Genomic DNA, 54,262 nt, shown 5'->3' on the forward strand with positions numbered 1-54,262 from the left:
CGGGACCGTCGACGAGCATCCCAACTGGCGCCGCCGCATGCCCGCATCCACCGAGGCGTTGCTCGCCGACCCCATCATCGGCCGCCGTACCGCGATGCTGACCGAGAAGAGACCCGGATGATCCCGCGCGCGACCTATCGCTTCCAGTTCCACGCCGGCTTCACCTTCGCCGATGCCGAGGCTTTGGTGCCCTATCTCGACCGGCTCGGCATCAGCCACGTCTATGCCTCGCCGATCACAATGGCGGTGCCCGGCTCCACCCACGGCTATGATGTCACCGATCCCACCCGCATCAACCCGGAGATGGGCGGCGAGCCCGCCTTCCGCAGCCTCGTCGCCGCGCTCAAGGCGCGCGGCATGGGCGTGGTGATCGATATCGTGCCCAACCACATGGGCGTCGCCGGCGGCGCCGACACGTGGTGGAACGACGTGCTCGCGCGCGGGCAGGCCAGCGAACATGCCCGCGTCTTCGACATCGACTGGTCGCGCCCGATCCTCCTTCCCGTGCTCGGCACCCCGCTCGGCGAGGCGCTGGCGGCAGGCGCGATCACCGTCGAGGACGGGTGGCTGGTCGCCTATGGCGAGCACCGCTTCCCGTTGCGCGAGGGCACCGCCGGCCTGCCGATGCCGGAGCTGCTCGACCGCCAGCACTACCGGCTCGCCTGGTGGCGCACCGCCAATGATAGGCTCAACTGGCGTCGCTTCTTTGCGATCAACGAACTGGCCGGCGTTCGTGCCGAGGACCCGGAAGTATTCGAGCGCACCCATGCGCTCTACTTCCGCCTCTACGAGGAGGGCCTGATCCATGGCGTCCGCGTCGACCATGTCGATGGCCTCACCGATCCCGCCGGCTATTGCCGCTCGCTGCGCGACCGGCTCGGCCCCGAGGCGTGGATCGTGGTGGAGAAGATCCTCGGCCCCGGCGAGCCGCTCCCGCGCGTCTGGGGGATCGACGGCACCAGCGGCTATGACTTCATGGAGGAGGTCACCGCCCTCCTCCACGATCCCGCCGGGGCTGAGCCGCTCGGCGATCTCTGGGCGGAGGTCAGCGGCCGTCCGGCCGATCTCGCACCGGAGGAGTTGCTCGCGCGCCAGCAACTGCTCGCCTGGCAGTTCACCGGCCAGCTCGAAGGCTGCGTCCATGCCTTTGCAGCAATCGCGCCCGAGGGCGTAACCGCTGCGATGCTGCGCCGTGCGGTCGAGCGGCTGCTGTGGGTCTTTCCCGTCTATCGCACCTACGGCCCCAACGCGCCCGCCAGCGACGCGGCGATCCGGGAAGAAGTCCGCCGTCGCGTCGCGCCGCACGTCCCGCCGGGCGAATGGCCGGTGATCGACTTCATTCTCTCCCGCCTGGCCGGGGAGGGCAACGCCACCGAGGCGGTGCGCCGCTTCCAGCAACTCTCTGCGCCCATTGCCGCCAAGGCGCTGGAGGATACCGCCTTCTACCGCTACGGCCGGCTGCTCTCGCGCAACGACGTCGGCTTCGATGCGGCACGGATGAGCCTGCCGGTCGCCGATTTCCACGCCCGTATGGAGGTGCGTGCCGAACACTGGCCGCACGCGATGCTCACCACCGCCACGCACGATCACAAGCGCGGCGAGGACACACGCGTCCGGCTGGCGGTGCTCAGCGCTATTCCCAATCGCTGGCGCGAAGAAGTCTCACGCTGGGAGGGGATCGCCGATCCGCTCTCCGAGGGAGTAGATCGCGGCGACCGCTACATGCTGTTCCAGTCGCTGCTCGGTGCCTGGCCGGGGAGGTCGGATGAAGACTTCGCCAACCGCATAGCCGCCTGGCAGACCAAGGCGCTTCGCGAGGCCAAGCTCCGCTCCTCCTGGGAAGCGCCCGACGAGGCCTATGAGGCGCGCTGCAACACCCTCGCGCGCGCGCTCATCGCGCATTCGCCGTTCGTCGCAACGGTCGGCGCGTTTCTCGTGGAGATTGCCCCCGCCGCCGAGCGCAACAGCCTTATCACCACTGCCTTGCGCTGCACCGCGCCAGGGGTGCCAGACCTGTACCAGGGCACCGAGTTCGCCGACCTTAGCCTCGTTGATCCCGATAATCGGACAGCGGTCGACTATGCCGCGCGCGTCGCCGCGCTCGACTCCCCACCGCCCAAGCTGCGCCTGATCGCCGACCTGCTCGCGCTGCGTCGCGCGCATGCGGCCCTGTTCGCCCAGGGCACGTACGCACCGGGTAACGCTGGCGACACGATCCTCGCCTTCGAGCGGCGGCACGGACACCATATCTTCCGCCTCGCCGTGCTGCTCCGCGGCGACCCGACGGGCGCGATCGCCTATCCTTCCGGGCTGGTCCTTGAAGCGGCGGATGTGTTCGCCAATGGACCGATCTGGTTCGAAGTTGCGGAGTTGGCCGCCGGGGCAGCTGATTGGGTACAATAGTCAGCGGATCCCGCGTGCTCACCGGGTAAGTGGCAATGACATGCAAACAATATTGCATGCATATTGACAGCGTGAGCCATGTCTTGCACGGGAATCCCACAACAGGGAGGATCAGTTGAGCGACACCGGCGATCTGCTCACGTCCATGACGGATCGCCTGCTGGCGAACGCGCTTGACGATGCAACGCTCCGGGGAGCCGCTGAGGGGATCTGGCCGCAGCGAGCCTGGGACGCGCTGGTTGAGCAGGGATTGCCCGTCGCGCTGGTGCAGGGCGAGGCGGGTTTCGGACTGACGCCGATGGAGGGGCTGGACCTGATCCGCCTGCTCGGGCGCCGCGCCGTACCGCTGCCGCTGGCCGAGACGATGATCGCAAACGCAGTCCTCGCGGACGCCGGCCTGCCGCCGGCGGAGGGCGTGGTCGCACTCGTCGCCGACGATCCGGGCGTGACGCTGGTCGAGCGCGATGGCGACTGGCACGCGACCGGGGTGGCCGAGCGGGTCGCCTGGGGACGGCATGCGACGACGCTGCTGATCGGCAAGGGCGACCGGGTCGGGGTGATGTCGGCCGGCTTCCGCACGATTGCCGAAGGCTGCAACCTCGCGAGCATGCCGCGCGACAAGATGGCGCTCGATGGTTTGGTGACGGTCGGCCGATCGGCGGGCTCGTCGCTGCTCGAAAGCGCTGCGCTTGCACGCGCGCTCGCCATGGCCGGCGCCTTGGAAATGCTGGTCGGGATGACGGTGGCCTATGTGACGGAGCGTCACCAGTTCGGGAAACCCTTGTCGGCGAACCAGGCGGTACAGCATTCCCTGGCGCGACTGGCCGGAGAGGCGGCCGCCGCGTCCGCCGCCGCGGATCTCGCCGCCCAAGCCTATGCCTCGGCAAGCGAGCACCTTGCCGTTGCGGTGGCCGCGGCGCGCAGCCGGATCGGGGAAGCGGTCGGCACCGCAACCGGCATCGCCCACCAGCTGCACGGCGCGATCGGGTTCACGCAGGAGCATCGGCTGCACCGCTTCACCACCGCTTTGTGGAGCTGGCGCGACGAGTTCGGCTCCGCCGCCTGGTGGACCCGCCGGCTCGGTGCTGCCGCGCTCACCCGCCCCGCGACGGCCTATTGGCCGCTCATAACATCGGTCTGATCGCGCATGCTCCAGTTCCCCTCACCCGTCCGCCACGACGCTGCCGAAGCATTGCGCAGCGAGGTGCGCACGTTCCTCGAATCGTCGATCGTTGATCGTACTCCGCTCCAGCGCGCGGAAAGCTGGAACGGCTTCGACCGGGCGTTCAGCCGGGCGCTCGGCGCGCGCGGCTGGCTGGGGATGACCTGGCCGAAGCGCTACGGCGGCCATGAGCGATCGAGCTTCGAGCGATACGTCGTGGTGGAGGAGACGCTCGCCGCCGGCGCGCCCGTCTCGGCACATTGGATCGCGGACCGGCAGAGCGGTCCGACGCTGCTCAAATTCGGCACCGAGGCACAGAAAGACGCCATTCTGCCGCGCATCGCTGCCGGTGAGTGCGTCTTCTGCATCGGCATGAGCGAGCCTGATTCGGGCTCCGACCTTGCCGCGGTGCGAACCCGCGCCGAGAAGGTGGAGGGCGGATGGCGGGTCACCGGCACCAAGCTGTGGACCACCAACGCGCACGAGGCGGATTACATGATCCTCTTCTGCCGGACCTCGGGCTCTCCCGCGGACCGGCACAAGGGCACCAGTCAGCTGCTGATCGACATGAGGGCGACAGAGGGGATGACCGTCCGACCGATCCTCGATCTGGCCGGCCAGCATCATTTCAACGAGGTGCATTTCGACGCCGCCTTTGTGCCGGAGACCGCGCTGATCGGCGAGGAAGGCGCGGGCTGGGGCCAGGTGATGAGCGAGCTCGCGTTCGAGCGCAGCGGGCCCGAGCGCTTCCTGTCGTCCATCCAGCTGCTGCTGGAGCTGATCCGCGCGCTGGAAGGCAGCGACAGCGATCTGGCGCAGCTGACGATCGGCCGCCTCACCGCGCACCTCCTCACGCTACGCCAGCTGTCGCGCGGCGTCGCGACTCTGCTGGAGGCGCATGAGGACGCCTCAATTCAGGCGGCGGTGGTCAAGGACCTGGGCGCCACCTTCGAGCAGGACCTGCCGGAGATCGCCCGCACGCTCGTCGATGCCGAGCCCGACCGCCAGTCCACCCGCGACCTGCTCGCGGTGCTCGCCTATACGATGATGAGCGCGCCGTCCTTCTCGCTGCGCGGCGGCACGCGCGAGATCCTGCGCGGCATCATTGCGCGGGGACTGGGCGTCCGCTGACGCTCCGTCCCAGCCAGCGGTCCAGGATCTCGGCGGTATCCTGCCCCACCTCGCGCGGCGCCGGCCGGCGAATGCTGCCCGGCGTCGCCGAGAGTTTGGGAAACGTGCCCTGCATCGGCGTCGGGCCGAGCACCGGATCGTCGACGGTGACGATCGCCTGACGCGCGTTGAAGTGCGGATCGGCCAGCATGTCCTCGGCATCGTACATCCGCCCCGCCGGCACCGCATACTCGATCATCAGCGCCTCGACCTCGGCGACCGAGTGGCGCGCGGTCCAGTCCTCCACGATCGAGTCGAGTTCGTCCTGGTTCTCGCCGCGCGCGAGGTGGGTGGCGTAGCGCGGATCCTGCGCCATCTCGGGCCGCCCCATCGCTTGGCACAGCCGCGCGAAGACGCTGTCCTGGTTCGCGCCGATCAGGAACTCCCCGTCGTGACAGCGGTAGACGTTCGACGGAGCGATGGCGGGGAGTTTGGAGCCGGTACGGTCGCGCTTGTGCCCAGCGATCGCCCACTCGGGGATCAATCCCTCCATCACCTGCAGCACGCTTTCGTAGAGGGCGGCATCGACGACCTGACCCTCGCCTGTCCGGGCGCGGTGGTGCAGCGCGGCGACCGCGCCCAGGCAGCCGTAGGTGGCCGCCAGCGTATCGCCGATCGAGACGCCCATGCGCGCGGGAACACGATCCGGGAAGCCGACGATCTTGCGCCATCCGCCCATCGCCTCGGCGATCCCGCCGAAACCCGCACGGGTGGCATAGGGACCGGTCTGCCCGTATCCCGATACGCGGACGATGATCAGCCGGGGATTGATCGCGTGGAGATCGGCCGGCGCGAGATTCCAGCGCTCCAGCGTGCCGGGTCGGAAGTTCTCGACCAGGATGTCGGCCTGCGCGATCAGGTCGCGCGCCAGCCCCTGGCCTTCCGCCGAGCGCAAGTCTGCCGCCACCGAATATTTGTTGCGCGCGATCACGCGCCACCAAGTCGGCGTGTTGCCCTGCCCCCAGTTGCGCATCGGGTCGCCGCTGCCCGGTTGCTCGAGCTTCACCACCTCCGCGCCAAGATCGCCGAGCAGCTGCCCGCAGAACGGTCCCGCAATCAGCTGCCCCAGCTCGACCACGCGGATGCCCGCCAGCGGGCCCCCGGCAGCCGCATTCTCCGTTTGCGCCTCAGCTGGCATGGATCGCCTTGGTCATCATATGTGCCTCCACCCCTTCCGGGCCGTCTTCGGACCCGAAGCCGCTCTCCTTGACCCCGCCGAACGGCGCGTCGGTCCAAGAGGTGCGGACATTGTTGATCACGATCATGCCGGCCTCGATCGCGTCGCCCAGCAGCGCCTGGCGGCGCCCGTTCTGCGTGAAGCAATAGGCTGCGAGCCCGTAGGGGAGCCGGTTCGCCTCCGCGATCGCCTCCTCCTCGGTCGAGAATCGGCTGAGCAGCGCCAGCGGGCCGAACGGCTCCTCGTTCATCGCCCGCGCGTCATGCGAGACATCGCCCAGCACGGTGGGTTCGAAGAAGAAGCCGTCGCCGCCCAGCCGCCTGCCGCCGGCGAGCAGCCGGGCGCCGATGCTGCGCGCATCCTCCACCATCGCCTCGATCGCACCGGGCCGGCGGGGATTGGCGGTTGGCCCCATGCCGGTCGCCGCATCGCGCCCGTCGCCGACCCTGATCCGTGCGGTGCGCTCGGCGAAGCCGGCGGCGAAACGATCGTAGATGCCTTCCTGGACGTGGAAGCGCGTCGGCGAGACGCAGACCTGGCCGGCGTTGCGGAACTTGTGCGCCACCAATGTGTCGAGCGTCGCTTCAAGATCGCAATCGTCGAACACGAGCACTGGCGAATGGCCGCCGAGTTCCATGGTCATCCGCATCACGGTGTCAGCGGCGAGGCGCATCAGCTGCTTGCCCACCGGCACCGACCCGGTGAAGCTGAGCTTGCGGGTCACCGGCGAGGCGAGCAGCGTGCGCGATACCGTGTCGGGCACGCCGAACACCAGTTGCGCGACATCGCCGGGCAGCCCCGCATCCTGGAAGCAACGCATCACCGCGATCGCACTGGCCGGCGTCTCCTCGCTCGGCTTCAGGATCACCGAACAGCCGGCGGCGAGCGCGGGCGAGATCTTGCGCACCGGGTTGATCACCGGGAAGTTCCAGGCGCAGAACGCTGCCACCGGCCCCACCGGCTGCTTCACCACCAGCGAGCGCAGCCCAGGCGGTCGCGGCAGGACGCGGCCATAGGAGCGCATCGCCTCGCCGGCGTGGAAGTCCAGCAGCGCGGCGGAATAGATCGCCTCGCCGCGCGCCTCGGCAAGCGGCTTGCCCTGCTCGCGCGTGACGATCGCCGCCAACATGTCCGCACGCTCGCGGATCAGCGCGGCGGCGCGGTGGAGAACGGCCGCGCGCGCCTCCGGTGGGGTGGTCCGCCACGCCTTAAAACCACGCTCGGACGCCTCCAGCGCGTCGTCGAGGTCCTGCGTGGTGGCGAGCGGCAGGTGGTCGAGCGACTCCCCGGTGGCAGGATTGAGCACGGGCTGCGTGTCGCGGCCGAGCGCGGATCGCCATTCACCGGCGATGTACAATCCAAGGTCGAGCCCAAGGTCGGCCAATGTGTCTGCCATGCGAAAGCCCCTCTGCCGCTCGAACCCGAAGCGGCGCCTCTCCCGTTCACGCCGGCTTTCGAGCCGCGCCCGGCTGTTTTGACCGGATTGCATGCAAATGGCAAGTGACTTCCCGGCCGAATCGGCGCATCTGTTCTCCCAGAAAACGTTGGAACAGGTAGAGGATCATGCATTTTGGTCGAAGAATCCGTGACTAAGCCGAAACCGCTGGCAGGTGGCGTGATCGATGTCGTGACTCAGGAGGCGCCCCGTCCATCAACGGATTTGGATGCCGCACGCCTAAGCGACTGGATGCTGCGATCGGTGGAAGGTTTCGCCGGGCCGCTGGAGGTGCTGCGCTTCGCCGGCGGGCAGTCCAATCCGACCTACCAGCTGCGCACGCCGAGCCAGCGCTACGTCCTCAGGCGCAAGCCCCCCGGCACTCTCGTCGCCTCCGCCCATGCGGTGGATCGCGAGTTCCGCGTGATCCGCGCGCTTGGGGACGCCGGCTTTCCCGTCCCGCGTGCCTATGCCTTGTGCGAGGACGAGGCCGTGATAGGGTCGGCCTTCTACGTCATGGCGATGGTTGATGGGCGCATCCTCTGGGACGGGCGGCTACCCGACGCCTCCCCTGAGGAACGGCGCGCGATCTACCATGCGGAGATCGACACGCTCGCGGCGCTGCACCGGATCGATCCCGCGGCGATCGGCTTGGCCGACTACGGACGACCGGGAAACTATTTCGCACGGCAGGTGGCGCGCTGGTCAAGGCAGTATGGCGAATCGGACGGGCCGCGCTGCGCCGCGATGGACCGGCTGGTCGACTGGCTGCCGCGTCACCTGCCCGCCGACCGGCCGGCTCGGATTGTCCATGGCGACTATCGCCTCGACAACATGGTATTGCACGCGACCGAGCCGCGGGTAGTCGCGGTGCTCGACTGGGAGCTGTCGACCCTCGGAGATCCGGTGGCGGACCTCACCTATCTGCTGATGCACTGGGTGACGCCCGCGCACGAGCGCGGATCGCTCGCGGCGCTCGACCTGCCGGCGCTCGGTATCCCGATCGTGACGGAGATGCTGGACCGCTACCTGGCAGCGACGGGCGACAGGCTCGACGCACCGCTCGAATGGTATCTCGCCTACAATCTGTTCCGGCTGGCCGCGATTCTTCAGGGCGTGGCGGCGCGAGGCAGAGCGGGAAATGCGAACAACGCGCGGGCGGGTCTGGCGCAGCAGCGGGTCGCGCCGCTCGCCGGCACGGCCTGGTCCTTCGCCGAAGCTTTGGGAGCACGCGTATGACCTGGCCGGCCCGCAGCATGGCGGAGACGCTGGCGCTGCTCACCGCGCCCGGCGCCCCGTTCGAGATGGTGGAGGCCGAGGTGCTCGGCCGTCCCCTGCGCACCTATGTGCGGATGCCGCGCGACTTGCGCGCGGTGTTCGACGACAGCCGGCGCTTCGGCGCGCGCGAGCTGCTGGTGTTCGAGGGCGAGCGGCTGACCTTCGAGGCGCACTGGCGCGCCGCCACCGCCTTCGGCCGCGCGCTGGCGGAGCGGTTCGGCGTCGGCAAGGGCGAGCGGGTGGCGATCGCGATGCGCAACTATCCCGAATGGTCGGTCGCCGCCTGGGGCGCCCTTGCCATCGGCGCGGTGGTGGTGCCGCTCAACGCCTGGGAGTCGAGCCCGGTGCTCGCTAGCCTGCTGCGCGACAGCGGCGCGCGTGTGGCGGTCGCCGATGCGGAGCGGCTGGCGCGGCTGGAAGAGGCGGGCACCCATGACGCGCAGGTGATCGTAGCGCGCGCCGTAGCGCCGGCCGGCACGACCGCGCTGACCGAGCTGATCGGCACGACGGCGGACTATGCCGCGCTCCCCGAGGCGCCGCTGCCGGACGCGGGCGCCGCGCCCGACGATCTCGCCACGATCTTCTACACCTCGGGCACCACCGGGCATCCCAAAGGCGCGGCGGGCACCCACCGCAACATCCTGATCAATTATGTCAACGGCGGCTTCCGGTCGATGCGCGCGGCGGTGCGACGCGGCGATCCGGTGCCGGCCGGTCCCTCGATCGCCGAGCGCCGGGTGCTGATGCCGATGCCGCTGTTCCACGTCACCGGCTTCCATTCGACGCTGATCCCCGCGCTGGCGAACGGATCGACGGTGCACCTGATGTACAAATGGGATGTCGTCAGGGCGCTGGATCTAATCGTGCGCGAGCGTGTCCAGCAGCTCAACCTGGTCCCTTCGCTCGCCTGGCAGCTGGCGGACGCGCTGGCCGAAGGCGACCATGACGTGAGCAGCGTCGATATGGTCGGCTATGGCGGCGCGGCGGCGGCACCGGAGCTGGCGACCCGCATGCGTACGGTGTTCCCGAACGCCTTTCCCGGCCAGGGCTATGGCGCCACCGAGACCTCGTCGCTGGTCGCGGCGAACAGTCACGAGGACTTCCTAGCGCGTCCCGGCAGCGTCGGCACCGCAATGCCCTGCTGCGACGTGCGGATCGTCGATGCGGACGGGCGGGACGCGGCGACGGGGCAGCCGGGCGAGCTCTGGGTGTCCGGACCCAACGTCGTTATCGGCTATTGGAACCGCCCCGATGCGACCCGCGAGTGTTTCGGCGACGGCTGGTACCGTACCGGCGACGTAGCGCAGATCGATGACGAGGGCTTCATCACCATTCGCGACCGGATCAAGGACATGCTGATCCGCGGTGGCGAGAACATCTATTGCGTCGAGATCGAGGATTGCCTGTCCGCCCACCCTGCGGTGAGCGAGGCCGCGGTGTTCGGCTTGCCCGACCGCGTGCTGGGCGAGGTGGTCGGCGCTGCGGTGTGCCTGCGCGCCGGGTTGCACGTCGACGAGGCCGCGCTGCAGGAGTTCGTCGGCGCGCGACTGGTGGCGCACAAGGTGCCGGTGCGGATCGACTTCCATGACGCGCCTCTACCACGCAACGCGGCAGGCAAGCTGCTCAAGAAGGACCTGCGCCGATGACTGCCGCCGCCTCGCTCGCCGCCGCCGAGCGGCTGTTCCACACCGTCGAGCATGGCGACCTCGACGATCTGCGCCAGATCTTCACCGAAGGCGCGATGGTGTGGCACAACACCGACGAGAAACTGGTCGACGTCGAAACCACGATCGCCAACCTGCGCGCGATCCGCGCCAGCGCCAGCGTGTTCCATTATACCGACATCCGCCGCGAGCCGACTCCCAGCGGCTTCGTCCAGCAGCATACATTGATCGTGGAGATGCCCAACGGGCGCGGCATGCGCGACCTGTGCTGCTGCGTCTGCCGGGTGGAGGACGGTCGGATCGCGCACATGGATGGGTATCACGATTCGGCGGTGGTCAACGGCATGGCGCATCGCGCGCGACCGGACGCCGGCTGACCGCCAGCGCCCGGCCGTCGATCAGGCCTTCTGCGGAATGTTGGCGTAATAGGGGATCGGCACGCCGTCCGCGCCGCTGACATCGCCCACCATCATCCGCGTGCGCGGGTGCATCACGGCCGCATCAATGATCACGTTGAGCAGCCGAGGCTCGCCCGACGCGAACGCCTCCTTCACCGCGGGCGCGAGATCCTCGTAGCGGTCAATGCGCACGCCGGGCACGCCGAAGCCCTCCGCCACCGTCTCGAAATGCGTGTCCTCCAGAGCGACGATCACCTCGCGGTTCTTGCCGTACAGCAGGTTCTGCGCATTGCGCGACATGCCCCATTCCGCATTGTTCAGCACCACGGTGACGATCGGCAGCCGGTGCCGCATCATCGTGTCCAGCTCCTGGATGTTGAAGCCCGCACCGCCGTCCCCGGCGAAGCAGACCACCGGCCGGCCTGGGTTCGCCCGCGCCGCGCCGATCGCCATGCCCGGCGAGATGCCGAGGCAGCCGAGATAGCCGCAGCGCAGGTGCTGCCCGGCGCCGGGCGAGCGGACGAGATCGCCCACCCAGTTTCCCGCCTCGCCGCCGTCGGCGATCACCGCCGTGCCCTCGGGCAGCGCGTCCATCACCGCGGCGACGGCATGGCCGGGGTGGATCGCGCCGGGCCGGGTGTTCAGCGGCGCATCGGCAAAAGCCTGGCGCGCCTTGCTGCGGAACCCGCGCAGCGTTGCCGCCCACTCCTCGCGCTTGGGCCAGCTCTCGCCCTCGGCCGCCTTGAGCAGCGCGTCGAGCGTCGCGCCCGCATCCGCGACGATCGGCAGGTCGGCGTTGCGCACCCGCCCGATCTCCTCGGGGTTGGACTCAATCTGCGCGACATAGGCCGCCTGCGGGATGATCGCCCCCATCGCACCGCCCAGGAACATGCCCATCCGCGCGCCGACCAGCAGCACCGCGTCCGCCGGCGTGCCGTTCGCCGCCGCTGCGGCGAGGCCCGCGGCGGCACCGGCATAATAGGGATGGTCGTCGGGCAGCACGCCCAGCGCCTTCTGGCCGGCGATCACCGGCACGCCCATCAGCTCGGCAAGCCGCCGCAGCCGCTCGCCCGAGTTGGTCAGCACCGCGCCGCCTCCGGCGATCACCACCGGACGCTCCGCCTTGCGGAACATCTCGATCACGCCGGCGATCGCGTCAGGCGTCGGACCGGATGGCGCGGGGCGCTTCCAGGTCGAAACGTCGGGCGCCACTTCCTCGGTGGGCGTGAACATCACGTCGATCGGAATTTCCAGGAAGACGGGACCTGGCGATCCGCTGAGCGCAATCTCGCCGGCGCGGCGAACATATTCTACGATCCGGCCGGGCTCGGCCACACGCTGCGCCCATTTGGTCACCGGCGCCGCCATGGCCACCGCGTCGAACCCGCCCTGGAGCGTGTTGAGCTCCGCCTCGCGCAGCGGCGCCGCGCCGGCGATGAACAGGGTGGGGATGCGATCCAGCCAGGCGTTGGTGATCGCGGTCAGCGCATTGGTGAAGCCGGGCCCGGAGGTCACCGCGCATACCCCGAGCTTGCCGTTGGAGGCGCGGGCATAGCCGTCCGCGGCATGGCCCGCCGAGGCCTCGTGCCGGGTGTCGGTAATACGGATGCCGAATTCCTCGCAGGCCATGAACAGCGGATCGAGGTGGCTGCCGTGCAGCGCGAACAGCTCGCTCACGCCCAGGCCCGCCAGGGCAGCCGCGGCCAGTTCGCCGGCGGCGCGCTTCTTGGTCATTGTCCTCTCCAGGATGATGGATCCGCCCGTGCGGCGGCTGGGCACAATGTGTCGCGGCAACCGCGGACCTGTCTAGGCGCCGCCATCATCCATGTGATTTGTGAGCAGCGCCGGCGCGGAAAGATGCCGGGCGATCGCGCGGCGCATGGCAGAGACCAGTTCCCGCTCGCGCGCGGCGATGTCGGCAAGCCGGCCAGTTACCGCAATCGCGAACAGCCGCGCGCCGCGGTCCAACCCCGCGGGCAGCGGCATCGCGATCGAGCCGAGGCCGGGCGTCACCAGCCCGCGCGAGAAGACATAGCCTTCGCGCCGGAGCTGCCCCAAATGCGCCGCCACGGTACGGGGGTCGACGGCGGCCCCGTCCTCCGCCTCCGCATTGGCGCGCCGGCACAGGGCCTGCACGAGATCGTCGGGCTCGTCGCGCAGCAGCGCCAAGCCTGTGGCCGACCAGACCACCAGCCGCCGCAGTCCCTGCGGCAGCGCCACCGGCTGCGCGCCCCTGCCCTGGATGACGCGCACGTCCTGCGCATACAGCCCGTTGCGGGTCGCCAGCACCACCGACTCGCCGGTGGCAGCGGCGATCTCCTCCAGCATGCGCACGATCGTGCCGTCGCGCATCGGCCCCTGGCCAAGCCAATGTCCCAGCAAGGCGACCCGCGGCGACGGCAGGAAGGTGCGCGCCTGCGGGTCATGGTCCAGGAAGCCCATCTCGACCAAGGAGCGGAGCAGCACGGAGGTAGAGGATTGCGGAAATTCGAGCTGGTCGGCGATCTCCTGCACCTTGGCCTCGCGCTGCACCTCGTCGAAGAAGTCGAAAATCTGCAAAACGCGGGCGGCCGATTTCACCAGCGTCGGGAGCTGGGGTTCGCGATCGACCACCACCTGCGCGTTGCGCAACGGCTCATCTCTCGGCTTCATCGGTGGCGCGGCATCCCGGCTTGGCAAGAAGGCTTGATCTAGGACCGAACCGCCGCGAGTGTAAGGCTGTTGGCACCGCACTCGGACTGCATGCAACGACGTAGGACGTTGGGCTCCCGCCCGCGGATCCAGAACGCTGCGCCTTCCGCAGCAGGCCCCAGCTCATATTCGGTGATTGCATGCAATATTGAACCGGCAGATTTTTCGGGCTAGGACCTGCGGCGAGCACCCGAAAGGATGCCAAGGGAGAGCGGCAGGTGAACGACGTCCCGAAGGACAGGATTGAGGACGCGGGATCGCCCGGCAGGCGCCCCCTCCGCGCGGCGGTGATCGGCGCGGGCATGGCGGGCATCCTGGCGGCGGTGAAACTGCGCGAGCGGAACATCGACTTGGCGGTGTTCGAGAAAGCGGACAGCGTCGGCGGCACCTGGCGCGACAACACCTATCCCGGCCTCGCCTGCGACGTCGCGGCACACTGGTACACCTATTCTTTCGCGCGCAATCCGGATTGGGACCGGCTGATGGCTGCGGGGCCGGACATCCGCGCCTACTTCGAGCGAGTAGCGGCGGAACGCGGCGTGCTGCCGCTGATCCGCTTCGGCGACGAGGTGACCCGCCTCGAATATGACGCCGCCGGCTGGCAGTTAACCACCGCCGCCGGATATCGTGACCGGTTCGACATCGTGATCGTCGCCACCGGCGTGCTCCATCATCCCAACATCCCGCAGTTCGAGGGGCTGGAGACGTTCGAGGGCGCGGTATTCCATTCGGCCCGCTGGGACCATGACGTGCCGCTCGACGGCAAGAGGATCGGCGTGGTTGGCACCGGCTCCACCGCCGCGCAGCTCACCTCCGCACTGGCGCCCCGGTCGGCGCATTTCTCGCTGTTCCAGCGCACCCCGCAATGGGTGATGCCGCGCCCGAACCCGGAATATTCGCCTGAGGAGAAGGCGGCGTTCCGCGCCGATCCTGCGGCGCTGGAGGCGCTGGTCCAGCAGCTGCGCAGCAAGACGCTGGAAGGCTATGCCACCGCCGTTCTCGACTATGATTCGCCGCAGCTCGCCGAGATTGAGCGATTGTGCCGCGAGCATCTGGAAACGGTGCGCGATCCCGACCTGCGCCGGCGCCTAACCCCGGACTATCGCGCCGCCTGCAAGCGGCTGGTGATCTCCGACGATTTCTATAGGGCGATCCAGCATCCCAACGCCGAGCTGGTGACCTCGCCGATCGTGCGGATCGAGCCCGCCGGCATCCGCACCGCGGACGGCACGCTGCATGAACTCGATGTGCTGGCGCTCGCCACCGGCTTCCTGGTCGATCGCTTCATCCGCCCCGCCAAGGTGATCGGCCGCGGCGGGCTCGACCTCGACGATGTCTGGGCCGAGGTGCCGTCCGCCTATCTGTCGGTCACGGTACCCGGGTTCCCCAACCTGTTCATGCTCAATGGGCCGAACAGCCCGGTCGGCAACTTCTCGCTGATCGAGGTGTCCGAGCGGCAGGTCGGCTATCTGATGCAGCTGATCGATGGCGTGCAGCGCGGCGATTATCGCGAGGTGAGCGCGACGCCCGAAGCGCTCGACCGGTTCGAGGCCGAGCGTCAGGAAGCCGCCAAGCGCACCGTCTGGGTCACCGGCTGCAACAGCTGGTATCTCGACAAGCGCGGCGTGCCCTCGTCCTGGACCTTCTCCTTCGATCGTTTCGCGCAGGAGATGACCGCGCCGAAGATGGCCGACTTCGAGACCCGCTGACACCAACGAGGAGAGGAACGCGATGCCGAGCCGGGAAGAGATCGAAAGCGCGCTGCACCGTCTGAATGCGGCGGAGAATTCGCGTCCCACCGCCACGGTGGAAGAGATCAGCAGCAAGATCGACCAGATCATGGCACCCGATGTCGAGGGCTGGCGCAATGGCGCCCACGTCTCCAGCCGCGAGGCCGAGCGCGAGGTGGAGAAGAAGGCGTTCGGCGCGCTGACCGACTATCACCGCACGTTCGAGAAGATGCTGATCGACCCGCCTTTGGCGACGATCACCTGGACGATCCGCGGCACCTTTGCCGGTAAGCCGGTCGAAGCGCCGGGCTGCTCCACCTTCGAGTTCAACGACGAGGGCCGGGCGCGCAAATACTGGATGTATTTTGATCCCGCCCATTTCTCCTACCGCTCCTGATCTCGGGCGGCGTCCACACCATCATACCGGAGGCGTACTTCATGGCAGTCAGCGTGTTCTTCCCCAATGTCGGCATGGGGATCTCGGACGGGGATATCGTGAAGTGGCACGCCGAGGTGGGCGACCGCGTGGAGGCGGGCGCCATCCTGGTGGAGATCGAATCGGCCAAATCCACCGTCGAGGTTGAGGCGCCGGCGAGCGGCACGCTGACCCAGATCTTCGCCCAGGTGGAGGATACGGTGGAGGTCGGTGCCGAGATCGCGACGATCGAGGAAGGCTGAGATGAATCTCGAACCCGCCCGGCAGATCGAGCTGTTCACCCGGATGCTGCGCATCCGCAAGTTCGAGGAAGCGATCATCGCCCATCACCCGGTGGGACACCTCAGCATCGGGCAGGAAGGCGCGATCGTCGGCGCGTGCATGGCGCTGCGCCATGACGATTACGTCACCGGCACGCACCGCTCGCACGGCCATCCGATCGGCAAGGGTGCGGACGTGCTGCCGCTGATGGCGGAGATCTTCGGCAAGCAGACCGGCGTGTGCAAGGGCCTGGGCGGATCGATGCACCTCACCGACACCAGCATGGGGCTGATCGGCGAATCGGCGATCGTCGGGGGTGGCCTGCCGCTCGCAACGGGCGCGGGGCTGAGCATCCAGGTGCGCAAGAGCGACCAGGTCAGCCTCTGCTTCTTCGGCGACGGCGCGGTGAACCAGGGCACGTTCGGCGAGAGCCTGAACATGGCGGCGATCTGGAAGCTGCCTGTGATCTATCTCTGCGAGAACAACGGCTATGCGGTGACCACCTCGGTGGCGAAGTCGCACGGCCAGCCGGACATCCACCGGCGCGCGGACGGCTTCGGCATCCCCGGCGTGCTGGTCGACGGCCAGGACGCCGAGGCGGTGTACGAGGCGACCCGCACTGCGGTGTCGCGCGCGCGCGCCGGCGAGGGTCCGACGCTGATCGAGGCGAAGACCTATCGCTTTGACGAGCATTCGAACCGGCTGGCGATCCCGATCAAGTACCGCGAGGAGGACGAGATCGCGCTCTACCGCGCCGAGAAGGACCCGATCACGCTCTACCGTGCGGTGCTCGCCGGGCGCGGGCTTGAGGCGGAGGCGGACGCCGCAGAGGCGGCGACAACGGCGCTCATGGAAGAGGCGATCCGCTTCGCCAAGGAGAGCCCGGAGCCGCAGCTGCAGGACCTGCTCGACAGCATGTACTCCAACCCGATCCACTTCCCCGTCGCGAACGAAGGAATGCCGTGGAATGCGTAACGCGACCCAGAAGCTGTCGTACCTCCAGGCGATCGTCCAGGCGCAGCGCGAGGAGATGCAGCGCGACGAGCGCGTGATCCTGATGGGCGAGGACATCGCCGTCTATGGCGCGCAGGCGCTGTTCGACGAATTCGACCACAGCCGGCTGCGCAACCTGCCGATCTCAGAAGGCAGCTTCACCGGCGTAGGCGTCGGCGCGGCGCTGACCGGGCTGCGGCCGATCGTCGACCTGACCATCGCCAGCTTCGTCTATCTCGCCTCGGACCAGATCATCAACCAGGCGGCCAAGCTGCGCTTCATGACCGGCGGGCAGTTGAAGGTGCCGCTCGTGGTGCGCACCAGCACATTCTACAACAACCGCACCGCCGCGCAGCATGCCGATCGGCCCTATCCGTTGTTCATGAACGTGCCGGGCCTCAAGGTGCTGGCGCCCGCCACCGCCACCGATGCCAAGGGGCTGCTCAAGTCCGCGGTGCGCGACGACGACCCCGTCGTGATCTTCGAGGACACCAACCTGTGGGGCAAGAAGGAGGAGGTGCCGACCGACGACGACTTCCTCGTGCCGATCGGCAAGGCGGAGGTGAAGCGCGAGGGCAGCGACGTGACCATCGTGTCGCTCGCCGGATCGCTCCCCGCAGCGCTCGGCGCGGCGGACATGCTCGCCAAGGACGGGCTGTCGGCGGAGGTGATCGACCTGCGCACGATCGTGCCGATGGACCGCGCGGCGATCCTGAACTCCGTCGCCAAGACCGGCCGGCTGGTGATCGCCGACGCCTCGCACCGGATCGGCAGCGTCGCCTCGGAGATTGCCGCCTTCGTGGTGGAGCAGGCGTTCGACAGCCTGAAGAAGTCCGTCCGGCGCGTCACCACGCCCTCGGTGCACATCCCCTATAATCCGACGCTGGAGAAGCAGCTGTATCCGACCAAGGAGCGGATCGTGGCGGCGGTGCGCGAGATCGCCTGATGCCGCACGGGACGGCTGCGCGTCAGCCGTCCCAAAAGTCGGTGCTGCCGGGCGGCACGCGATAGGCGCCGTCGAGGCGGATGACGCTGCCGTTGAACATGCGATTCTCCACCACCGCACGCACGCCCTCTGCAAACTCTGCGGCATGACCGGGCCGCGCCGGATATTGCACCTGGTCGCGCAGCCAGTCGACCATTGGTCCGCGTGCATTGGCGAACATCGGCGTCTCGAAGATGCCGGGTGCGATCGTCACCACGCGGATGCCATGGCGCGCGAACTCGCGTGCCAGCGGCAGCGTCATCGCGTCGATCCCGCCCTTGGAGGCGGCGTAAGCGGCGGTGCCGATCTGACCTTCGGTGGCGACGATTGAGGAGGTGTGCACGATCACGCCGCGCTCGCCATCCTCGTCCGCGTCCGCGTCCGCCGCGATCATCCGCTCCGCTGCCGCCTGGGTGAGGATGAAGCTGCCCAGCGTGTTCACCTCCAGCACCCGGCGGAAGCCCGCAGCGGTCACGGTGCGGCCGGGGCCGGCGGAAATCCCGCTATGTCCAGTCCCCGTGGTGTTGAGCAGCACGCGCAGCGTACCGATCGCTGGTGCCAGCGCTTCTATGGCGCGCGCCACCGCCGCTTCGTCGGCGACATCCGCCTCGGCGAACGCGCCATCCCAGTCACCCCGCGTCATGTCGAGCACGCCGACGCGCCCGCCCGCGTCACGCAGCGCCTGCGCGGTGACCAGGCCCAGCCCCGACCCGCCGCCCGCGACGATGATCCCACTGCCTTCGATCCTCATGCGATCTCCTCTTGTGCGATCTCGCGCGTGATCGTCCGGCTGCCGAGCCAGAACAGCAGCATCGACACCAGCCCGGCCGAAATGCCGATCAGAATGCCCGCGCGCAGCCCCTCCCCTGCCCCCAGCGTCGGCGCGAAGAGATCGCTCGCCGCGCCGATCAGCAGCGGCCCGAGGCTCAGGCCCACCGCGCTGTTGAGGAACAGCGCCACCGCCAGCGCGGTCGCCTTGGCGCGGGGGCCCGCCAGCCGCTGCATCGCCAGATTGCCCGGGCCGTACCACAGGCTGGAGAAGAAGGCGGCCAGCGCGAAGATCGCCAGCGACGCGGCCGCACTTGGCACCACGAACATCGCCACGTAGCTGATCGTGCCCAGCAGCGATCCAGCCGCGGGGATCAGCGCGAGGTTGCGCACGTTGCGCCCGCCGGCCCGATCGCCCATCCGCCCGCCGACCAGTGCGCCCAGCGCGCCGCCGATCGCGCCGAATAGGCCCAATCCCAGCCCGATTACGCCCAGCGGAGTCTGCCCGATCCCGGCGCCGATCCGCGTCAGCTCGTCCAGGTGATTGCGGAGGTAATAGGAGCCGGCGAACGCCATGGTGCCGTAATTGACGAAGCTCATCAGCGCCGATCCCAGTGCGATCAGCAAAAACGTCCGCCGCGACAGCAAAGTCGCCAGCGAGCGGAACAGCGGCGGCATCGGCGCGTGGGTCGAGACGCCATGGCCGGGATCGCGCAGCGTAGTGAGCACCAGCAGCCCGACGATCACACCGGGGATGCCAGCGCACGCCATGGTCCAGCGCCAGCCGATCAGCCCTTCCAGCATGCCGCCGCCGATCAGCCCCACAGCCGCGCCGACGGGGGCACCGGTGGCGAATACCGCCAGCGCGCCTGAGCGCTTCTCGGGCGGAAACCGGTCCGCGATCAGCGACTGCGAGGGCGGCGCGCCGCCCGCCTCGCCGATGCCCACCCCCAGCCGCAGCAGCAGCATCTGCACGAAGCTGCCCGCGAGCGCGGTGAATGCGGTGAACACGCTCCACACGAGCACCGCGGCGCCGACGACATGGACGCGGTTAGACCGATCGGCGAGCCGCGCGATCGGCAGCGCGGCGACGCTGTAGAGCAGGGCGAACGATAGTCCGCTCAGCGCTCCGAGCTGCCAGTCCGCCAGCCCCAGATCGCGCTTGATCGGCTCGGCCAGGATGTTGATGATTTGGCGGTCGAGCAGATTGAGCGCGAAGCCGACGGTCAACACGCCGAGCATCCACCGCGCGCTGCCGTGCGTCTCCTGCCGCGGCGTTACTTTCGAACTGATGGCATCCACCTCCGCTCGGCTCACTTGAATGAGAAGCTGAGCTTCGCGCCCACCGTCCGCTGCGAGTCCAGCGCCGGGATGTTCGAATAGCCGATTGTCGACAGCGGTGTGGAGTTGTTTGTGCCGGAGTCGAGGGGGGTACGGAAAATGCCGCCGACGAAATGCTTGTCGAGCAGGTTGCGCGCGAAGATCGCCAGCGTCCAGCTCTTGTCCTCCGCGCCGATGCTGATCTGCCCGTTGAGAAGGCCGTAGCCCGGATTGATGCTGTTCGGATCGGCCACCACGCCGTAGCTGCTGCTGCGGTGGTTCCAGGTGGCGTGCGCGTTGAAGCGCAGATCGTTGCCGATCGGCGTGTCGTAATCGGCGGTCACGCCCCAGTTCCATTCGGGCGAGTAGATCAGCGGATAGCCTGCGGCGTTGAACTGCGGCGGCGATCCCGCGGGCAGGCCCGGCTGGACGTAGTTGCACTGCCCGGGCGTGGTCGCCGGATTGGCGTACAGGTCATAGCATTGCACCGCGAACTCGGTGAACTCGGTCGGGATGTAGGCGACGTTGCCGGCCAGCGACAGTTCGGGCGTCACCCGCCACGTCATGTCCGCTTCGATGCCGCGCGTGCGCAGGCCACCGGCGTTGGTGGTGGTATAGTAGAAGATCGGCGCCACGCCGACGCGCTGCTGACCCTGGAAGTCGTCGTAGTCGACCTGAAACGCATCGATGTTGAAGGTGACGGCGCGGTCGAACAGCTGGGCCTTGAGGCCGATCTCGTAGGATTCCGACAGCTCCGGGCGCAACGCGAGCTGCGGCTGGTTGGCCGGGTGCGAGATCATCGGCCCCTTATAACCGGTAGCATAGGTGGCATAGACGTTGATGTCGGAGGTGATGTCGTACTTGACCGTGCCCTTGTAGGTGAACTTGGTCGCCTTGACGCGCAGGTCGCCCGAGGTGAGTGGCAGCGGCAAGCCATGACACGACGCGCCGGCGGCATAAGCGGAGCGGCACAGCCACGGCACGTCGAAATAGTCGATGCGCTGGCGCACCACGTCACTGGTGTAGCGGCCGCCCGCGATCAGCGTCAGCCCGGGCAGCACCTCTGCCTCCAGCTGGCCGAAGATCGCCCAGCTTTTGATCTTGGCCTTCACCCACGATCCATAGCCCTGGTTGGCGTAAGGGCCGATCGCATTGAAGGTGAGATAGATCGGGGAATTGTCTGGCAGCGCGTTCTGCGTGCCGCCGTTGAGGCCCTTCTGGTATGGCCGAGCGTCATAGTAAAAACCGCCCAAAGTGTAATTCAGATTGCCGGTCTCGCCGTTGATCCGCAGCTCCTGGGTGAACTGCGTGCCGCCGGACACATTCTCGTTGCGCGAATAGACCGGGCGCGGCGTCGCGTCCGTATCCAGGCTGATCGGCTGGAACAGGTCGCGATACGCCGTGATCGAGGTGATCGTCGCGCCGGGCAGGTCATAGTCGATCCGGCCGGTAAACGAATAGGACTTCTGCTCGGTGGCGCTGCGGCCGTCTGTGGCGACCTGGAGGTTCTCCGGCCCCGGCTTAAGCCCGTAAGCGGCGTTGACCTCACACGGTTTGAAGGTGCCGAAGCCGCTGCCGCAGTTGCGGAAGGTCCACATGCCGTTCGCATTGTCGGTGAGGTAGCGATACTCGCCCTGGAGAAGCACGCGGAGCCGGTCGGCCGGCTTCCACAGGAACTTGCCGCGCAGTGAATAGCGCTCATAGCCCCAATGGTCCTCGCCGGTGAACAGGTCCTCGACGAAGCCGTCGCGACGCTGGATGCCACCAGCGACGCGAAGGGCCGCGGTCTCTCCGACCGGGATGTTGACCACCGCCTGCGCGTTGATTTCGTCCTTGCTGCCGTAGGAGATCGATCCGTCGAGCGTGTAGGCGCCCAGCTTCGGATTGGCGGTGATGATCTGGATCACGCCCGCGGAGCTGTTCTTGCCGAACAATGTGCCCTGCGGCCCCTTGAGCACCTCGATCCGCTCGATATCGGTGAGCGATTGGTAGCTTGGGCCGGCGAAGGAGACTTCGGGCAGACCCTGGATCACATCGTCGATGATCAGTGCCACCGACTGCTCGGCGGACATCAGCAGCGACTGGGTGCCTACGCCGCGCACGTTGAAGCCGCCACCGAAATTGGCGTTGTAGTTGACGCCCGGCGACAGGAACTGGACGTCAGCGATTGAGGTGAAGTTGCTTTTGGCAAGATCCTCGGAGGACACGACCGAGATCGCCACCGGCACATCCTGAAGCGCCTGCTCTCGGCGCTGCGCGGTGACGATCACGTCGCCGGGCGCCACTTCGTCGCCGGCGCTCGGCTCCGCCACCGCGGGAGCGCCGCTGCCATCCGCGCTGGTGGGGGCGGCCACCGTGTCGTCCGCCTGCGGTGCGACATTGCCGGTCTGGGTGATCTGCGTCGCCGGGGCATCGTTCACGCTGCCCGCCTGCGCCTGCGCGTTCGGCGCCAGCGCAAGCACGCTTGTCGACATCATGAGCGCCCGAACTGCGAACGACGTCCTGATCATGTCCCACTCCCGTTTGCCTGGCCTCTTGAGGGCCCGTCAGCGCATGCGACATGCATAACCACAGGACAGTTTGGATGCAATAGCGCGAACGCGGGTTCTGCAGACTAGTGTATACCGCCGTTTCTTGTATGAGTGTGCATACAACCAGAGGAGAGTGCGATATGTCTAATGCCCTGTCCCGCCTGTCGATCAGCCAATCGGCGGCGGACCGACTGATCGAGGCCGCAAGCGCAAAGGCACAGGAGATCGGCGTGCCGATGTGTATCTCGGTGGTCGACGAGTCGGGGACGCTGAAGGCGTTCCGCCGGATGGACGGTGCCGCGCTCCTTTCCGTCGAGATCGCCACGAACAAGGCGTTCACCGCGATCAGCTTCGGCATGGCGACGCACGAGTGGTTCGATTTCATCAAGAACGATCCGCCGCTGCTGCACGGCATCGTCCACACGCCACGGCTGGTGGTGTTCGGTGGCGGCTATCCGATCCGCGAGGATGGGCAGGTGATTGGCGCGATCGGGATCAGCGGCGGCCATTACTCGCACGACATGGAGGTGGCGCAGGCGGCGATCGCTGCGCTGGGTGGCTGAGCAGCGCGTCGCGATCGTCACGGGAGCGGCGGCCGGCATCGGCCGCGCCGTCGCGCTCGCACTCGCCGCGCGTGGCTGGCGGCTGGTGCTCGGCGATTGCGATGCCGCCGCTGTTCTTGAGGTGGCCGAACAGGCGGGCGCCGCCGCGCTCGCGCTTTCCGGCGACCTGACCGAGGACGATGCACCAGCCGCGCTGGTGTCGCGGGCCGGCGAGCAGGGTATGCTCGCCGGCATCGTCCATTGCGCCGCCCTCTTTCCGCGGCTGGCGCTCCAGGATACGCGGATCGCCGATTTCGATCGGGTCATGGCCATTAACCTGCGAGTTGCGGTGCAGCTGACCCTGTGCGGGGCGCGCGAGATGACCGGCGGCGGCGCGCTCGTGTTCCTGACCTCGGGCAGCGGGTTGTTGTCCGCCGCCGCCGATCCCTTTCAGCGCGGCTTTGCGCTTTATGGTGCATCCAAGGCGGCGCTTGACCGCTGGGTTGCGGGGGTCGCGGGCGAACTGGCGGAGGCCGGCGTGTTCGCCAACACAATCACGCCCGGCGCGTTCGTCGAAACTCCGGGACTGGCGGGCCAGGGCATCACACCGCCGCCCGGCGCCGAAACGATCAGCGCCGACCAGGTCGCGCAGGCGGTCGTCCGGCTTGTCGAGGACCGTAGCGGCCGCTTCGCGGGCGAACGACTTAGCGCCGCCCGGTTTGACGGCGGTGCGCGCTAGACGCGCATCCCGCCATCCACTTGGATGGTCTGGCCCGTGACGTAGCTGGCGTCGTCGCTGGCCAGGAACGCCGCGACCGCCGCCATCTCCTCGGGCCGCGCCGGGCGGCCGAGTGGGATGCGGGTGGAGACCACCTTGTTCATGTGCTGCTCGGCGGTCAGGCTCGGGTCCTGCGCGGCGGCATGTTCGTAGCGCTGGCGGACATAGGGGGTCAGCGTCATGCCCGGTGAGAAGGCGTTCACCCGCACCCCGAGCGGCGCCAACTCCATCGCCAGGTTGCGGGTCAGCGCGACGACACCGTATTTGGCGGCGGCATAGGCGGAAATGCCGGCGACACCGTGATGTGCGGAGATCGAGCCGGTGTTGACGATCGCACCCACCCCGCCCTTCGCCAGTCGCGGCGCGCCGTGCTTGGCGCACAGGAATGCCGAATCGAGGCTGACGCGCAGCGTGTACTGCCAATCGCGATAGTCGAGCTGCGCCACCGGCGTCTGGTCCACCGGCCCCGCGCCGGTGCCGCCACCGGCGTTATTGAACAAGCAGTCGATGCCGCCGAACGCCTCCTCCGCCTGCGCCATCAGCGCCGCGACCTCGCCCTCGTCGGTGATGTCGGCGCCGACCGTCAGCACGCGCCCGCCCGCCGCGCGGACCCGGTAGGCGACCGCCTGGAGCTCGTCCCAGGATCCGAACTTCTCGCGCGGCAGGTCCGGCCGGTCGCGGCACAGGTCGGTGACGACGACGTCGGCGCCCTCGCTCGCCAATCGCAGTGCGATCGCCTCGCCGATGCCGCCGGTGCGCCCTGCGCCGGTCACCACGGCCACCCGGCCCTTGAAGCGCATCGCACGGGTGGCTGCCTGGGTCATGTTGTCGTGCTCCCATCTGTGCCGAACAGGAATGTGGATGCAAGCTGATGGACTGAACGTCACATTTTGCCTGTCTGAAGCCAGACTAAATCAAACTTGCATGCAAAGTCCATTCGGGTATTTCAGCGCGCATCACAGCTTGGGAGAGGCAGATGGGCACGGGCATCCTTGAAGGCCGAGTGGTCGCCGTCACCGGCGGCGGCCGCGGAATCGGGCGCGAGATCGCTTTGCTGTGCGCGCGCGAGGGCGCCGCGGTGGTGGTCAACGATCCCGGCGTCTCCGCCGATGGCGAGGGTGGCGATACCGGCCCCGCCGCGCAGACCGTCGCCGATATCCAGGCGGCCGGCGGACGCGGCCATGCCAACACCGCCAGCGTCACCGATCCCGCCGGTGCCGCCTCAATCGTCGAGGATGCGGTGTCCCACTTCGGCCGGATCGACGCGGTGGTGAACAACGCCGGCATCCTGCGCGACCGCATCTGGCACAAGATGAGCCATGCGGACTGGTCCGCGGTGATCGACGTCCACCTCAACGGCGCCTTCAACGTCTCCAAGGCGGCGACTCCCCATTTTCGCGACCAGGGATCGGGCAGTTTCATCCACTTCACCTCCACCTCGGGGCTGATCGGCAACCTTGGCCAGGCGAACTATTCCGCCGCGAAGCTCGGCATCGTTGGCCTTTCGCAGTCGATTGCGCTGGACATGGCCCGCATCGGCGTGCGTTCTAATTGCATCGCCCCCTTCGCCTGGAGTCGCATGATCGAGACGATCCCCCCCACCACACCCGAGGAGATTGCTCGGGTGGAACGGATGAAGACGATGAGCGCCGACAAGATCGCGCCGCTCGTCGCCTTTCTCGCCTCCAACGCTTCGGCGGAAGTGACCAACCAGATCTTCGCGGTGCGCAAGAACGAGATATTCCTCTTCTCCAAGCCGCGCCCGATCCGTTCGATGCATCGCTCCGAGGGCTGGACCGCGGAAACGATCGCCAGCGATCTGCTGCCCGCGTTCCGAGTCGACTTCGGTGCCCTGCAACGCTCGTCCGATATCTTCAGTTGGGACCCCGCGTGATGGAAACCGGCATTCTTGCATATGGCTGCTACATACCGCGCCGACGTCTCCAGCGCGCTGCGATCCACGCCGCCAACAGATGGTTCGCCCCGGGCCTGGGCGGCCTCGCGAAAGGTGAGCGCGCGGTCGCAAATTGGGACGAGGATGCGATCACCATGGCGGTGGAGGCGGCGCGCGACTGCCTGACCGATATCGACCGCGCGGGCGTCCAGGGTATCAGCCTCGCCTCCACCACCCTGCCCTATGCGGACCGGCTCAACGCGGGCGTGGTCAAGGAAGCCCTCACGCTGCCGGACGGGACCCGTGCGACCGATGTCACTGGCAGCCTGCGCGCGGGCACGAGCGCGCTGGTCGCCGCGCTGGACGGCACCGCGATCCAGCTCTGCATCGCCGCCGACCGGCGCAAGGCGCGTCCCGCGTCGGAAGGGGAAATGATCCAGGGCGATGGCGCTGCCGCGCTGCTCATCGGCCAGGGCGAGGTGATCGCCCGGGTGATCGCGCAGCACAGCGTCACCGTGGACTTCGTCGATCACTTCCGCGAGACGGGCGCCGATTTCGACTATGGTTGGGAAGCGCGCTGGATTCGCGACGAAGGCTATACCAGGCTGCTTGGTGGCGCGGTCCGCGATGCGCTGGCGGGGGCGGACATTGCTGCCGATAGCATCGACCATGCGGTGATCCCGGTCAGCGCACGCGGCGTCGCGGCCGGCCTTGCCAAGAAGCTCGGCATTCGCGCCGATGCCGTCACGGACCAGCTCCAGGCGACCGTCGGCGATACCGGCACCGCGCACGCGCTGCTGATGCTCGCCGGCGTGCTGGAGCGCGCGAAACCGGGTCAGCGCATCCTGGTCGCGGGTTTCGGGCAGGGCGTGGACGTGCTGGTGTTCGAGGCCACCGAGGCGCTGGCGCGGCTGCCGCGCCGGCACGGCTTCGCCGGCCATCTCGCCGACCGACAGGAAGACGCCAATTACCAGCGCTTCCTGTTCCACCGCGGCCTCCTCGATCTCGAGCGCGGCATGCGCGCCGAACTCGACCAGAAGCAGCCGGGCAGCACGCTCTACCGCCACCGCAAGGCGGTACTCGGCCTGGTCGGCGGGCGCTGCACCAAGACCGGCACGGTGCAATTCCCCCGCACCGATATCAGCGTAAACCCCAACGACCGCGCCACCGGCACGCAGGAGGATTACCCGCTGGCGGACCGCGCGGCGCGCATCGTCACCTATACCGCAGACAGCCTGAGCTTCTCGCCCGATCCCCCCACCTATTACGGCACGATCGACTTCGAAGGCGGCGGGCGGCTGGTGGCGATCTTCGCCGAAGTGGGGCCCGAGGATGTCGAGGTCGGCCGGCCGATGCGAATGGTATTTCGTATCAGCGCGGTGGACGAGCAGCGGGGATTCACCAAATACTTCTGGAAGGCCACTGTCGGCCGAGGAGAGGAATGATGGCGCGCGGCATCAAGGACAAGGTGGCGATCCTGGGCATGGGCTGCGCGCGCTTCGGCGAGCGCTGGGGGGATGATGCCGACACGCTGATGGTGGAGGCCTTCGAGGAGGCGGTCGCCGATGCGGGGATCGAGACCAGCCAGATCGACGCAGCGTGGCTGGGGGTCGCCTTCGACGCGATCAACATCGGCCCCTCCGGGATCCCGCTCTCGATCGCGCTGAGGCTCCCCAATATTGGCGTCACCAAGGTGGAGAATTACTGCGCCAGCGGTACCGAAAGCTTCCGCGGTGCGGTCTATGCCGTCGCCTCGGGCGCCGCCGATATCGCGCTGGCAATGGGTGTCGAGAAGCTCAAGGACACCGGCTATGGCGGGCTGCCTGTGCGCAGCCGCGGCACCACCTTCGACATGGTTGGCGTCACCGGCTCCGCCCCTGGTAATTTCGCGCAGCTCGCCGCGGCCTATCGCGCCAAGCACAACGTGGGGCGCGAAGACCTGAAGCGGGCAATGGCGCATGTCTCGGTGAAGAGCCATGCCAATGGCGCGAAGAACCCCAAGGCGCACCTGCGCAACGCAGTGGACGCCGATACGGTGATCAACGCGCCGATGATCGCCGAGCCGCTTGGGCTTTACGATTGCTGCGGCGTCTCTGACGGCGCCGCCTGCGCGATCGTCACCACGCCGGAGATCGCGCGGGCACTCGGCAAGCGCGACCTCGTCACGATCAAGGCGGTGCAGGTCGCCTCATCTAACGGTTGGGAACTTCAGCAGGCCGGCGGCTGGGACGGCAGCTATTTCCATACCACCCGCGTTGCCGCCGCCAAGGCCTATGAGGAGGCCGGGATCACGCGCCCGCGCGAGCAGATCGACCTGATGGAGGTGCACGACTGCTTCTCCATCACCGAGTTGGTGACGATGGAGGACCTGTTCGTCTCCAAGGAGGGCGAGGGCTGGAAGGATGTCCGCGACGGCTTCTTCGATGCGGACGGCACCATTCCGTGCCAGATCGACGGCGGGCTCAAATGCTTCGGCCACCCGATCGGCGCTTCGGGTCTCCGCATGATCTACGAGAACTACCTCCAGCTGCTCGGCCGCGCGGGTGAGCGTCAGCGCAAGGATGCGCCCGCGATCGCGCTCAGCCACAATCTGGGCGGATCGCCGATTCAGAACGTGTCCTCGGTCGCGATCGTCGGCCTCGCCGACGCCTGATGTATCGGCTCCTTTCCGGCCTCGCCGTGGTGGAGGCGTCGTCGTTCGTCGCCTCCCCGACCGCGGGGCTGTACTTGGCGCAGATGGGCGCGGAGGTGATCCGCATCGACCAGGCGGGCGGCGGGCCGGATTTTCGGCGCTGGCCGCTGGGGCCGAGTGGGTCGAGCCTCTATTGGGAGAATTTGAACCGCGCAAAGAAGTCGGTCGCGCTGGACCTGTCGCGGCCGGAAGGACGCGCGCTGATGCAGCGGCTGGCCGCCTCGACCGGCCAGTTCATCACCAATTTTCCGGTGGAGGGCTTCCTCGCCCACGAGAAGCTGCGCGCGCATAATCCGAACCTCGTCACCGTGCGCGTGATGGGCCAGGCGAATGGCGGGCCCGCACTCGACTATACCGTCAACGCGGCGGTCGGCATCCCCGGCATGACCGGACCGGCCGAGATGGGCGACGCGCCGGTGAACCACGTGCTGCCCGCCTGGGACCTGCTCACCGGCGCCTATGCCGCCTTCGCCATGCTCGCCGCGGTGCAGCATCGCGCGGCGACCGGCCGGGGGCAAGAGCTGCGCATCCCGCTCGCCGATGTCGCGATCGGCACGGTGGCGAACCTCGGCATGCTCGCCGAGACGGTACAGGAGGGGCAAGACCGCGCCCGTTTGGGTAACACGGTGTACGGCGCCTTCGGCCGCGACTTCGCCACCCGCGATGGCGGTCGCATCATGCTGCTGGCGATCACCCCGCGGCAGTGGAGCGGGCTGGTCCGGGTGCTCGACATCGCGGCGGAGGTTGCCGCGATCGAACAGGCGCGCGGCGTCAGCTTCGCCACCGATGAAGGCGTGCGCTACGACCATCGCGACCTGCTGTTCCCGCTGGTCGAGGAACGGGTGCGCGGCTGGAATCATGCGGCGCTGGAACAGGCGCTGGAGGCCAACGGCTGCTGCTTCGGCGGCTATGCCACGATGACCGAGGCCGCGCGCCACCCCGCACTGGTGACCGAGAACCCGATCTTCGGCCGAACCGAGAATGCCAGCGGGCTCGACTATCCCGCGCCTGGGCCATTCGTCACCCTGCCCGATCAGTCCCGCGGCGCTCCGGCCCGGGCGCCGCGGCTGGGCGAGCATACCCGCGAGGTGCTGGGCGGGCTGCTCGGCATGAGCGACTGCGAGGTCGACGGCCTCGCGGATGATGGCGTGGTTGCGCTGGGTTAGAACGTATCAGTCGACATAAACCGTCGTCCGCTGGTGTGCTCCCGCGGAGGCGGGAGTCCAGACTGGGTCCCCGCTTTCGCGGGGACACACAAGCACGCGGTCTATGGTTAAGCGAGACCGTTTCTCAATGCCCCGTGAAGCTCGGCGTCCGCCGCTCCAGCGCCGCGCCGACCGCTTCGGCATGGTCCTCCGTCTCGTGCGACAGCGCCTGAAACGCGGCGGACATCTCCAGGATATTGGCCAGCGACGCGCGATAGCCTTCGCGCAGCAGGCGCTTGGTCATGCGCACGGCATGGACCGGATTCGCCGCGATCTTCTCCGCGACCGCCCTCGCCTCCCCGATCAGCCGATCGTCGGCCACCACGCGGGAGACCAGCCCGCAGGCGAGCGCCTCGGTCGCGCTCAGCATGTCCCCAGTCAGCGCCAACTCGCTCGCCCGCGAAAAGCCGATGATCCGCGGCAGCAGCCACGCGCCGCCGTCTCCCGGCACGATCCCGAGCTTGACAAAGCTCTCGGCGAAGCGTGCGCTCTCCGCCGCGATCCGCACGTCGCACATGCAGGCAAGATCGCAGCCCGCGCCGATCGCGGGGCCGTTGACCGCGGCGATCACGGGCACCTCCAGCGCCTCGAACAGCAGGGGCAGACGCTGGATGCCCGTCTTGTAGTTGCGGCGGGTCTGCGCCGGCAGCGCATCGCGCAGGCTGCCGCCGGGCGTGGCCATCGCCTTGAGGTCCCCGCCCGAGGAGAAGGCGGAGCCCGCGCCGGTGAGGATCACCGCACGCACCGCCAGATCGGCGTCGAGTGCACGCATCGCGCCCTCCAGCGCGTCGATCATCTCCAGGCCGGAGATCGGGTTGCGCTTCTCCGGCTGGTTCAGCGTCACCGTTGCGATGCCGCCATCGCGTTCCACCCGCACCAACTCGCTCATTCCGCTCTCCCTTGCATCCTCTTGCCCGACGCAGCAGCACCGGACCTGTGCCGTCCACGCGGTGCTTGAACCGGGCGACGATTACATGCAAGGGCTACATTGCATACAATCCTGATTGGAGCCCGTGATGGACTTCCGCTATTCCGACCGTCAGCGTCACTGGATCGACCGTGTCGCTGCGTTCATGGACGCCGCCGTCTATCCCAACATCGCGCGCTATCGGGCGGAGCTCGGCAGCGACCCGCAGGCGCGCTGGCGCGAGGTGCCGGTGATGGACGAGCTCCAGGGCGCGGCGCGTGACGCGGGGCTGTGGAACCTGTTCATGCCGCCCGCAGCGCTCGCCCACGCCGCGAATGGTTTCGCCTTCGACACGCCCGGCCTCACCAACCTCGAATATGCACCTGTGGCGGAGCTGATGGGCCGTGTCGACTTCGCCTCGCGCGTGTTCAACTGCGCGCCGCCGGACAGCGGCAACATGGAAGTGTTGCTCCGCTACGGCTCCGCCGAGCAGCAGGCGCGCTGGCTGGTGCCCTTGATGCAGGGCTCCATCCGTTCCGCGTACCTGATGACGGAACCGGACGTCGCCAGTTCGGACGCCACCAACATCCGCACCAGCATCGTCCGCGATGGCGATCATTATGTGCTCAACGGCCGCAAATGGTGGTCCAGCGGCATCGGCGACCCCGCCTGCCAGATCCTGATCGTAATGGGCAAATCCGATCCCGACGCACCCACCCATGCGCAGCAGAGCCAGATCCTGGTGCCCCGCGACGCGCCGGGCGTGCGGGTCGAGCGGATGCTGGGCGTGTTCGGCTATGACGACGCGCCGCACGGCCATGGCGAGGTGGTGCTCGACAACGTGCGCGTGCCCGCCGAAAATCTGATCCTGGGCGAAGGCCGCGGGTTCGAGATCGCACAGGGCCGTCTCGGGCCGGGGCGCATCCATCACTGCATGCGCACCATCGGCGCGGCGGAGGCGGCGTTGGAGGCGATGTGCCGGCGCCTGAAATCGCGCACCGCCTTCGGCAAACGACTGGACCAGCACTCCGTGTGGGAGGAGCGGATCGCCCGCGCGCGCGTCGATATCGAGTCGAGCCGGTTGCTCACGCTACGCTGCGCCGACCTGCTCGACCGGCACAGCGGCCAGGAGGTCCGCGAGCATGTCTCGATGATCAAGCTGGCGGTGCCGCACACCGCGCTTAAGGTGATCGACGATGCAATTCAGGCGCATGGCGGCGCGGGCGTGGCGGCGGACTTCGGGCTGGCCGCCTCCTATGCCAAGACGCGGACCATGCGGCTGGTCGATGGACCGGACGAGGTGCATTCGCGGGTGATCGCGCGCAAGGAGCTGGCGCGCTACCCGGCCGAACCGGCGCCGGGCTGACGGTCAGCGGATCGTCAGCCCCGGCATGCCTTCTTCTCGCCAGTCACGGATCAGCGCGTAAAAGGCGATTGGCCCGCCGCCATAATATTCGTCGGACCGGCTGACCCCGCCGTCGACTCGGCCCTCGTCGTTGAAATTGCCCGGCGTGCATTCGCGCTGAAAGTCGCGGAAGCTTTTGTCCTTGGCGCGAATGGTGGCGACCCAGTCCGCTTCCGCCTCGGGCGTGGGCTCCACCACGGTCGCGCCGCGCTCCTTCGCCGCCTTGAGCACCTCGGCGATATGTTCGGCTTGTTCGTCGAGGCAGTAGGTCAGCACGAAGGCTAGGCCGTTTTGGGAGCCACCCATGTGGAACAGGTTCGGGAAACCGGCTGAAAACACGCCATGCAGCGTGCGCATGCCCTCGCGCCACTCGTCCGCCAGCGACACGCCGCCGCGGCCGAAGATCGGGTGGCCCTTCTGCTGCGCCGAGGCACCGTAGGCATTGCCGAAGTCGAAGCCGGTGGCGAAGATCACGCAATCGACCGGGTGGACGCGGCCCTCGAACAGGAAGCCCTCGTCGGTGAACCCCTGCAATCCCTGGCCATCGGTATCGACCAGCGTGACGTTCGGCCGGTTGAACGCGGGCAGATACTCGTCGTTGAAGCAAGGCCGCTTGCAGAATTGCCGATACCAGGGCTTGAGCGCCTCGGCGGTGTCGCGATCCTCCACGACGGTCTCGATCCGCCGCCGGATCTCCTCCATCTTGGCGAAGTCGGCCAGCTCGGCCTGCGCCTGCTTGTCGGCGGGCGACGCATCGGGGCCGAGGTGGGTGCTGCCCAGCTTGCGCACCGCATCGGTCCAGCCGTCGCCGACCAGATCCTCCTCCTGCGGCACCCCGGTGGTGAGCGCGACGAAATTCTCGCGCCGGCGCAGCTGCCAGCCGGGTTCGAGGCTGCGTACCCACTCGGCATCGGTGGGCGCATTGCCGCGCTCGTCGACGCCCGAGGGCGTGCGCTGGATGACATAGAGGTGCGCGGCATGGCGCGCGACATAGGGCACCACCTGGATCGCGGTGGCGCCGGTGCCGATCACCGCCACCCTCTTGTCGGCAAGGCCAGTGAGCCCGCCGGTCTGGTCGCCGCCGGTATAGTCATAGTCCCAGCGGCTGGTGTGGAAGGTGTGGCCCTTGAACTCGGCGATACCGGGAATGCCGGGCAGCTTGGGCCGGTCGAGGATGCCGTTGGTGCGGATAACGTATCGCGCGGTGAAGGCGTCGCCGCGATCGGTATGGACCAGCCAGCGGCCTTCCTCCTCCAGCCAGCGGAGCTCGGTCACCGCGGTCTGAAACAGCGCGTCTTCGTAGAGGCGGAAGTGGCGCGCGATCCGCCCGGCATGTTCCAGGATCTCGGCGCCGTGCGCATAGCGCTCGGTGGGAACGTAGCCGGTGTCCTCCAGCAGCGGCAGGTAGATCAGGCTCTCGATGTCGCATTGGATGCCGGGATAGCGGTTCCAATACCAGGTGCCGCCGAAGTCACCCCCCTTCTCGACGAAGCGGATGCCCTCGATCCCGCGCTTGCGCAGCGCCGCACCTGCCGAGAGGCCGGCGAAGCCGCCGCCGATGATCAGCACCTCAACGGTGTCGGTCAGCGGCGCGCGGGTGAAGCCCGGCTCGACATAGGGATCTTCGGCGAAGCGCTTGAAGTCTCCCGCCGGCGCGACGAACTGAGCGGTGCCGTCGCTGCGGAGGCGCTTGTCGCGTTCCGCACGGTATTTGGCGCGAAGCGCTTCGGGATCGAAGCCCAACTTTTCCGACATCTGATACCCTTCAGAACCGCACGGTGCCTTGCAGCGACAGCGAGCGATATTCGTCCATCGTGTTGATCGAGCGGGCGGTGCCGCTGATCGAGGCCGGAAAGCGGACCGCGGCGCCGACCGTCTTCTTGTCGGTCAGGTTGCGGCCGATCAGCGCGACGTTCCAGCGGTCGCTCGCCGGGCCGAACTGGATGCGGGCGTCCAGCTTCACCCAGCCGTCCTGCTGGCCCCAGATCGGGCTGTAGCCGTCCGCCACGAAATAATCGGAGCGGAACTGCGCATTGGCGCCGGTGACCAAGCGATAGTCGCCGAGCTCCAGCTGGTGGCGCGCACCGACATTGCCGCTCCATTCGGGGGCGAACAGCAAGGGCAGCCCCTTGATGTTATGCGCGGCGATGCTGGCCGGGTCGGCCGAGTTGCACTGCGCCAGCGTCTCATAGGCAAGGCACGGCGCGCCGGGATAGTCGAGGAACTTGGCGTCGAGATAGGCCAGGCTCGCCGTTACCGAAAGGCTGTCCGCCGGTACCAGCTGCAGCTCCAGCTCCGCACCGCTCGACCGCGCCTTGGCGGCGTTGCGGGTGAAGAAGGTGCGGCGATCGGGATCATAGGCAGATTGCTGGAGATCGTCGAAGGTGGTGCGGAACACCGAAAGGTTGATCGTCGCCCGCCCGTTCAGCCAGGTCGACTTGATCCCCGCCTCATAGTTGGTGGAGCGTTCGGGCCGGAACTGAAAGCCCGCTGCGGTGACGCCATAGGTGTTGGAGACGAAGCCACCCGACTTCGATCCACGCCCATAGGTGGCGTAGAGCATCACATCGCGCGACAGGTCGACCTGCAGCGTGGCGGACGGATCCCAATAGTCCTCGTTCAGACTGTCCCGCTGGTCCGCGCCGATCACGTTGAGCGGCGTGCCCGACACGTTGTACGAGGTGAAATCGCCGGTCTTCGCGGTGTGCGAGTAGCGCAGGCCAGCGATCAGCCGCAGCGCATCGGTGAAGTTCAGCGTACCCTGTCCGTAGAAGGAATAAGCGTCGCTGTCCTGCTTGAAGTCGGTCGCCTGATGACCGGTGATCGTGCCGGCGATCTGACGGTAGAAGGTGTCCTGGTGCAGCTCGTAGTCGGACGTGTCGTAATAGGCGCCGACCACATATTCGAGGAACTGCTTGGTCGGGGAGGCGAGACGGATCTCGCCGGACCATTGGGTGAAATCCTCCGGGAAGGTATTGGCGAAGCGTGCGTTGCTGTTGTTCGGCGCGATCGTGCCGTCCGGATTGCGTTCGTCATAGGCGCTCAGCCGCTCGGTGGTGAAATGCGAATAGCCCGCGATCGCCGTCAGCGTGTGGGTGCCGATCTCGACATTGGCGGTCAGCGCGCCATTGTAGGTCTTGATGCCGCTGCGCTCCGACTGGCCGGAGCCCGCGTAGTTGTCCGAGATGTAGCGCTCGTCTCCGACCAGGTCGAAATTGGTCCGCTGGGTCAGCGATCCAGAGACGCTGACGCCGCCCTTGAGCAGGTGGCGCCCGTATTCGCCCTTGGCGGTGATGTCGACACCGTCCACCGGGCGCCACATCAGGGTGAGGCGGGCGAGATCGTCGCGCAGCTGGGGATCGTCGTCACCGTCGAACAGGTTCTTGATATAGCCCTGCTGGCGGATGACCTTGACCGCAAGGCGCGCGCCGAACGTGTCGGACAGCGGCCCGCTGACCACCGCGGTGGCGTCCCACCCTTCCCGCTCGAAGTCCCAGCCCGCGCTGGCATAGCCCTCGAAGGTCTGGCCGGGTTTGGCGGAGACGAGGCTGATCGCGCCCGCGGCGGTGTTGCGCCCGAACAGCGCACCTTGCGGACCGCGCAGCACCTCCATTCGCTCCAGATCGAAGAAGGGCGCGGAGAATTGCGCGCCGCGTCCGCCGTAGATGCCGTCGAGATAGACCGACACCTCCTGATCGAAGGCGACGTTGTTCGGGCCGGACCCGAAGCCGCGGATATAGACCACCGGGTTCACGCCGGAGTTCAGCACCGCCAGGTTGGGCACATAGGACTGGATGCTGCGCAGATCGGTGATCTTCAACTCCTCGATCTGTCGGCCCGGCAACGCGGTGATCGAGACGGGCACGTCCTGGAGGCGCTGCTCACGCTTCTGTGCGGTGACAATGATGTCACCCAGCAGCCCCGGTGGCGCGGTGGAGGGCACGGTGGTGTCCGGCGCGGGCTGCGCAGGCGGCTCGGCGGCGGCGGGCGCCTCCTGCGTAGTGGCGGGCGCCTCCTGCGCAGCGGCGGGCAGGGCCGCGGCGACCGCAAGCAGGCCCGACAAGACACGGGTGGCGGAGTTCAACGTCGGTCGCGTGCGCATCTGGATCCCCTCTCCTTGGCCGCACCGCTTCAGCGACGCTGTGCCGATGACGCGATCCGCCCGCCACCGCGAGGCAGGAGGATTCGTCCGCCGAAGCTACATGATTGCATGCATATTGCAACAGGATTAGCGCAGTAGTGGCGGTTCCTGGCCGCGCTAGCAACATCGTGAATGCAATCGGAGGGGAGATGGATCGACTGGCCGGCAAGATCGCGTTGGTAACGGGCGCAGCCAGCGGCATCGGCCTTGCCTGCGCCGCTGCGATGGCGCGACAGGGCGCGCGCGTGTTCCTCGCCGATATCGACGATGCTGCCGGGGCCGCGGCGGCGGACGCGATCGCGGGCGCATCGTATCTTTCGATCGATGTGCGCGACGAGGGGGCCTGGCAGCATGCCGTCTCGGCGGTGCGCGACGACGCGGGGCGGCTGGACATACTGGTCAACAATGCCGGCATCGGCATCGGCGGCCCGATCGAGGCGCTGACGCTGGACGACTGGCGGCGGCAGCAGGCGGTGAACCTCGACGGCGCTTTCCTGGGGATCAAGCATGCGCTGCCGCTGATCCGCGCCGGCGGCGGGGGATCGATCGTCAACATCGCATCGGTGACTGGGATACGCGGCTCGGGAACGTTCGTGTCCTATGCCGCCTCGAAGGGTGGGCTGATCGCGCTGAGCCGGGCGGTGGCGCTGCAATGCGCCCGCGCACGCGACCGCGTTCGCGTCAACTGCGTCGCCCCCGGCATCATCGACACGCCGATCTTCGCCCGGCTGGAAGGCGTCTCCGGCTCCGCCGCCGATGCCGCGGCGAGCGCCGAACGGCTAGTGCCGCTGGGCCATGCCGGCACGCCCGACGACATCGCGCAGGCGGTGGTCTATCTCGCCAGCGAAGAGGCGCGCTACGTCACCGGCACCGAACTGGTGGTGGACGGCGGATTGCTGATCGGCTGACCAGCAAGCCGGCGTGCCAGCCGCCGGGCAGGCGCCAGCGCGGTCGCCAGCAGCAGCACCGCAAAGGTCATCGCCAGCAAGGTGGTGGCGGCAAGCGCCTTGCCGATCCCCATCGGACCGTCGAACACAGTGTCCGACATGCCGGCGGTGAGCGTGGGAGCGAGGCCCAGGCCCATGACGTTCACGGTGGCGCCGAACAGCGCCGCCATCAGCCCGCGCATCCGGTTGGGCGCGAGCGACTGCACCGTTGCCGCCTGAAGGCCGCCGATCAGGCTCGCCCCGAAGATGCCGCCGACGAAGCCGGCGATCGCCGGCCCGGTGGCGTCGCTCAGATACGCGAACAGGAAGCAGGGCGCCTGGATCAACGCCGCCGCGATCGACACCAGCGCCGGCGCTTCGATGCGACCGCGGCGCACCAGCGAATCCGAGATGACGCCGCCCAACAGGATCGCCAGGGTGCCGATCACCCCATAGCCGAGGCCGAAGATCATCCCGACCTCGCCGGGCGTCAGGCCGTGCAGCCGCATGAAATAGGCGGGGCCCCAGAGCTGAAAGGCGTAGCCGTTCATCGCGAACGCGCCATAGCCCAGGAACATCGGCACGATCGCGCGCCAGTGGGTGCGCACAAATCGAAGCACCTCGCGCAGGGCGGGCGCGTCGGCCTGGTCGGCGGCGGTGAGCCGACGCTCGGGCTCGCGCACCGTCAGCCAGATCAGCGCGGCGACCAGCAGCCCGGGCAGACCGACGGCGACGAACACGAACTGCCACGGCGCGACATCGCCCAGCAGCGGCAGGCCGGGCCGCGTCGCCAGCGCCCATTGCACCACCAGCCCGCCCGCCAGGATCGCCAGCCCGCCGCCTAGCGACGCGCCGCACGCGAAGATCGACATGGCAAGGCCGCGGCGCTCGGGCGGCAGATAGTCCGGGATGATCGAATAGGCCGCCGGGTTGAGGCTCGCCTCGCCGACGCCCACCCCCATGCGCGCGACGAACAACTGCCAATAACCCTGCGCCGTGCCGCACAAAGCGGTGGCGACGCTCCACAGCGACACGCCCACCACCAGCGCATCGCGCCGGCTGCGCGTATCCACCCACCGCCCAAAGCCGAAGGCGAACAGCACGTAGCAGCTGGCGAAGGCGAGCCCGGCGAGCAGGCTGACCTCGGAGTCGCTCAGCCCCATATCGGCGCGGATCGGATCGATCAGCAGGCTGAGCACCAGCCGGTCGAGGAAGGAGAAGGCCGACGCGAGCATCAGGCAGGCGACGACATAATAGCCGTAGGCGGGCGAACGGCGCCCGGCGGCGCTCATCGGCGGTCGGGAAGCGGCGTCGGCTCCCGGTCCACGAAGCGGTATTCGGGCGGCGACGGCATCTCGGCGACGCGCTCGTCATAGTCGTCATGTTCCAGCCGCAGCGCGCGGATCATGCCGGCGTTCATGGCGAACATGGAGGCGATGTAGGTCAGTTCGACGATCTGCTCGTCGTGGAAATGCTGCTGGAGCGCCGCGAACAGCCCGTCGGGGGTGCGGCCATGGTCCAGCGCGAGACAGTCGGCATAGGCCAGCACCGCGCGTTCGGCGGGATCGAAGCCGTCGAAGAGTGCCCAGTTCGGAATTGCATCCAGCGCCGCTTCGGAAAGCCCGAGCCCGCGCAGGATCTTGCGATGCTCGGAGAACATCCAGCGACAGCTGCACGCCCAGCCGATGCGGGTGATCGCCAGTTCCATATACCGCAGCGGCAGCTTCCGCCGCTTGGTCTGCTTGAGGTAGAAGCCGCGCACCGCATGCTCCAGCACGTCGGGCGAATGCGCCAGCACCGCTTCGTAATTGCCGGGCGCACCCGACGCCGTTGTCCCCGGCTCGCGCGCAGGATCCCGCCCCGGAAACTTGCGATCGTACATGAACTGAACGACCGGATCGTCGATCTCGTCCCGGCTTACCAGCCTCAGCCGCGGCATCGCCCTCTCCTTCTGCCATGCGCCGCGCGTGCCGCGGGTCTCGGACGCGAGCGTAGCGATTGCGCCGTTTGCATGCAATGTCACCCCGGCACAGATGTGAGCGTGGCGCAGTGGCGCGGATCGGCGATGCGAATCCGCAATACGGCAAGCCACCGATACAATGAGGGCATTGCACGCGCTGATCGACGCCTTGACGGCGCCGCTGTAGACGAGCCCGGCGCGCGGTTCGTTCCGCGAAACCATCGAGGTTCTGGTGCGATGACGCGTCAGAGATCATTGTCGTGCAGACCGAGTGTCGCGCGCCGCGCGATCGACGTCAGCACGGCGGCGGCGACGAAGACCGCTGGCGGCAACAGCCCGCGCACGGCCGGCACGTAGCCTGGCGCGACCACCACAATCACCCAGATCGCGTCCGCCCAGCCGGCCACGCACAGGTTCAGCCAATAGCCCGCCCGGTCGTTCCGCCAATTGCGCCACAGCCCGAACACAAGCACGAAGACCGCGATCGTCAGCATGTAGGCGGCGAGCTGGTAGATGCGTCCTTGCGCGAGCCCTTGCTGGAGCGATCCGAGCCGCGCGATGTCAAGCGCGACCTTGCAGTGGAACAGTCCCCACGCGGCGTAGCACAGCGCTCCCAGACGGGCTGCGATCAGCCGCACTGGTCGCCGCCGTCAGCGCGCGGCACTATCGCCGTGCCGCCAGCCGTGCGGCGTGGCGGCCGTAGGGACGCATGGGCGCTCACGCGAAGGAACGCTCGTCGGGGGCGGACAGGTTGCCTGCGTACGGTGCCTGTCCTGCGAGAGCGCGGCGCATGATGGCATCCAGCGACCAGGCGCCACCGCCATGGACCACGAGCGGTAGCAGGATGGCGGCCCAGCTGAGATGCGTCGACCAAGCGCTGGGGTAGACGAATACCTGAATGACGAGTGTCATCCCGAGCAGGGCCGCGGCGGAGAGCCGGGTGAGCAGTCCGACGACCAGCAGGACCGGAAAGAGGTGTTCCGCCGTCGTCGCTGACGCCGTCCACCTTCGTCCGGCCCGACAGGAAGAACACGCCGGCGATGCCGAGCCTGGCGATCAACAACAGCAGCCGCTGCGGCAGGAGGGTAGCCGCGACATAGGTGACACGGTCGTACAACGCGGTGGCCCTGGTCATGGAACCTCTCCAGATGGCAGCGGCCGGGGCAGCACGCGCCCCGGCGCTGCGAAGGTCAGGCCTTGGGCGAGAGCGAGCCGTTGCCCTTGGGCGTCTTGATCGTGGTGCAGGTGCCTGCCTTCACGAGCTTCCAAGCATTGCCCTGATAGTTCACCTTGGAGGTGCCGGCGCAGCTGGTGCGCGGCCCCGCCGCGCAGTCGTTCTTGCCGGCGAGCGAGACGCCGTAGCACTTCTCCATGGCGGGTTTCTGCTGCGCCGAGGCTCCGCCAGCGAATGTGGCGGAGGCGATGGCGATGCCGGCCGCGAGGGCCGCGTGATTGGTGCGCATGGTCGGGTCCTTGAACGCTATGCCTCTGCGCGCGGCCCGGCCAGGGGGGACGCCGGGCCGCGCGGTGACCGGGGAGGAGGCGGGAAGCCCGTGTCACGTCCGGCATTTCGACCGCGCGGCCGCAAACGTTACAAACGCGACCGCGCAAACAATCTGCGCGCGTGCTGTAACCGTGCGCCCGATCGCGCCGAAGTCGGGTGCGAGGAGTGTGGATGCGGACCGACGAGGACGTCCTGCGCGGGTTAATGGTCGATGGGCTGGACGGCGACGCCGCCGCCCATGCGGCGCTGCTGCGCCTGCTCGTCCCGCTCCTGCGAGGTTTCTATCGGCGTCGCGTACGCGGCGCCGATGACGATGTTGAGGATCTGGTGCAGGAAACCCTGATTGCCGTGCACACACGGCGCTCGACCTACGACTGTGACCGCGCGTTCACCGCCTGGCTGTTCGCGATCGCGCGCTACAAGATGATTGACCAGTTCCGGCGCGGATCGCGCTTTCAACCGCTCGACGGGATGGAAGAGGAGCTCGCCGCCGACGGCTTCGAGGACGATGTGACTGCCCGGCTCGACGTCGATGAGCTGCTCACGACGCTCCCGGCCAAGCAGTCGCGGATGATCCGTGCCACGCGCATCGAGGGGCTGAGCGTTGCGGAGGCGGCTCGGGCGGGCGGCATCGGCGAGTCCGACGTGAAGGTCTCGGTCCATCGCGGACTGAAGGCGCTGATGGCGCGTGTCCAAGGGGAGCGGCGATGAACACCGACGAGCTGATCCTCCGGCTCGCCCGGGACACGCGTCCGGTGCCGCGCGGCACGGTTGGCCGGCGCCTCGTCCTCGGCATCGCGCTCGGAGCCGTCGTGTCGGCCATACTGGTGCTCGCGTGGCTGGGGCCGCGCGAGGACCTGGGCGTCGCGGTTCGCCGCGCGTCTTACTGGATTAAATGGGGCTACACCCTCTCGCTCTCCGCGGCGGCGCTCGCGGTGACCGCGCAGCTCGCCCGGCCCGACAGCGGTCGGCTGCGCGGGCTGTGGCTGACCGCGATCCCCGTGGTGCTGCTCGCCGTGGTCGGTCTGATGGAGCTGGCGCGGACGCCGCGCTCGGACTGGCTGGCGATGTGGCTGGGGCAGAGCTGGATGGTCTGCCCGTGGCTGGTGCTGCTGTTCGCCATTCCGATCTTCGGCGGGCTGCTGTGGTCATTCCGCAAGCTCGCCCCCACCCGCCTGCGCGCCGCCGGCGCGGCGGCTGGGCTCACCGCCGGCGCCTTCGCTGCGAGCGTCTACTGCCTGCATTGCCCGGAGGTGTCCGCCATCTTCGTGCTGACCTGGTACTCGCTCGGCATCCTGCTCGCGACTCTGCTCGGATCGCTGCTCGGCCCGCGGCTGCTGCGCTGGTGAGCGTCGGCCCGACTGCACCCCGATCGACGAAGGAGACGTTTGCGATGACGATTTCGGGCGGCTGCCGCTGTGGAGCGGTGCGGTACGACCTGGCGATGGACGATCTTCCGGTCAGCTTCGCCTGCCACTGCCTCGACTGTCAGACCTGGAGCGGCAGTGCGTTCGCGTCGAACGCGCTGCTGCCGGACTCGGTGCTGACGTTCCACGCCGAGCCGTTCCGGTTCGAACTGGATGGTCGCGATGGCAGACGCTTCGAGCAACTGGCCTGCCGGACCTGCATGACCGTGCTGGCCAACCGCACTCCGGACCTTCCCAAGATGACTATCCTGCGGGTCGGAACGCTCGATCGCAGCAACGAGATCGTACCGGCGGTCCACATGTGGACCTCGCGCAAGCAGTCCTGGGTCCGGATCCCGGAGGCGATCCCGGCCTTCGAGACCACGCCGACGCCGCAGCAGTTCGCTGCCGTGCTCGGCCGGGTGCCATCGCCGAGCGTCGCGACCTGGGCCTCGGAATAGAGCGGACAGAGGTCCGCTGCGCCCGGTGCGATGGGCATCTGGGTCACGTCTTCAACGACGGACCACGACCCACCGGGTTGCGCTACTGCATGAACGGAGCCGCCCTTCACTTTGGGCCGGCCCGGCAGGTCTGAGCGCAACAGTCGAACCATCCGATCAAGGAGATCGATCGATGCAACAGTCCGGCCAGCTCGAAGCGCGAGGCACGTGGGTGCCTGGCACTCGGACGGATATCGTCCACCCGCACATGAGCGATGCCTTTGCGCGGGTCTACGAAGCGACCGCGCACCGCAACACCGGACAGATCGCCGCGGTGGCGCTTGACCGGGTTGGCGGGATCGGCTGGGGGACAAGGGTCCTCGACATCGCCGCAGGCGCGGGTGCGCTCAGCGTGCCGGCCGCGCTGCGCGGCGCATCGGTGCTGGCGATCGACCATGCGCCCGGGATGGTGAGGCTCGTCTCGGAACGGCTCGCTCCCTTCCCGGCAAGCGGCGCGCGCGTGATGGATGGCCAGCGGCTCGACCTTGGCGACGGCTGCTTCGATGCGACCTTCTCGCTGCTTGGTGCGAGCATGTTCAACGACTGGCGGGCGGGGCTATCGGAGCAGGTGCGCGTCACGCGCGCGGGCGGTCGGGCCTGCGTGGCGACGTGGCGCAGGCCGCCGGGCGGCGGCCCCTTCCTCGTGCTCGCCGAGGCGCTCCGCGCTGTCTTCCCCGACATGCCTCCGCCTGCGACGCCGGAGGGCTTCGCCACGCTGGCCGACCCGGAGCGGCTCCGGGAGGAGCTCGTGCGGGCAGATCTGACCAACGTGACGGTCGAAGAGTTTGAAGTTGCCTGGGAGGGACCGTCCGGAGCCGCCTACCTCAAGGATGTCGGCGAACTGTACGGCTTTATCGGCGTATATGCCGCCTTGGACAATGAGAAGCGGCAGCGTGTGGACGCGGCCGTGTTGGAAGTTGTGGATCGGTTCGCCGAAGGTGACCGGATAGTCCTGCGGTCGCCCGTCGTCCTGGCCGTTGGCGTCGGAAACTGATCCTCTTGTTGTAACCGCATCAGTGCCAGCAGCGAAGGACGAGAGCCACACGGGCACACTATTCTTCAGAGGAGACCGACATGAACATCACCTTCCGCACCGGCCTCAGCATGGCCACCACCGCCGCGATCGTCGCCGTGGCGGCGGCGTCCGCGCCGGGCGTCGCCGCCGCGCAGGGTGCCGAGGCCGGCAAGGTCGTCCACTGCTACGGCATCAACAGCTGCAAAGGCACCTCGGACTGCAAGACGGGCGCCAACGCGTGTAAGGGCCAGAACGAGTGCAAGGGTCACGGCTTCAAGGCGCTGACCACAAAGGAGTGCAAGGCGCAGGGCGGCAGCCTGACCGAACCGAAGTGATCGAGGCGGCCCGGCGGGATCGTCCGCCGGGTCGCTCCCCCAACAGACATGGAGGCAGGGATGATCCCCTCGTTCGCCGGCTTCGGCCTTGGCCTTCGCAGACCGCACTATGCCGAGTTCCTAAAGCACCGCGTCGCGGTCGACTTCCTCGAGGTGATCTCGGAGAACTTCATGGTCGACGGCGGGCAGCCGCGCCGCATCCTGCGTGACATCCGCGCGCGCTACCCGGTGGCGCTGCACGGCGTGTCGATGTCGATCGGTTCGGCCGACGGGCTTGACACCGCCTATCTCGCGCGGCTGCGCGCGCTCGTCGATGAGATTGAACCGCTGTTCGTTTCGGACCACCTCAGCTGGTCGCGAATCGAGGGGTTCAACTCCCACGACCTGCTGCCGCTGCCCTGCACTCGGGAGGCGCTCGAGGTCGTCGCCGCCAACGTCGACCGGGCGCAGGACGCGCTCGGCCGCGCGATGCTGGTCGAGAACCCGTCGAGTTACATCGACTTCGCCCCCTCCGACATGACGGAGTGGCAGTTCCTGGACGCCTTGTGCGCGCGCACCGGCTGCGGTCTGCTGCTCGACGTCAACAACGTCTTCGTCAGCGCAAGCAATCACGGGTTCGATCCCCTCGCCCATCTTGACGGCGTGCCGCACGCGCGCGTGCGCCAGATCCATCTCGCGGGGCACAGCCAGGGTGCCGAGCTGCTGGTCGACACCCACGACAAGCCGGTGCCACCCTCGGTGTGGGATCTCTACGCGCACGTCCTGCCGCGGCTCGGCCCAGTGGCGACGATGATCGAGCGCGACGACGACATTCCGCCCTTGGCCGAGCTGCTCGGCGAGCTGCGGACGGCGCGGAGCATCGCGGCCGAAGTCGTGGCGGTAGCGGCATGAGCCTGCTCGCGCTCCAGCGCGACATGCGCGTCTGGCTGACGCGCGAGGATGCGGGCGCGGCCGCGCGCCTCGGCCCGGCCGCAGCGCCCGGCCTGCGCGTCTACCAGAACAACTATCGCGCACAGCTCGTCGCCTGCCTGGAGGCGAGCTTCGCGCAGACGCTCGCCTGGATCGGCGCCGAGGCCTTCATCGGCGCTGCCGCGACACACATCGACGCCGTCCCGCCGAGCAGCTGGACGCTCGACGCCTATGCACGCGATTTCCCCGCGACGCTCGGGCGCCTGTTCTCCGACGACCCCGAGGTGGAGGAGCTCGCCGCGCTCGAACTCGCGCTGGAGGAGGTGTTCGTCAACGCCGACGCCGTCGCGCTCGGCGTCGCGGACATCGCCGACGTCGACTGGGACCGCGCCGCCATCCGGCTGATGCCAGCGCTGGACCTGGTGCCGATGCGCACCAACGCCGCAGCGATCTGGTCCGCCCTGGCCGCGGGCGAGGTGCCGCCGGCGTCGGGCGCGCTGGAGGCGCCCGAGGCAGCGCTCGTGTGGCGACAGGACCACCGCTCGCGGTTCCGGATGCTGGATCAGGTCGAGTGGCAGGCGCTGGTCCGCGTACGCGCGGGCGTCTCGTTCGCGGCGCTCTGCGCGGAGACGGGGCGGGCATTCGGCGACAATGACGCCGCAGCGATCGCGGGCGGCTGGCTCGGCCGCTGGCTGACAGACGGATTAATCGTCGGCATCGATGACGGCGGCTAGACCCGCGCGTCAGATCCCCGCATACCAGGCGTAGTCGTTGCTGTCCTCCCAATAACCGCCCTTGCCCGCGCCGATCCCGGCGAGGCTGCGCACCGCCTCCACGCGCATCACGTATTTGGCGTGCTTGTAGCCGAGCTGGCGCTCGACGCGCAGGCGCAGCGGCGCGCCGTTCGCGATCGGCAGCCGCTGGCCGTTGAGGCCGTAGGCGAGGATCGTCTGAGGGTGAAAGGCGTCGAACAGGTCGATGCTCTCATAATATTTGCCCGGGCCGTAATCGTCTGCACAGTGGAACACGAGATACTTCGCTTCAGGCGACAGCCCGGCGTCGCGCAGCAGACCGCCGAGCGGCACGCCCGTCCACGTCCCGATCGCGCTCCACCCCTCGACGCAGTCGTGGCGCGTCGTCTGTCTACGCCGCGGCAAGCGCGTGATCTGCGCCAGCGACAGCGACAGCGGGCGGCGCACCAGTCCGTCGATCACCAGCCGATAGTCGCGGAACCCGTTCGCGGCCAGCTGCACATAGTCGGCGGCGGCGGGGCTGTGCGTGCCATTGGCGCGGAACACCGGCGACCGCTCTGCATCCGAATATTCCCGCGCCAGCGAGAAGCGCGTCGCGGTCAGCCGCGAGACGTCGTGGGTCAGCCGCTCCGTGCCCTCGAAGAAGGCGCGCAGCGCGGGGGTCGCCGCCACCCGGTCGCACCCAGAGAGCAGCAGCCCACCGCCGGTCGCGCCGAGCCCGCCGACGAGCGCGCGTCTGGTGATCATGCCTCTTCCTTCTCTTCGATGCGGAACCAGCCGGTGATCATCGAGCGGATCTCGTTGATCGGTCCGGCGAGCACCACCATCGTCAGGTGCACGATCGTGAACGCGACCAGCCCGAACGCGCACAGGAAGTGGATCGAGCGCGCCGACTGCCGCCCGCCGAATATCGTCAGCAGGAACGGGAAGTTCGCGTCCGCCACCGGCGACATGGTCAGCCCCGTCAAGATGATGCCCGGGATGAGCAGGAACACGACCCCGCCGTAGGACAGCTTCTGGAGGATGTTGTACCGCGTCGCCGCCTCGCCCGTCGGGAAGCGCAGCCGCGCATGGTCCTTCACGTCGTGCCAGATGTGCCGCCACGTCAGCTCGCGCCGCCGCGGCAGCAGGTCTCGTGCGAGATGCCGGTTGATGGCGCCCGCGACGAGATAGAAGATCGCGAGCGCCACCAGCACCCACGCGAACGACAGATGCCAGCGGCGCCCTGCGGCCAGGCTGTAGCCCGATGGGATCGTTGACCACCACGGGAAGGCGCGGGTGCGCTCGACGCCCTGCTGGTCCTTCCACCGGCCGAGCACGCCGCCGGTCGGCAGGTCGAACGTCCGCGCGATCACGACGTGCCCGCCGGTCGCGGTCGGCCCGATCTCGAACCAAGTGCGGTCCATGTTGGCGCCGTAGCTGCCCCAGTAGAGCCGCGGATGCGCGTTGAAGATCATCAGCCCGCTCATCAGCATGATGAGCAGCGTCGCCGCATTGGCCCAGTGCCACAATCGCGTCGTCAGCCGGTGGCGGTAGAACAGCCGCCGTCGCGGCGGCGGCGCCTCGGGTGCGATGGCCTGTGTCGTGTCGTCGATCGTCGCCATGTCGCCGCCCCCCGCGCGCCCGTTCACACCTTCAGCGCGGCGGTGATGCGGCCGCCGACGCCCTCCTGCACCAGGATCGCGGAGGCGAGCCCCGGCCGCGTCGCCGCCGGCAGCACCACCGTCTTCGCCGCACCGGTCCACGCATCCAGCTTCACCAGCTCGCGCACGATGTCGCGGTGCGGCAGCGTGCGCCCGCCATTCTCGCCAGCGCGGATCGCAACGGGGATCGAGCGCGGCTCGTAGCGGACCAGCCACACGGTCGATGGCGCCGCCGCCTTGCCACCGCCGACGCGCAGCGTCAGCCCCTCCACCGCCAGCGACGGCCCGCCGCGCGCGGGGCCGGCGGCGCGAATCGTCCGATCGAGCTGCTGCCGGTTGCTGCCGACGATGGCGGTGTCGCCGTTGACGATCACCTGCGGCGTTGCGACCTGCGACCGTCCGGCATGATGGGCATAATCCCACTGCCGCGCGGTGTAGGCCGGCTTGGCGAACCGGTCCTGCCAACCAAGCTGGTCCCAGTACGTCACCGCGAACGACAGCGCGAGAACTTCCGAGCGATCGGCCAGCGCGTTGACGTTGGAGTTGGCGGGCGGGCAGGACGAGCAGCCCTGGCTCTGGAAGAGTTCGACGACAACCGGGTGCGCGGCCGACGCGCCGGCGATCGGTTGCGGACCGGAGGCGGCCGGCTTGGCCGGCGCCGCGCTCGTTTCCTGCCCGCACGCAGCAAGCAGGCCAGCGGCGGCAACCGCGAGCAGCGATGAAGAAAAGGCAGAGCGCATGATCGTCCTCTCGGATGGTTCGGCCATTCTCTCCTGTTCGGGCAGCGGCGCCCATCGGTTACAGCGTATCGCAAACGTTTTTCGAGACTCTTGTCCCGCACCCGTTCAGCGCATCGCAGACACGAGCGCGACCACCTCGACGCTGGCGGAGGCCGACGCTGTCGGCGGCGCCGTAAGGGAGCAGGAGCGTGCCGTCGTGAACGATATCGTCGCAGCCGGAGCTTTAACTCCGCACCAGGCTTGCCCGATCTTCTATATACAGGCTGATGGAGGCTGGCTGCTTCCCTCGGCCCCGGACACTGGGGCCTCGCCCTGTTGCATGGCGAGTCAGTATATCGACCACTGGATCGACAGCCGACCGTAGAAGCCGGCCAGCCCTAGAGAGGAGAGGAAAAAGGGCGTAAGACTGCCGAACTGGAGGCGAACGTGACCGAGTGATTTAGCACCGCTGCAACACCTTATCTCCCCGCTTGGGGAGGCGTGTTACCTGGAATGTTACCTAGAGCCACTCGGGTGAGGGATGCCCCCTGCTAACCCTCTGAAAAATGGCGCGCCCGGAACGATTCGAACGTCCGACCCTCAGATTCGTAGTCTGATGCTCTATCCAGCTGAGCTACGGGCGCGCATTGGAGGGGCGCTGATAGAGGGGTGTTTCGGATCGCGCAAGCCGTTGCGTGCGGGAAAAGTGATCTCTACGCCGATCCTTGTGATCCGCGCTTTTGCCCTCCTGTCGATCGCCGCGCTGGCGGGCTGTGCGAAGGACACCGGGCACTATCCCTCACTCTCGCCGCGCCCGATCGAGCGGGTCAGCCTCGACGAGCCTGCCGCGCCGCCGCCCGCTCCCGCCCGGCCCGATCCTGCACTCGACGCGCGGCTCGCGGAGGCGGCGCGCGCCGATGCCGATCGCAAGCGCCGGATCGAAGGCGCGCTCACCGACGCCGACCGGCTTGTCGCGCAGGCGGCGGGCATGCCGGCGGGCAGCGACCGCTGGCTCGACGCGCATATCGCGCTCGGCACGCTCGACGGACTGCGCGCGGAGACCAGCGAGGCGCTCACCGCGCTCGAACAAGAGGCGGCGGACCGCGGCGTCGCGGGCGAGCCGCCCTACCCCGCGCTGGACGACGCGATCGAGCGGCTGCGCTCCGCCGCCGCGGGCCTCACCGCGCGGATCGACGCGCTGCAGCAGCGGCTGGCGCGCTGATCCCGTTCAGGCGGCGCCCTTGCGCGCCTTGTCGAGCTTTTTGAGCAGCATCTGCCGCTTCAGCCGCGAGATGTGATCGACGAACAGCACGCCGTTCAGATGATCGATCTCATGCTGCATGCAGGTGGCGAGCAGGCCTGACAGCTCCTCCTCATGGGCGGCGCCCTGCTCGTCCAGCCAGCGCACGGTGCAGCGCGCCGGGCGGGTGACGTCGGCATATTGCTCCGGGATCGAGAGGCAGCCCTCGTTGTAGGAGGAGGTCTCCTCACTCACCGCGACGATCTCGGGATTGATGTACGCGTGCGGGTTGCGGACCGGGCGGGTCTCGCCGTCCTCGCCCGTCTCCTCGCGGTCCTGGAGGTCGATCACCAGGATGCGCTGCGCGACGCCGACCTGGATCGCGGCGAGGCCGATGCCGTGTGCGGCATACATGGTGTCGAACATGTCGCCGACGAAGGCGCGCACCGCGTCGGTCACCTCCGATACGGGCTCAGACACGAGGCGGAGACGCGGATCGGGAACTTCGACGATGGGGAGGACGGCCATCTGCGCGAGCTAGGTCCCGCCCCCCGCGAGGTCAAGCGAGCGGCGTTGCGGGGCCGCGCCGCGCCGCGCTAGGCTGCCACGATGATCCGCCGCGTCCTTCGCCTCTCGCTCAAGCTGGCCCTGTGGTTCGTGGCGCTGTCGGTGCTGTGGGTGGCGGTGCTGCGCTTCGTGCCGCCGCCGTTCACGCTGACCATGGCGGGGGACCTGATGTCCGGCCACACCATCACCAAGGAATGGACGCCGCTGTCGCGGATCGACCCGGACATGCCGCGCGCCGCCATCGCCGGGGAGGATTCGCGCTTCTGCGAACACCACGGCTTCGACTTCAAGGCGATGGCGGGCGCGGCCTATCGCAATTCGCAGGGCGGGCGCATCCGCGGCGGATCGACGATCAGCCAGCAGACCGCCAAAAACGTCTTCCTATTCCAGGGCGGCGGCTATGTCCGCAAGGCGTTCGAGGCCTGGTTCACGCTGCTGATCGAGACGATCTGGGGAAAGCGACGGATCATGGAGGTCTATCTCAACGTCGCCGAGACGGGGATCGGCACCTATGGCGTCGAGGCGGGGGCGATTCGCTATTTCAACCATTCGGCGGACCGGCTCTCCACGTCGGAGGCCGGCCGCATCGCCGCGGTGCTGCCGCTGCCCAAGAAGCGGGCGGCGATCAGCCCGCGCGGCTTCACCCGCCGCCACGGCAACGCCATCGCCAGCCGCATCGGCGTGGTCCGGCGCGAGGGGCTAGACGCCTGCCTGCGCTGATCACGGGGAGCGGCGGAAGTTGACACTAAGTTGACACCCTCACGCTGATCCGGCGGAGCTAGCAGCGACAAAGGATAGACGCGGCAACACATCGGCGCCCGAAAGGCGCCGGCGCAGAGGGGCCGTTCACTGTCAAAAGAGCAAAGCCCTGATAACAGATCGTGCCGTTGTAGGAAAGGCGCCGTTCGCGCTATTCCACCGCCTTGTCGATCGCGGCGCCGGCCTTGTCGGCCGTATCGCCGACGCTCTTCGCCGCAGAGCTGACCGCATCGGTGCGCACCGCGTCGTTCTTCGACTGGTTGAACAGGTACCAGGCGCCGACGATCACGAGAATCAGCGCGGCGAGACCGAGCAGAAGGCCGCCACCGCCGCCGCGCCGCTCCACGATCGTGGTGGTCGGCTGCTGCGCGCTCGGCGGGACGTTCGAGCGGGTCGTGGTGGTCTCGGTGTAGATGGGATCGGCCATGACACATACTCCTGCCAATGATGGCGGGAGGAACGTGCCGATTCGGTCCTTCGTTCCATGGGCGAAACGGTGGGATGGCCGGTGAGAAGTAACCGCCCCGGCCTTTTCCCTCCGTCGCCCCGGCCTTGAGCCTGGGTCCCGCTGCCTTGCCCGGCCGAAGGGAGAAGCGGGACCCCGGGTCAAGCCCGGGGTGACGGGAACCAGGTCGTGTCTCGGAGCAGCCCGCCGCGGGCGAAGCCCGCGCCGTCGGACAGGGCTGCGCCCCGCCGGCCGAGCTGGCGCGTCTCGCCGGCAGCTGTGCTGCCTGCGTGCGCGCGGCGCTTAGAACGGCAGCTTGAAGCCCGGGGGGAGCGGCAGGCCGGCGGACATCTTGGCCATCTCCTCGTTCGACTTCGCATCCGCCTTGGTCCGCGCGTCGTTGAGCGCCGCGGCAACCAGGTCCTCCAGCATCTGCTTCTCGGACGCCTGCATCAGCGAATCGTCGATCGACACGCCCAGGATGCGGCCCTTGGCGGTCGCCTTGATCTTGACCAGCCCGCCGCCGGAGACGCCCTCCACCTCGATCGTGTCGAGCGTCGCCTGCGCCTCGCCCATCTGCTTCTGCACGGTCTCCGCGGCGCTCTGCGCGGCGGCGATCAGTTCGTTGAGATCCTTCACGATACACTCCGTTGCGGGGTCCAGGATTCGAGTTCGGCGTCGGGGAAGGCGTCCAGCGCGGCGCGGACCAAGGGGCTGGCGAGCACCGCCTCCCGCTCGGCGTCGCGCGCCGCATCCATGGCTTCCTTGATTGTCGGCTCGCCGGGCGCGTCGAGCATCGACAGCTTCCAGGCGATGCCGAAGCGGCCCTTGAGCACCTGCGCCAGCTCGCTCAGCGTGTCCGCCGCGATCGGGCGCGCGCCGCTGAACACGATCTCGGGCGGCGCATAGCGCACCAGCCGCGCGCCATGCACCAGCCGTGCCGCGAGCGCCGGGTTGCGGTCGTCGAGCAGCTCGACCAGCGCCGCGAAGCTTTCCGGCGCCGCAGGCCTGGCGGGCGCCTCGGGCTCCGCCTGAACTGCGCGCGGTGCTGGCGCTTCTGTTGGCCGCGCAGGCGCGGATATCGGTGCGATCGCCTCGCCGCCCGCCAGCCGCCGCGCCAGCTCGCCCGGATCGGGCAGGCTGGAGGCGTGGATCACCCGGAGCAGCGCCATCTCGGCCGCCTCGATCGGCAAGGCCGCGCGGGACACCTCGTCATGTCCTTTGAGCATCAGCTGCCACAAACGGTGCAGCGCGGGGAAGCCGAGCCGCATCGACCACTCGGAATAGGCGTCGCGCTCCTCGGCGGGCTGCGCGGCATCCGCCTTGGCGCCCACCTTCACCAAAGTGATGCCGTGCACCGCCTCCAGCAAAGCGCGCAGCACGCCGGCCGGATCGACGCCATGATCGTACTGGCGGCGCAAGGCGGCGAGCGCGCCCGGCGCGTCGCCGGCAAGCAGCAGGCCGAGCAGGTCGCGCACCGCACCGCGATCGGACAGGCCCAGCATCTCGCGCACCTGCGCCGCGCCGACACCGCCGCCCTCCAGATCGGCATGCGCGATCGCCTGATCGAGGATCGACAGGCCGTCGCGCGCCGATCCTTCCGCCGCGCGCGCGATCATCGCCAGTGCCTCGGGCTCGGCCATCACGCCCTCCTTCTCGCACACCGCGCCGAAATGCGCGGCGAGCAGTTCGGCGGGGATGCGGCGCAGGTCGAAGCGCTGGCAGCGCGACAGCACGGTGACGGGCACCTTGTTCACCTCGGTGGTGGCGAACAGGAACTTCACGTGCGCGGGCGGCTCCTCCAGCGTCTTGAGCAGGCCGTTGAACGCGGCCTTTGAGAGCATGTGGACCTCGTCCACGATGTAGATCTTGAACCGCGCGCTCACCGCGGCGTAGCGCGAGGCCTCGATGATCTCGCGGATGTCGTCGATGCCGGTATGGCTCGCCGCGTCCATCTCGATCACGTCGATGTGGCGCCCTTCGGCGATCGCGCGACACGGCTCGCACACGCCGCACGGATCGATCGTCGGCCCGCCCTGCCCATCCGGGCCGATGCAGTTGAGCGCCTTGGCGACCAGCCGCGCGGTCGAAGTCTTGCCCACCCCGCGCACGCCGGTGAGCAGGAAGGCGTGGGCGATGCGGTCGCGCTTGATCGCATTGCCCAGGGTGGTGACCATCGCATCCTGCCCGATCAGCGCCGAGAAGGTCTGCGGACGATATTTGCGCGCGAGGACGCGATAGGCCTCCGGCCGCCCAAGCTGAGAGGGGGGCTGGGGCGGTTCGTCGAGGCCTAGGCCGAAGTCGCTCATCGGCTCGAATCGGTACGCGAAGGACGGGGCACGCACCCTAGATAGGCGCGTCCGCGGCGTTCGTCAGCGGCGTTCCGCGCTCATTCCGCGCTCAATAGCCGTTGAGCCGCCCAAAGCGGTCGCGGTGGTAGGCGCTGTTGCCCCACATCGCTTCCAGCACCGCCGCGCGCTTCAGGTACAGGCCGGCGTCATATTCGTCGGTCATGCCGACGCCGCCGAACAACTGCACCATCTCGCGGCTGACCAGCTTGAGCGTATCGCCGCCGATCGCCTTGGCGAGGCTGACCGCCTGGTCGACATCCGATCTCCCCGCGTCGATCGCCTCCAGCGCGCCCTCCACCGCCGAGCGCATCAGCTGGAGCTCGGTGAACATCTTGGCCATCCGGTGCTGAAGCGCCTGGAAGGTGGAGAGGACCTGCCCGAACTGGACGCGCTGCTTGAGATAGTCGAGCGTCTGCGCGAACGCGCTCTCGGCCATGCCTAGCATCTCGGCGGTGGCGGCAGCGGTGGCGAGGTCGACCGCGCGCGCGGTCAGTTCGGGGCCGCCCAGCCTGATCGCGGGGGCGTCCTTGAACGAGACCGCGGCATGGCTGCGGCTGTCGGCCATGCGGCGGGTGGATTTGCTCACGCCCTCGCCGTCGGCGACGAGGTATAGCCCATCGGTTGCGGCGACCAGGAACACGCCCGCCGCGTCGCCCTCGGCAACGAAGGCCTTGTCACCGGTGAGTTTGCCGTCGATCACCTTGGTCGAGAGCGCTGCGGGATCGTGGTTCGGCCCCTCGTCCACCGCCAGTGTGCCGATCACCTCGCCGTTGGCGAGTTTCGGCAGCCATTCGCCCGCCGCCTCGCCGCCCGCTTCGGCAAGCACGCTCGCCACCACCGCGCTCGCGGCCAGCGGCGAGGCGACCAGGTTGCGGCCGATCTGCTCCAGCACCAGGCCGAGCGAGAGGAAACCGAAGGCGGATCCGCCATGCTCCTCGGGCACGGTGATGCCGAACCAGCCCATCTCCGCCTGCGCGTCCTTCGACGCGGCGTCGAACGCGGTGCCGGCGTCGCGGACCTTGCGGAAGGCGGTGGTGGGGCTCTCATTGTCCACCCACTCGCGCGCCATGTCGCGAAGCATCACCTGTTCGTCGTTGAGAAGTGCCATCGTTGAAGTCCCCGGATTGTCGGCCTCGTGCGTTCGCGCGGTCAGTTCTGTGAAGGAAGCAGGGAGCAGGGAGCAGAAGAAGTGGGGCCTACTGCTCCCTGCTCCCTGCTCCCTCCAAACTACTGATGATCCAGCATCCCCAGGATGCGCTTGGCGA

Annotated in this window: 53 protein-coding genes, 1 tRNA gene and 3 pseudogenes (1 of these 57 cut by a window edge); 30 read left to right on the top strand and 27 right to left on the bottom strand. The window is 68.4% G+C overall.

Going from position 1 to position 54,262, the window contains the following annotated elements; genetic code table 11:
* Positions 1-117 precede the first annotated feature (117 nt).
* The 3 genes from treY to ACFDTH_RS03075 all read left to right on the top strand — a co-directional run bounded on the left by treY (position 118) and on the right by ACFDTH_RS03075 (position 4,696).
* On the top strand, positions 118-2,403 hold the full coding sequence (gene treY / locus ACFDTH_RS03065) for a malto-oligosyltrehalose synthase (RefSeq protein ID WP_375286038.1): 2,286 nt from the start codon (positions 118-120) through the stop codon (positions 2,401-2,403).
* Between the two features lie 115 nt (positions 2,404-2,518).
* On the top strand, positions 2,519-3,544 hold the full coding sequence (locus tag ACFDTH_RS03070; protein WP_375286039.1) for an acyl-CoA dehydrogenase family protein: 1,026 nt from the start codon (positions 2,519-2,521) through the stop codon (positions 3,542-3,544).
* Between the two features lie 6 nt (positions 3,545-3,550).
* On the top strand, positions 3,551-4,696 hold the full coding sequence (locus ACFDTH_RS03075; RefSeq protein WP_375286040.1) for an acyl-CoA dehydrogenase family protein: 1,146 nt from the start codon (positions 3,551-3,553) through the stop codon (positions 4,694-4,696).
* Here the strand turns inward: ACFDTH_RS03075 and ACFDTH_RS03080 are convergent.
* Genes ACFDTH_RS03080 through ACFDTH_RS03090 form a run of 3 tightly spaced genes read right to left on the bottom strand, consistent with a single transcriptional unit; the run spans position 4,668 to position 7,477 of the window.
* The gene (locus ACFDTH_RS03080) at positions 4,668-5,873 is read right to left on the bottom strand and encodes a CaiB/BaiF CoA transferase family protein (RefSeq protein WP_375286041.1); all 1,206 of its coding nucleotides are present in this window, start codon (positions 5,871-5,873) and stop codon (positions 4,668-4,670) included. The two genes, ACFDTH_RS03075 and ACFDTH_RS03080, sit on opposite strands and share 29 nt — an antisense overlap.
* Positions 5,863-7,308 carry an NAD-dependent succinate-semialdehyde dehydrogenase gene (locus ACFDTH_RS03085; protein ID WP_375286042.1) on the bottom strand — a complete coding sequence of 482 codons (1,446 nt, stop codon included), beginning with the start codon at positions 7,306-7,308 and terminating at the stop codon, positions 5,863-5,865. Before ACFDTH_RS03085 ends, ACFDTH_RS03080 begins: the two co-directional genes overlap by 11 nt.
* A gap of 46 nt (positions 7,309-7,354) precedes the next feature.
* Positions 7,355-7,477: a hypothetical protein gene (locus tag ACFDTH_RS03090; protein ID WP_375286043.1), complete on the bottom strand. Its 123-nt coding sequence runs from the start codon at positions 7,475-7,477 to the stop codon at positions 7,355-7,357.
* A 122-nt stretch (positions 7,478-7,599) separates the two neighbouring features.
* Between ACFDTH_RS03090 and ACFDTH_RS03095 the strand changes: the two genes are divergently transcribed.
* From ACFDTH_RS03095 to ACFDTH_RS03105, 3 genes are read left to right on the top strand one after another with little or no spacing between them, the layout of a single operon-like run.
* Positions 7,600-8,586, top strand: a complete 987-nt coding sequence (locus tag ACFDTH_RS03095) for a phosphotransferase family protein (RefSeq protein WP_375286044.1) — start codon at positions 7,600-7,602, stop codon at positions 8,584-8,586.
* Positions 8,583-10,271, top strand: a complete 1,689-nt coding sequence (locus tag ACFDTH_RS03100; protein WP_375286045.1) for a class I adenylate-forming enzyme family protein — start codon at positions 8,583-8,585, stop codon at positions 10,269-10,271. The genes ACFDTH_RS03095 and ACFDTH_RS03100 overlap by 4 nt, the downstream gene beginning before the upstream one ends.
* The gene (locus ACFDTH_RS03105; RefSeq protein ID WP_375286046.1) at positions 10,268-10,666 is read left to right on the top strand and encodes a nuclear transport factor 2 family protein; all 399 of its coding nucleotides are present in this window, start codon (positions 10,268-10,270) and stop codon (positions 10,664-10,666) included. The genes ACFDTH_RS03100 and ACFDTH_RS03105 overlap by 4 nt, the downstream gene beginning before the upstream one ends.
* A 21-nt stretch (positions 10,667-10,687) precedes the next feature.
* Here ACFDTH_RS03105 and ACFDTH_RS03110 read toward each other — a convergent pair whose 3' ends face one another.
* Together ACFDTH_RS03110 and ACFDTH_RS03115 are read right to left on the bottom strand one after the other, a co-directional pair.
* Entirely contained in the window at positions 10,688-12,421 is a 1,734-nt protein-coding gene (locus tag ACFDTH_RS03110; protein ID WP_375286047.1) for a thiamine pyrophosphate-binding protein, read from the bottom strand.
* Positions 12,422-12,493: 72 nt separating this feature from the next.
* On the bottom strand, positions 12,494-13,339 hold the full coding sequence (locus tag ACFDTH_RS03115) for an IclR family transcriptional regulator (protein ID WP_375286048.1): 846 nt from the start codon (positions 13,337-13,339) through the stop codon (positions 12,494-12,496).
* A gap of 257 nt (positions 13,340-13,596) precedes the next feature.
* Here ACFDTH_RS03115 and ACFDTH_RS03120 point away from each other — a divergent pair, with 257 nt between their 5' ends.
* Genes ACFDTH_RS03120 through ACFDTH_RS03140 form a run of 5 tightly spaced genes read left to right on the top strand, consistent with a single transcriptional unit; the run spans position 13,597 to position 17,744 of the window.
* Positions 13,597-15,087: a flavin-containing monooxygenase gene (locus tag ACFDTH_RS03120; protein ID WP_375286049.1), complete on the top strand. Its 1,491-nt coding sequence runs from the start codon at positions 13,597-13,599 to the stop codon at positions 15,085-15,087.
* A 22-nt stretch (positions 15,088-15,109) separates the two neighbouring features.
* Positions 15,110-15,505: a nuclear transport factor 2 family protein gene (locus ACFDTH_RS03125; RefSeq protein WP_375286050.1), complete on the top strand. Its 396-nt coding sequence runs from the start codon at positions 15,110-15,112 to the stop codon at positions 15,503-15,505.
* 41 nt (positions 15,506-15,546) lie between these two features.
* A complete protein-coding gene (locus ACFDTH_RS03130) occupies positions 15,547-15,786 on the top strand; it encodes a biotin/lipoyl-containing protein (protein WP_375286051.1) in 240 nt (79 codons plus the stop codon).
* 1 nt (position 15,787) lies between these two features.
* Positions 15,788-16,780: a thiamine pyrophosphate-dependent dehydrogenase E1 component subunit alpha gene (locus ACFDTH_RS03135; RefSeq protein ID WP_375286052.1), complete on the top strand. Its 993-nt coding sequence runs from the start codon at positions 15,788-15,790 to the stop codon at positions 16,778-16,780.
* Positions 16,773-17,744, top strand: coding sequence for an alpha-ketoacid dehydrogenase subunit beta (locus ACFDTH_RS03140; protein ID WP_375286053.1), 972 nt, complete (start codon positions 16,773-16,775; stop codon positions 17,742-17,744). The genes ACFDTH_RS03135 and ACFDTH_RS03140 overlap by 8 nt, the downstream gene beginning before the upstream one ends.
* A 22-nt stretch (positions 17,745-17,766) precedes the next feature.
* On the opposite strand, the gene ACFDTH_RS03145 is transcribed toward ACFDTH_RS03140, so the two are convergent.
* The 3 genes from ACFDTH_RS03145 to ACFDTH_RS03155 all read right to left on the bottom strand — a co-directional run bounded on the left by ACFDTH_RS03145 (position 17,767) and on the right by ACFDTH_RS03155 (position 22,345).
* A complete protein-coding gene (locus ACFDTH_RS03145) occupies positions 17,767-18,534 on the bottom strand; it encodes an SDR family NAD(P)-dependent oxidoreductase (RefSeq protein ID WP_375286054.1) in 768 nt (255 codons plus the stop codon).
* The gene (locus ACFDTH_RS03150) at positions 18,531-19,793 is read right to left on the bottom strand and encodes a spinster family MFS transporter (protein ID WP_375286055.1); all 1,263 of its coding nucleotides are present in this window, start codon (positions 19,791-19,793) and stop codon (positions 18,531-18,533) included. The genes ACFDTH_RS03145 and ACFDTH_RS03150 overlap by 4 nt, the downstream gene beginning before the upstream one ends.
* Before the next feature lie 71 nt (positions 19,794-19,864).
* A complete protein-coding gene (locus ACFDTH_RS03155; protein WP_375286056.1) occupies positions 19,865-22,345 on the bottom strand; it encodes a TonB-dependent receptor in 2,481 nt (826 codons plus the stop codon).
* Positions 22,346-22,542: 197 nt separating this feature from the next.
* Here ACFDTH_RS03155 and ACFDTH_RS03160 point away from each other — a divergent pair, with 197 nt between their 5' ends.
* Positions 22,543-22,965: a heme-binding protein gene (locus tag ACFDTH_RS03160; protein ID WP_375286057.1), complete on the top strand. Its 423-nt coding sequence runs from the start codon at positions 22,543-22,545 to the stop codon at positions 22,963-22,965.
* On the top strand, positions 22,958-23,683 hold the full coding sequence (locus ACFDTH_RS03165; RefSeq protein ID WP_375286058.1) for an SDR family NAD(P)-dependent oxidoreductase: 726 nt from the start codon (positions 22,958-22,960) through the stop codon (positions 23,681-23,683). The genes ACFDTH_RS03160 and ACFDTH_RS03165 overlap by 8 nt, the downstream gene beginning before the upstream one ends.
* On the opposite strand, the gene ACFDTH_RS03170 is transcribed toward ACFDTH_RS03165, so the two are convergent.
* Positions 23,680-24,546 (bottom strand): SDR family NAD(P)-dependent oxidoreductase, encoded by an 867-nt coding sequence (locus tag ACFDTH_RS03170; RefSeq protein WP_375286059.1) that lies wholly within the window; start codon positions 24,544-24,546, stop codon positions 23,680-23,682. The genes ACFDTH_RS03165 and ACFDTH_RS03170 overlap by 4 nt on opposite strands.
* 152 nt (positions 24,547-24,698) lie before the next feature.
* Between ACFDTH_RS03170 and ACFDTH_RS03175 the strand changes: the two genes are divergently transcribed.
* Genes ACFDTH_RS03175 through ACFDTH_RS03190 form a run of 4 tightly spaced genes read left to right on the top strand, consistent with a single transcriptional unit; the run spans position 24,699 to position 29,474 of the window.
* A complete protein-coding gene (locus tag ACFDTH_RS03175; protein WP_375286060.1) occupies positions 24,699-25,616 on the top strand; it encodes an SDR family NAD(P)-dependent oxidoreductase in 918 nt (305 codons plus the stop codon).
* Entirely contained in the window at positions 25,616-27,061 is a 1,446-nt protein-coding gene (locus tag ACFDTH_RS03180; RefSeq protein WP_375286061.1) for a hydroxymethylglutaryl-CoA synthase family protein, read from the top strand. Before ACFDTH_RS03175 ends, ACFDTH_RS03180 begins: the two co-directional genes overlap by 1 nt.
* A complete protein-coding gene (locus ACFDTH_RS03185) occupies positions 27,061-28,269 on the top strand; it encodes an acetyl-CoA acetyltransferase (RefSeq protein ID WP_375286062.1) in 1,209 nt (402 codons plus the stop codon). The genes ACFDTH_RS03180 and ACFDTH_RS03185 overlap by 1 nt, the downstream gene beginning before the upstream one ends.
* Complete coding sequence (locus ACFDTH_RS03190) at positions 28,269-29,474, top strand: CoA transferase (protein WP_375286063.1); 1,206 nt, start codon at positions 28,269-28,271, stop codon at positions 29,472-29,474. Before ACFDTH_RS03185 ends, ACFDTH_RS03190 begins: the two co-directional genes overlap by 1 nt.
* Before the next feature lie 124 nt (positions 29,475-29,598).
* Here ACFDTH_RS03190 and ACFDTH_RS03195 read toward each other — a convergent pair whose 3' ends face one another.
* Positions 29,599-30,402 (bottom strand): crotonase/enoyl-CoA hydratase family protein, encoded by an 804-nt coding sequence (locus ACFDTH_RS03195; RefSeq protein ID WP_375286064.1) that lies wholly within the window; start codon positions 30,400-30,402, stop codon positions 29,599-29,601.
* Between the two features lie 127 nt (positions 30,403-30,529).
* Here ACFDTH_RS03195 and ACFDTH_RS03200 point away from each other — a divergent pair, with 127 nt between their 5' ends.
* Positions 30,530-31,786, top strand: coding sequence for an acyl-CoA dehydrogenase family protein (locus ACFDTH_RS03200; RefSeq protein ID WP_375286065.1), 1,257 nt, complete (start codon positions 30,530-30,532; stop codon positions 31,784-31,786).
* Between the two features lie 3 nt (positions 31,787-31,789).
* Here ACFDTH_RS03200 and ACFDTH_RS03205 read toward each other — a convergent pair whose 3' ends face one another.
* Positions 31,790-33,580, bottom strand: a complete 1,791-nt coding sequence (locus ACFDTH_RS03205) for an NAD(P)-binding domain-containing protein (RefSeq protein WP_375286066.1) — start codon at positions 33,578-33,580, stop codon at positions 31,790-31,792.
* Between the two features lie 10 nt (positions 33,581-33,590).
* Positions 33,591-35,927: a TonB-dependent receptor gene (locus tag ACFDTH_RS03210; RefSeq protein ID WP_375286067.1), complete on the bottom strand. Its 2,337-nt coding sequence runs from the start codon at positions 35,925-35,927 to the stop codon at positions 33,591-33,593.
* A 188-nt stretch (positions 35,928-36,115) separates the two neighbouring features.
* On the opposite strand from ACFDTH_RS03210, the gene ACFDTH_RS03215 reads away from it, so the two are divergent.
* A complete protein-coding gene (locus ACFDTH_RS03215; RefSeq protein WP_375286068.1) occupies positions 36,116-36,874 on the top strand; it encodes an SDR family NAD(P)-dependent oxidoreductase in 759 nt (252 codons plus the stop codon).
* Here the strand turns inward: ACFDTH_RS03215 and ACFDTH_RS03220 are convergent.
* From ACFDTH_RS03220 to ACFDTH_RS03240, 5 genes and pseudogenes are all read right to left on the bottom strand, one after another.
* Positions 36,823-38,184, bottom strand: a complete 1,362-nt coding sequence (locus ACFDTH_RS03220) for an MFS transporter (protein ID WP_375286069.1) — start codon at positions 38,182-38,184, stop codon at positions 36,823-36,825. The genes ACFDTH_RS03215 and ACFDTH_RS03220 overlap by 52 nt on opposite strands.
* Positions 38,181-38,831, bottom strand: coding sequence for a carboxymuconolactone decarboxylase family protein (locus tag ACFDTH_RS03225; protein WP_375286070.1), 651 nt, complete (start codon positions 38,829-38,831; stop codon positions 38,181-38,183). Before ACFDTH_RS03225 ends, ACFDTH_RS03220 begins: the two co-directional genes overlap by 4 nt.
* Before the next feature lie 266 nt (positions 38,832-39,097).
* The gene (locus tag ACFDTH_RS03230) at positions 39,098-39,490 is read right to left on the bottom strand and encodes a hypothetical protein (RefSeq protein ID WP_375286071.1); all 393 of its coding nucleotides are present in this window, start codon (positions 39,488-39,490) and stop codon (positions 39,098-39,100) included.
* 79 nt (positions 39,491-39,569) lie between these two features.
* Positions 39,570-39,987 (bottom strand): annotated as a pseudogene (locus ACFDTH_RS03235) (DoxX family protein).
* A gap of 55 nt (positions 39,988-40,042) precedes the next feature.
* Positions 40,043-40,315: a DUF2282 domain-containing protein gene (locus ACFDTH_RS03240; protein ID WP_375286072.1), complete on the bottom strand. Its 273-nt coding sequence runs from the start codon at positions 40,313-40,315 to the stop codon at positions 40,043-40,045.
* Positions 40,316-40,527: 212 nt separating this feature from the next.
* Between ACFDTH_RS03240 and ACFDTH_RS03245 the strand changes: the two genes are divergently transcribed.
* The 8 genes and pseudogenes from ACFDTH_RS03245 (at position 40,528) to ACFDTH_RS03280 (ending at position 45,255) form a co-directional block, all read left to right on the top strand.
* Positions 40,528-41,067 (top strand): sigma-70 family RNA polymerase sigma factor, encoded by a 540-nt coding sequence (locus tag ACFDTH_RS03245; protein ID WP_375286073.1) that lies wholly within the window; start codon positions 40,528-40,530, stop codon positions 41,065-41,067.
* Positions 41,064-41,705, top strand: a complete 642-nt coding sequence (locus tag ACFDTH_RS03250) for a DUF1109 domain-containing protein (protein ID WP_375286074.1) — start codon at positions 41,064-41,066, stop codon at positions 41,703-41,705. Before ACFDTH_RS03245 ends, ACFDTH_RS03250 begins: the two co-directional genes overlap by 4 nt.
* Positions 41,706-41,749: 44 nt before the next feature.
* Positions 41,750-42,223: a GFA family protein gene (locus ACFDTH_RS03255; RefSeq protein ID WP_375286075.1), complete on the top strand. Its 474-nt coding sequence runs from the start codon at positions 41,750-41,752 to the stop codon at positions 42,221-42,223.
* A pseudogene (locus tag ACFDTH_RS03260) lies at positions 42,181-42,357 on the top strand (peptide-methionine (R)-S-oxide reductase); the annotation flags it as partial. The gene ACFDTH_RS03255 and the pseudogene ACFDTH_RS03260, both read left to right, overlap by 43 nt.
* A gap of 38 nt (positions 42,358-42,395) precedes the next feature.
* On the top strand, positions 42,396-43,256 hold the full coding sequence (locus ACFDTH_RS03265; protein WP_375286076.1) for a class I SAM-dependent methyltransferase: 861 nt from the start codon (positions 42,396-42,398) through the stop codon (positions 43,254-43,256).
* An 80-nt stretch (positions 43,257-43,336) separates the two neighbouring features.
* Positions 43,337-43,612, top strand: coding sequence for a hypothetical protein (locus ACFDTH_RS03270; protein WP_375286077.1), 276 nt, complete (start codon positions 43,337-43,339; stop codon positions 43,610-43,612).
* Positions 43,613-43,672: 60 nt separating this feature from the next.
* On the top strand, positions 43,673-44,503 hold the full coding sequence (locus tag ACFDTH_RS03275; protein WP_375286078.1) for a DUF692 domain-containing protein: 831 nt from the start codon (positions 43,673-43,675) through the stop codon (positions 44,501-44,503).
* Positions 44,500-45,255, top strand: a complete 756-nt coding sequence (locus tag ACFDTH_RS03280; RefSeq protein ID WP_375286079.1) for a DNA-binding domain-containing protein — start codon at positions 44,500-44,502, stop codon at positions 45,253-45,255. Before ACFDTH_RS03275 ends, ACFDTH_RS03280 begins: the two co-directional genes overlap by 4 nt.
* Before the next feature lie 9 nt (positions 45,256-45,264).
* On the opposite strand, the gene ACFDTH_RS03285 is transcribed toward ACFDTH_RS03280, so the two are convergent.
* The 3 genes from ACFDTH_RS03285 to ACFDTH_RS03295 are packed head-to-tail and all read right to left on the bottom strand — an operon-like array spanning position 45,265 to position 47,683.
* Positions 45,265-46,020 (bottom strand): molybdopterin-dependent oxidoreductase, encoded by a 756-nt coding sequence (locus ACFDTH_RS03285; RefSeq protein ID WP_375286080.1) that lies wholly within the window; start codon positions 46,018-46,020, stop codon positions 45,265-45,267.
* Positions 46,017-46,877, bottom strand: coding sequence for a cytochrome b/b6 domain-containing protein (locus ACFDTH_RS03290; RefSeq protein ID WP_375286081.1), 861 nt, complete (start codon positions 46,875-46,877; stop codon positions 46,017-46,019). The genes ACFDTH_RS03285 and ACFDTH_RS03290 overlap by 4 nt, the downstream gene beginning before the upstream one ends.
* 23 nt (positions 46,878-46,900) lie before the next feature.
* Positions 46,901-47,683, bottom strand: a complete 783-nt coding sequence (locus ACFDTH_RS03295) for a DUF1223 domain-containing protein (RefSeq protein ID WP_375286082.1) — start codon at positions 47,681-47,683, stop codon at positions 46,901-46,903.
* Between the two features lie 218 nt (positions 47,684-47,901).
* Between ACFDTH_RS03295 and ACFDTH_RS03300 the strand changes: the two are divergent.
* Positions 47,902-48,060 (top strand): annotated as a pseudogene (locus ACFDTH_RS03300) (AlpA family phage regulatory protein); the annotation flags it as partial.
* A 142-nt stretch (positions 48,061-48,202) separates the two neighbouring features.
* Here ACFDTH_RS03300 and ACFDTH_RS03305 read toward each other — a convergent pair.
* Positions 48,203-48,279: transfer RNA gene (locus tag ACFDTH_RS03305), tRNA-Arg, on the bottom strand.
* 83 nt (positions 48,280-48,362) lie between these two features.
* On the opposite strand from ACFDTH_RS03305, the gene ACFDTH_RS03310 reads away from it, so the two are divergent.
* Positions 48,363-48,857, top strand: coding sequence for a hypothetical protein (locus tag ACFDTH_RS03310; RefSeq protein ID WP_375286083.1), 495 nt, complete (start codon positions 48,363-48,365; stop codon positions 48,855-48,857).
* A gap of 6 nt (positions 48,858-48,863) precedes the next feature.
* Here the strand turns inward: ACFDTH_RS03310 and def are convergent, their stop codons facing one another.
* Positions 48,864-49,403 carry a peptide deformylase gene (gene def / locus ACFDTH_RS03315; protein WP_375286084.1) on the bottom strand — a complete coding sequence of 180 codons (540 nt, stop codon included), beginning with the start codon at positions 49,401-49,403 and terminating at the stop codon, positions 48,864-48,866.
* Between the two features lie 81 nt (positions 49,404-49,484).
* Here def and mtgA point away from each other — a divergent pair, with 81 nt between their 5' ends.
* Entirely contained in the window at positions 49,485-50,162 is a 678-nt protein-coding gene (gene mtgA, locus ACFDTH_RS03320; RefSeq protein WP_375286085.1) for a monofunctional biosynthetic peptidoglycan transglycosylase, read from the top strand.
* 190 nt (positions 50,163-50,352) lie between these two features.
* Here the strand turns inward: mtgA and ACFDTH_RS03325 are convergent, their stop codons facing one another.
* From ACFDTH_RS03325 to ACFDTH_RS03345, 5 genes are all read right to left on the bottom strand, one after another.
* Positions 50,353-50,628, bottom strand: coding sequence for a hypothetical protein (locus tag ACFDTH_RS03325; protein WP_375286086.1), 276 nt, complete (start codon positions 50,626-50,628; stop codon positions 50,353-50,355).
* Between the two features lie 321 nt (positions 50,629-50,949).
* Positions 50,950-51,285: a YbaB/EbfC family nucleoid-associated protein gene (locus ACFDTH_RS03330; protein ID WP_375286087.1), complete on the bottom strand. Its 336-nt coding sequence runs from the start codon at positions 51,283-51,285 to the stop codon at positions 50,950-50,952.
* Positions 51,282-52,955, bottom strand: coding sequence for a DNA polymerase III subunit gamma/tau (locus tag ACFDTH_RS03335; RefSeq protein WP_375286088.1), 1,674 nt, complete (start codon positions 52,953-52,955; stop codon positions 51,282-51,284). Before ACFDTH_RS03335 ends, ACFDTH_RS03330 begins: the two co-directional genes overlap by 4 nt.
* A 91-nt stretch (positions 52,956-53,046) precedes the next feature.
* The gene (locus ACFDTH_RS03340; RefSeq protein ID WP_375286089.1) at positions 53,047-54,105 is read right to left on the bottom strand and encodes an acyl-CoA dehydrogenase family protein; all 1,059 of its coding nucleotides are present in this window, start codon (positions 54,103-54,105) and stop codon (positions 53,047-53,049) included.
* A gap of 119 nt (positions 54,106-54,224) precedes the next feature.
* A protein-coding gene (locus ACFDTH_RS03345; RefSeq protein WP_375286090.1) for an acyl-CoA dehydrogenase family protein crosses the window boundary here: on the bottom strand, positions 54,225-54,262 show its end. 1,180 nt of this gene lie beyond the right edge of the window; the window shows 38 of its 1,218 coding nt (coding positions 1,181-1,218); its start codon lies off the right edge, out of view — the gene reads right to left on this strand; the stop codon is at positions 54,225-54,227.

Source organism: Sphingomonas sp., assembly GCF_042096255.1.
Taxonomy (GTDB): Bacteria; Pseudomonadota; Alphaproteobacteria; order Sphingomonadales; family Sphingomonadaceae; genus Sphingomonas.

Excerpts from the sequence above, each read along its gene's own strand:
- treY (WP_375286038.1), top strand. The coding sequence starts at position 118 with ATGATCCCGCGCGCGACCTATCGCTTCCAGTTCCACGCCGGCTTCACC.
- ACFDTH_RS03075 (WP_375286040.1), top strand. The coding sequence starts at position 3,551 with ATGCTCCAGTTCCCCTCACCCGTCCGCCACGACGCTGCCGAAGCATTG.
- ACFDTH_RS03080 (WP_375286041.1), bottom strand. The coding sequence starts at position 5,873 with ATGCCAGCTGAGGCGCAAACGGAGAATGCGGCTGCCGGGGGCCCGCTG.
- ACFDTH_RS03085 (WP_375286042.1), bottom strand. The coding sequence starts at position 7,308 with ATGGCAGACACATTGGCCGACCTTGGGCTCGACCTTGGATTGTACATC.
- ACFDTH_RS03090 (WP_375286043.1), bottom strand. The coding sequence starts at position 7,477 with ATGATCCTCTACCTGTTCCAACGTTTTCTGGGAGAACAGATGCGCCGA.
- ACFDTH_RS03095 (WP_375286044.1), top strand. The coding sequence starts at position 7,600 with ATGCTGCGATCGGTGGAAGGTTTCGCCGGGCCGCTGGAGGTGCTGCGC.
- ACFDTH_RS03100 (WP_375286045.1), top strand. The coding sequence starts at position 8,583 with ATGACCTGGCCGGCCCGCAGCATGGCGGAGACGCTGGCGCTGCTCACC.
- ACFDTH_RS03105 (WP_375286046.1), top strand. The coding sequence starts at position 10,268 with ATGACTGCCGCCGCCTCGCTCGCCGCCGCCGAGCGGCTGTTCCACACC.
- ACFDTH_RS03110 (WP_375286047.1), bottom strand. The coding sequence starts at position 12,421 with ATGACCAAGAAGCGCGCCGCCGGCGAACTGGCCGCGGCTGCCCTGGCG.
- ACFDTH_RS03115 (WP_375286048.1), bottom strand. The coding sequence starts at position 13,339 with ATGAAGCCGAGAGATGAGCCGTTGCGCAACGCGCAGGTGGTGGTCGAT.
- ACFDTH_RS03125 (WP_375286050.1), top strand. The coding sequence starts at position 15,110 with ATGCCGAGCCGGGAAGAGATCGAAAGCGCGCTGCACCGTCTGAATGCG.
- ACFDTH_RS03130 (WP_375286051.1), top strand. The coding sequence starts at position 15,547 with ATGGCAGTCAGCGTGTTCTTCCCCAATGTCGGCATGGGGATCTCGGAC.
- ACFDTH_RS03135 (WP_375286052.1), top strand. The coding sequence starts at position 15,788 with ATGAATCTCGAACCCGCCCGGCAGATCGAGCTGTTCACCCGGATGCTG.
- ACFDTH_RS03140 (WP_375286053.1), top strand. The coding sequence starts at position 16,773 with ATGCGTAACGCGACCCAGAAGCTGTCGTACCTCCAGGCGATCGTCCAG.
- ACFDTH_RS03145 (WP_375286054.1), bottom strand. The coding sequence starts at position 18,534 with ATGAGGATCGAAGGCAGTGGGATCATCGTCGCGGGCGGCGGGTCGGGG.
- ACFDTH_RS03150 (WP_375286055.1), bottom strand. The coding sequence starts at position 19,793 with ATGCTCGGCGTGTTGACCGTCGGCTTCGCGCTCAATCTGCTCGACCGC.
- ACFDTH_RS03155 (WP_375286056.1), bottom strand. The coding sequence starts at position 22,345 with ATGTCGACAAGCGTGCTTGCGCTGGCGCCGAACGCGCAGGCGCAGGCG.
- ACFDTH_RS03160 (WP_375286057.1), top strand. The coding sequence starts at position 22,543 with ATGTCTAATGCCCTGTCCCGCCTGTCGATCAGCCAATCGGCGGCGGAC.
- ACFDTH_RS03170 (WP_375286059.1), bottom strand. The coding sequence starts at position 24,546 with ATGACCCAGGCAGCCACCCGTGCGATGCGCTTCAAGGGCCGGGTGGCC.
- ACFDTH_RS03175 (WP_375286060.1), top strand. The coding sequence starts at position 24,699 with ATGGGCACGGGCATCCTTGAAGGCCGAGTGGTCGCCGTCACCGGCGGC.
- ACFDTH_RS03180 (WP_375286061.1), top strand. The coding sequence starts at position 25,616 with ATGGAAACCGGCATTCTTGCATATGGCTGCTACATACCGCGCCGACGT.
- ACFDTH_RS03185 (WP_375286062.1), top strand. The coding sequence starts at position 27,061 with ATGGCGCGCGGCATCAAGGACAAGGTGGCGATCCTGGGCATGGGCTGC.
- ACFDTH_RS03190 (WP_375286063.1), top strand. The coding sequence starts at position 28,269 with ATGTATCGGCTCCTTTCCGGCCTCGCCGTGGTGGAGGCGTCGTCGTTC.
- ACFDTH_RS03195 (WP_375286064.1), bottom strand. The coding sequence starts at position 30,402 with ATGAGCGAGTTGGTGCGGGTGGAACGCGATGGCGGCATCGCAACGGTG.
- ACFDTH_RS03200 (WP_375286065.1), top strand. The coding sequence starts at position 30,530 with ATGGACTTCCGCTATTCCGACCGTCAGCGTCACTGGATCGACCGTGTC.
- ACFDTH_RS03205 (WP_375286066.1), bottom strand. The coding sequence starts at position 33,580 with ATGTCGGAAAAGTTGGGCTTCGATCCCGAAGCGCTTCGCGCCAAATAC.
- ACFDTH_RS03210 (WP_375286067.1), bottom strand. The coding sequence starts at position 35,927 with ATGCGCACGCGACCGACGTTGAACTCCGCCACCCGTGTCTTGTCGGGC.
- ACFDTH_RS03215 (WP_375286068.1), top strand. The coding sequence starts at position 36,116 with ATGGATCGACTGGCCGGCAAGATCGCGTTGGTAACGGGCGCAGCCAGC.
- ACFDTH_RS03220 (WP_375286069.1), bottom strand. The coding sequence starts at position 38,184 with ATGAGCGCCGCCGGGCGCCGTTCGCCCGCCTACGGCTATTATGTCGTC.
- ACFDTH_RS03225 (WP_375286070.1), bottom strand. The coding sequence starts at position 38,831 with ATGCCGCGGCTGAGGCTGGTAAGCCGGGACGAGATCGACGATCCGGTC.
- ACFDTH_RS03240 (WP_375286072.1), bottom strand. The coding sequence starts at position 40,315 with ATGCGCACCAATCACGCGGCCCTCGCGGCCGGCATCGCCATCGCCTCC.
- ACFDTH_RS03245 (WP_375286073.1), top strand. The coding sequence starts at position 40,528 with ATGCGGACCGACGAGGACGTCCTGCGCGGGTTAATGGTCGATGGGCTG.
- ACFDTH_RS03250 (WP_375286074.1), top strand. The coding sequence starts at position 41,064 with ATGAACACCGACGAGCTGATCCTCCGGCTCGCCCGGGACACGCGTCCG.
- ACFDTH_RS03255 (WP_375286075.1), top strand. The coding sequence starts at position 41,750 with ATGACGATTTCGGGCGGCTGCCGCTGTGGAGCGGTGCGGTACGACCTG.
- ACFDTH_RS03265 (WP_375286076.1), top strand. The coding sequence starts at position 42,396 with ATGCAACAGTCCGGCCAGCTCGAAGCGCGAGGCACGTGGGTGCCTGGC.
- ACFDTH_RS03270 (WP_375286077.1), top strand. The coding sequence starts at position 43,337 with ATGAACATCACCTTCCGCACCGGCCTCAGCATGGCCACCACCGCCGCG.
- ACFDTH_RS03275 (WP_375286078.1), top strand. The coding sequence starts at position 43,673 with ATGATCCCCTCGTTCGCCGGCTTCGGCCTTGGCCTTCGCAGACCGCAC.
- ACFDTH_RS03280 (WP_375286079.1), top strand. The coding sequence starts at position 44,500 with ATGAGCCTGCTCGCGCTCCAGCGCGACATGCGCGTCTGGCTGACGCGC.
- ACFDTH_RS03285 (WP_375286080.1), bottom strand. The coding sequence starts at position 46,020 with ATGATCACCAGACGCGCGCTCGTCGGCGGGCTCGGCGCGACCGGCGGT.
- ACFDTH_RS03290 (WP_375286081.1), bottom strand. The coding sequence starts at position 46,877 with ATGGCGACGATCGACGACACGACACAGGCCATCGCACCCGAGGCGCCG.
- ACFDTH_RS03295 (WP_375286082.1), bottom strand. The coding sequence starts at position 47,683 with ATGGCCGAACCATCCGAGAGGACGATCATGCGCTCTGCCTTTTCTTCA.
- def (WP_375286084.1), bottom strand. The coding sequence starts at position 49,403 with ATGGCCGTCCTCCCCATCGTCGAAGTTCCCGATCCGCGTCTCCGCCTC.
- mtgA (WP_375286085.1), top strand. The coding sequence starts at position 49,485 with ATGATCCGCCGCGTCCTTCGCCTCTCGCTCAAGCTGGCCCTGTGGTTC.
- ACFDTH_RS03325 (WP_375286086.1), bottom strand. The coding sequence starts at position 50,628 with ATGGCCGATCCCATCTACACCGAGACCACCACGACCCGCTCGAACGTC.
- ACFDTH_RS03335 (WP_375286088.1), bottom strand. The coding sequence starts at position 52,955 with ATGAGCGACTTCGGCCTAGGCCTCGACGAACCGCCCCAGCCCCCCTCT.
- ACFDTH_RS03340 (WP_375286089.1), bottom strand. The coding sequence starts at position 54,105 with ATGGCACTTCTCAACGACGAACAGGTGATGCTTCGCGACATGGCGCGC.